The sequence below is a fragment of the Streptomyces sp. DT190 genome (assembly GCF_049846985.1).
In the GTDB taxonomy this organism is placed as follows: domain Bacteria; phylum Actinomycetota; class Actinomycetes; order Streptomycetales; family Streptomycetaceae; genus Streptomyces.
In genome coordinates this window covers 1-55,793 of sequence record NZ_JBNCNM010000035.1, presented here as the reverse complement: position 1 = coordinate 55,793, position 55,793 = coordinate 1, and the positions used below count along the sequence as shown (strand labels likewise).

Annotated in this window: 52 protein-coding genes and 9 pseudogenes (1 of these 61 running past the window's edge); 32 read left to right on the top strand and 29 right to left on the bottom strand. The window is 70.2% G+C overall.

Going from position 1 to position 55,793, the window contains the following annotated elements; translation table 11 throughout:
- The 4 genes from lnt to ACPXCS_RS37480 form a co-directional block, all read left to right on the top strand.
- Nucleotides 1–259: the 3' portion of an apolipoprotein N-acyltransferase gene (gene lnt / locus ACPXCS_RS37495; RefSeq protein WP_425951874.1), read on the top strand. 1,322 nt of this gene lie to the left of the window's left edge; the window shows 259 of its 1,581 coding nt (coding positions 1,323–1,581); its start codon lies beyond the left edge, outside the window; its stop codon occupies nucleotides 257–259.
- 18 nt (nucleotides 260–277) lie between these two features.
- Nucleotides 278–1,141: a prolipoprotein diacylglyceryl transferase gene (gene lgt, locus ACPXCS_RS37490; RefSeq protein WP_425951875.1), complete on the top strand. Its 864-nt coding sequence runs from the start codon at nucleotides 278–280 to the stop codon at nucleotides 1,139–1,141.
- Nucleotides 1,138–1,386 carry a hypothetical protein gene (locus tag ACPXCS_RS37485; RefSeq protein ID WP_425951876.1) on the top strand — a complete coding sequence of 83 codons (249 nt, stop codon included), beginning with the start codon at nucleotides 1,138–1,140 and terminating at the stop codon, nucleotides 1,384–1,386. Before lgt ends, ACPXCS_RS37485 begins: the two co-directional genes overlap by 4 nt.
- Nucleotides 1,387–2,195: 809 nt before the next feature.
- A complete protein-coding gene (locus tag ACPXCS_RS37480) occupies nucleotides 2,196–3,797 on the top strand; it encodes a peptide chain release factor 3 (RefSeq protein WP_425951877.1) in 1,602 nt (533 codons plus the stop codon).
- Between the two features lie 263 nt (nucleotides 3,798–4,060).
- Here the strand turns inward: ACPXCS_RS37480 and ACPXCS_RS37475 are convergent, their stop codons facing one another.
- A complete protein-coding gene (locus ACPXCS_RS37475; protein ID WP_425951878.1) occupies nucleotides 4,061–4,381 on the bottom strand; it encodes a metal-sensitive transcriptional regulator in 321 nt (106 codons plus the stop codon).
- 836 nt (nucleotides 4,382–5,217) lie between these two features.
- A complete protein-coding gene (locus ACPXCS_RS37470; RefSeq protein ID WP_425951879.1) occupies nucleotides 5,218–5,697 on the bottom strand; it encodes a general stress protein in 480 nt (159 codons plus the stop codon).
- A gap of 397 nt (nucleotides 5,698–6,094) precedes the next feature.
- Here ACPXCS_RS37470 and ACPXCS_RS37465 point away from each other — a divergent pair, with 397 nt between their 5' ends.
- The 4 genes from ACPXCS_RS37465 to pspAB all read left to right on the top strand — a co-directional run bounded on the left by ACPXCS_RS37465 (nucleotide 6,095) and on the right by pspAB (nucleotide 8,711).
- Nucleotides 6,095–6,871: a PspA/IM30 family protein gene (locus ACPXCS_RS37465; RefSeq protein WP_425951880.1), complete on the top strand. Its 777-nt coding sequence runs from the start codon at nucleotides 6,095–6,097 to the stop codon at nucleotides 6,869–6,871.
- Nucleotides 6,868–7,146, top strand: a complete 279-nt coding sequence (pspAA, locus tag ACPXCS_RS37460; protein ID WP_266552455.1) for a PspA-associated protein PspAA — start codon at nucleotides 6,868–6,870, stop codon at nucleotides 7,144–7,146. Before ACPXCS_RS37465 ends, pspAA (ACPXCS_RS37460) begins: the two co-directional genes overlap by 4 nt.
- Nucleotides 7,147–7,151: 5 nt before the next feature.
- Nucleotides 7,152–8,054, top strand: a complete 903-nt coding sequence (gene htpX / locus ACPXCS_RS37455) for a zinc metalloprotease HtpX (protein ID WP_425951925.1) — start codon at nucleotides 7,152–7,154, stop codon at nucleotides 8,052–8,054.
- Between the two features lie 78 nt (nucleotides 8,055–8,132).
- Nucleotides 8,133–8,711, top strand: coding sequence for a PspA-associated protein PspAB (gene pspAB / locus ACPXCS_RS37450; RefSeq protein WP_425951881.1), 579 nt, complete (start codon nucleotides 8,133–8,135; stop codon nucleotides 8,709–8,711).
- A 107-nt stretch (nucleotides 8,712–8,818) separates the two neighbouring features.
- Here the strand turns inward: pspAB and ACPXCS_RS37445 are convergent, their stop codons facing one another.
- From ACPXCS_RS37445 to ACPXCS_RS37425, 5 genes and pseudogenes are all read right to left on the bottom strand, one after another.
- Nucleotides 8,819–9,139 (bottom strand): hypothetical protein, encoded by a 321-nt coding sequence (locus ACPXCS_RS37445; protein WP_425951882.1) that lies wholly within the window; start codon nucleotides 9,137–9,139, stop codon nucleotides 8,819–8,821.
- A gap of 263 nt (nucleotides 9,140–9,402) precedes the next feature.
- Nucleotides 9,403–11,004 (bottom strand): annotated as a pseudogene (locus tag ACPXCS_RS37440) (multicopper oxidase family protein).
- Nucleotides 11,005–11,078: 74 nt separating this feature from the next.
- Complete coding sequence (locus ACPXCS_RS37435) at nucleotides 11,079–11,504, bottom strand: hypothetical protein (protein WP_425951883.1); 426 nt, start codon at nucleotides 11,502–11,504, stop codon at nucleotides 11,079–11,081.
- 103 nt (nucleotides 11,505–11,607) lie between these two features.
- Nucleotides 11,608–11,943, bottom strand: coding sequence for a metal-sensitive transcriptional regulator (locus tag ACPXCS_RS37430; protein ID WP_425951884.1), 336 nt, complete (start codon nucleotides 11,941–11,943; stop codon nucleotides 11,608–11,610).
- Nucleotides 11,940–14,762, bottom strand: coding sequence for a heavy metal translocating P-type ATPase (locus ACPXCS_RS37425; protein ID WP_425951885.1), 2,823 nt, complete (start codon nucleotides 14,760–14,762; stop codon nucleotides 11,940–11,942). The genes ACPXCS_RS37430 and ACPXCS_RS37425 overlap by 4 nt, the downstream gene beginning before the upstream one ends.
- 205 nt (nucleotides 14,763–14,967) lie before the next feature.
- Here ACPXCS_RS37425 and ACPXCS_RS37420 point away from each other — a divergent pair, with 205 nt between their 5' ends.
- The 12 genes and pseudogenes from ACPXCS_RS37420 (at nucleotide 14,968) to ACPXCS_RS37365 (ending at nucleotide 21,725) form a co-directional block, all read left to right on the top strand.
- Complete coding sequence (locus tag ACPXCS_RS37420; RefSeq protein ID WP_425951926.1) at nucleotides 14,968–15,234, top strand: SHOCT domain-containing protein; 267 nt, start codon at nucleotides 14,968–14,970, stop codon at nucleotides 15,232–15,234.
- Between the two features lie 28 nt (nucleotides 15,235–15,262).
- On the top strand, nucleotides 15,263–15,505 hold the full coding sequence (locus tag ACPXCS_RS37415) for a DUF2933 domain-containing protein (RefSeq protein WP_425951886.1): 243 nt from the start codon (nucleotides 15,263–15,265) through the stop codon (nucleotides 15,503–15,505).
- A 42-nt stretch (nucleotides 15,506–15,547) separates the two neighbouring features.
- Nucleotides 15,548–15,823, top strand: a complete 276-nt coding sequence (locus ACPXCS_RS37410; RefSeq protein WP_425951887.1) for a hypothetical protein — start codon at nucleotides 15,548–15,550, stop codon at nucleotides 15,821–15,823.
- Nucleotides 15,823–16,530, top strand: coding sequence for a methyltransferase family protein (locus ACPXCS_RS37405; protein WP_425951888.1), 708 nt, complete (start codon nucleotides 15,823–15,825; stop codon nucleotides 16,528–16,530). The genes ACPXCS_RS37410 and ACPXCS_RS37405 overlap by 1 nt, the downstream gene beginning before the upstream one ends.
- A gap of 6 nt (nucleotides 16,531–16,536) precedes the next feature.
- On the top strand, nucleotides 16,537–16,848 hold the full coding sequence (locus ACPXCS_RS37400; RefSeq protein ID WP_425951889.1) for a hypothetical protein: 312 nt from the start codon (nucleotides 16,537–16,539) through the stop codon (nucleotides 16,846–16,848).
- Nucleotides 16,845–17,576: an ABC transporter ATP-binding protein gene (locus tag ACPXCS_RS37395; protein WP_425951890.1), complete on the top strand. Its 732-nt coding sequence runs from the start codon at nucleotides 16,845–16,847 to the stop codon at nucleotides 17,574–17,576. Before ACPXCS_RS37400 ends, ACPXCS_RS37395 begins: the two co-directional genes overlap by 4 nt.
- On the top strand, nucleotides 17,573–19,066 hold the full coding sequence (locus tag ACPXCS_RS37390) for an ABC transporter permease (protein WP_425951891.1): 1,494 nt from the start codon (nucleotides 17,573–17,575) through the stop codon (nucleotides 19,064–19,066). Before ACPXCS_RS37395 ends, ACPXCS_RS37390 begins: the two co-directional genes overlap by 4 nt.
- A 175-nt stretch (nucleotides 19,067–19,241) precedes the next feature.
- Nucleotides 19,242–19,646, top strand: coding sequence for a cupredoxin domain-containing protein (locus ACPXCS_RS37385; RefSeq protein ID WP_425951892.1), 405 nt, complete (start codon nucleotides 19,242–19,244; stop codon nucleotides 19,644–19,646).
- 53 nt (nucleotides 19,647–19,699) lie between these two features.
- Nucleotides 19,700–20,113, top strand: a complete 414-nt coding sequence (locus ACPXCS_RS37380) for a DUF6153 family protein (RefSeq protein WP_425951893.1) — start codon at nucleotides 19,700–19,702, stop codon at nucleotides 20,111–20,113.
- Nucleotides 20,114–20,204: 91 nt separating this feature from the next.
- Complete coding sequence (locus ACPXCS_RS37375) at nucleotides 20,205–20,837, top strand: DUF305 domain-containing protein (RefSeq protein WP_425951894.1); 633 nt, start codon at nucleotides 20,205–20,207, stop codon at nucleotides 20,835–20,837.
- 355 nt (nucleotides 20,838–21,192) lie between these two features.
- Nucleotides 21,193–21,291 (top strand): annotated as a pseudogene (locus tag ACPXCS_RS37370) (transcriptional regulator); the annotation flags it as partial.
- A gap of 269 nt (nucleotides 21,292–21,560) precedes the next feature.
- A complete protein-coding gene (locus ACPXCS_RS37365; protein ID WP_425951895.1) occupies nucleotides 21,561–21,725 on the top strand; it encodes a hypothetical protein in 165 nt (54 codons plus the stop codon).
- A gap of 50 nt (nucleotides 21,726–21,775) precedes the next feature.
- Here the strand turns inward: ACPXCS_RS37365 and ACPXCS_RS37360 are convergent, their stop codons facing one another.
- From ACPXCS_RS37360 to ACPXCS_RS37305, 12 genes and pseudogenes are all read right to left on the bottom strand, one after another.
- A complete protein-coding gene (locus ACPXCS_RS37360; protein ID WP_425951896.1) occupies nucleotides 21,776–23,329 on the bottom strand; it encodes a multicopper oxidase family protein in 1,554 nt (517 codons plus the stop codon).
- Nucleotides 23,330–23,381: 52 nt separating this feature from the next.
- Nucleotides 23,382–23,762: a sensor histidine kinase gene (locus ACPXCS_RS37355; RefSeq protein WP_425951897.1), complete on the bottom strand. Its 381-nt coding sequence runs from the start codon at nucleotides 23,760–23,762 to the stop codon at nucleotides 23,382–23,384.
- A 223-nt stretch (nucleotides 23,763–23,985) separates the two neighbouring features.
- A pseudogene (locus tag ACPXCS_RS37350) lies at nucleotides 23,986–24,624 on the bottom strand (HAMP domain-containing protein); the annotation flags it as partial.
- The gene (locus tag ACPXCS_RS37345) at nucleotides 24,527–25,240 is read right to left on the bottom strand and encodes a response regulator (RefSeq protein ID WP_425951898.1); all 714 of its coding nucleotides are present in this window, start codon (nucleotides 25,238–25,240) and stop codon (nucleotides 24,527–24,529) included. The pseudogene ACPXCS_RS37350 and the gene ACPXCS_RS37345, both read right to left, overlap by 98 nt.
- A 29-nt stretch (nucleotides 25,241–25,269) precedes the next feature.
- Nucleotides 25,270–26,183 (bottom strand): annotated as a pseudogene (gene htpX, locus ACPXCS_RS37340) (zinc metalloprotease HtpX).
- 15 nt (nucleotides 26,184–26,198) lie between these two features.
- Entirely contained in the window at nucleotides 26,199–26,471 is a 273-nt protein-coding gene (pspAA, locus tag ACPXCS_RS37335) for a PspA-associated protein PspAA (protein WP_425951927.1), read from the bottom strand.
- Between the two features lie 45 nt (nucleotides 26,472–26,516).
- Nucleotides 26,517–27,260, bottom strand: a pseudogene (locus ACPXCS_RS37330) (PspA/IM30 family protein); the annotation flags it as partial.
- Nucleotides 27,261–27,534: 274 nt separating this feature from the next.
- A complete protein-coding gene (gene galT / locus ACPXCS_RS37325; RefSeq protein ID WP_425951899.1) occupies nucleotides 27,535–28,638 on the bottom strand; it encodes a galactose-1-phosphate uridylyltransferase in 1,104 nt (367 codons plus the stop codon).
- 20 nt (nucleotides 28,639–28,658) lie between these two features.
- The gene (locus ACPXCS_RS37320) at nucleotides 28,659–30,119 is read right to left on the bottom strand and encodes a glycosyltransferase (RefSeq protein WP_425951900.1); all 1,461 of its coding nucleotides are present in this window, start codon (nucleotides 30,117–30,119) and stop codon (nucleotides 28,659–28,661) included.
- Between the two features lie 6 nt (nucleotides 30,120–30,125).
- Complete coding sequence (locus ACPXCS_RS37315) at nucleotides 30,126–31,667, bottom strand: MFS transporter (RefSeq protein WP_425951901.1); 1,542 nt, start codon at nucleotides 31,665–31,667, stop codon at nucleotides 30,126–30,128.
- The gene (gene ftsH / locus ACPXCS_RS37310; protein WP_425951902.1) at nucleotides 31,664–33,697 is read right to left on the bottom strand and encodes an ATP-dependent zinc metalloprotease FtsH; all 2,034 of its coding nucleotides are present in this window, start codon (nucleotides 33,695–33,697) and stop codon (nucleotides 31,664–31,666) included. The genes ACPXCS_RS37315 and ftsH overlap by 4 nt, the downstream gene beginning before the upstream one ends.
- 27 nt (nucleotides 33,698–33,724) lie before the next feature.
- A complete protein-coding gene (locus ACPXCS_RS37305; protein ID WP_425951903.1) occupies nucleotides 33,725–36,553 on the bottom strand; it encodes a heavy metal translocating P-type ATPase in 2,829 nt (942 codons plus the stop codon).
- 200 nt (nucleotides 36,554–36,753) lie between these two features.
- On the opposite strand from ACPXCS_RS37305, the gene ACPXCS_RS37300 reads away from it, so the two are divergent.
- The 5 genes from ACPXCS_RS37300 (at nucleotide 36,754) to ACPXCS_RS37280 (ending at nucleotide 41,703) form a co-directional block, all read left to right on the top strand.
- The gene (locus tag ACPXCS_RS37300) at nucleotides 36,754–37,041 is read left to right on the top strand and encodes an SHOCT domain-containing protein (RefSeq protein WP_425951928.1); all 288 of its coding nucleotides are present in this window, start codon (nucleotides 36,754–36,756) and stop codon (nucleotides 37,039–37,041) included.
- A gap of 145 nt (nucleotides 37,042–37,186) precedes the next feature.
- Entirely contained in the window at nucleotides 37,187–37,726 is a 540-nt protein-coding gene (locus ACPXCS_RS37295; RefSeq protein ID WP_425951904.1) for a hypothetical protein, read from the top strand.
- Nucleotides 37,723–38,817: a cytochrome b N-terminal domain-containing protein gene (locus tag ACPXCS_RS37290; RefSeq protein WP_425951905.1), complete on the top strand. Its 1,095-nt coding sequence runs from the start codon at nucleotides 37,723–37,725 to the stop codon at nucleotides 38,815–38,817. Before ACPXCS_RS37295 ends, ACPXCS_RS37290 begins: the two co-directional genes overlap by 4 nt.
- Nucleotides 38,817–39,080, top strand: a complete 264-nt coding sequence (locus ACPXCS_RS37285; protein WP_425951906.1) for a hypothetical protein — start codon at nucleotides 38,817–38,819, stop codon at nucleotides 39,078–39,080. Before ACPXCS_RS37290 ends, ACPXCS_RS37285 begins: the two co-directional genes overlap by 1 nt.
- A gap of 106 nt (nucleotides 39,081–39,186) precedes the next feature.
- Nucleotides 39,187–41,703, top strand: a complete 2,517-nt coding sequence (locus tag ACPXCS_RS37280; RefSeq protein ID WP_425951907.1) for a heavy metal translocating P-type ATPase — start codon at nucleotides 39,187–39,189, stop codon at nucleotides 41,701–41,703.
- A 228-nt stretch (nucleotides 41,704–41,931) separates the two neighbouring features.
- Here the strand turns inward: ACPXCS_RS37280 and ACPXCS_RS37275 are convergent.
- From ACPXCS_RS37275 to ACPXCS_RS37260, 4 genes and pseudogenes are all read right to left on the bottom strand, one after another.
- Nucleotides 41,932–42,126 (bottom strand): annotated as a pseudogene (locus tag ACPXCS_RS37275) (DMT family transporter); the annotation flags it as partial.
- A 128-nt stretch (nucleotides 42,127–42,254) separates the two neighbouring features.
- Nucleotides 42,255–42,674, bottom strand: coding sequence for a hypothetical protein (locus ACPXCS_RS37270; protein WP_425951908.1), 420 nt, complete (start codon nucleotides 42,672–42,674; stop codon nucleotides 42,255–42,257).
- 17 nt (nucleotides 42,675–42,691) lie between these two features.
- The gene (locus ACPXCS_RS37265; protein ID WP_425971219.1) at nucleotides 42,692–43,009 is read right to left on the bottom strand and encodes an MFS transporter; all 318 of its coding nucleotides are present in this window, start codon (nucleotides 43,007–43,009) and stop codon (nucleotides 42,692–42,694) included.
- Nucleotides 43,010–43,017: 8 nt separating this feature from the next.
- Entirely contained in the window at nucleotides 43,018–43,149 is a 132-nt protein-coding gene (locus ACPXCS_RS37260; RefSeq protein WP_425951909.1) for a hypothetical protein, read from the bottom strand.
- A 408-nt stretch (nucleotides 43,150–43,557) separates the two neighbouring features.
- On the opposite strand from ACPXCS_RS37260, the gene ACPXCS_RS37255 reads away from it, so the two are divergent.
- The 3 genes from ACPXCS_RS37255 (at nucleotide 43,558) to ACPXCS_RS37245 (ending at nucleotide 46,764) form a co-directional block, all read left to right on the top strand.
- Nucleotides 43,558–44,643, top strand: coding sequence for an Ig-like domain-containing protein (locus ACPXCS_RS37255; protein ID WP_425951910.1), 1,086 nt, complete (start codon nucleotides 43,558–43,560; stop codon nucleotides 44,641–44,643).
- 605 nt (nucleotides 44,644–45,248) lie between these two features.
- Nucleotides 45,249–45,878, top strand: coding sequence for a methyltransferase domain-containing protein (locus tag ACPXCS_RS37250; protein ID WP_425951911.1), 630 nt, complete (start codon nucleotides 45,249–45,251; stop codon nucleotides 45,876–45,878).
- 292 nt (nucleotides 45,879–46,170) lie between these two features.
- On the top strand, nucleotides 46,171–46,764 hold the full coding sequence (locus ACPXCS_RS37245) for a hypothetical protein (protein WP_425951912.1): 594 nt from the start codon (nucleotides 46,171–46,173) through the stop codon (nucleotides 46,762–46,764).
- A 247-nt stretch (nucleotides 46,765–47,011) separates the two neighbouring features.
- Here the strand turns inward: ACPXCS_RS37245 and ACPXCS_RS37240 are convergent, their stop codons facing one another.
- From ACPXCS_RS37240 to ACPXCS_RS37225, 4 genes are all read right to left on the bottom strand, one after another.
- Entirely contained in the window at nucleotides 47,012–47,947 is a 936-nt protein-coding gene (locus ACPXCS_RS37240; protein ID WP_425951930.1) for an Rv1733c family protein, read from the bottom strand.
- A 501-nt stretch (nucleotides 47,948–48,448) separates the two neighbouring features.
- Nucleotides 48,449–48,688: a GNAT family N-acetyltransferase gene (locus ACPXCS_RS37235; protein WP_425951913.1), complete on the bottom strand. Its 240-nt coding sequence runs from the start codon at nucleotides 48,686–48,688 to the stop codon at nucleotides 48,449–48,451.
- Nucleotides 48,658–48,951: a hypothetical protein gene (locus ACPXCS_RS37230; protein ID WP_425951914.1), complete on the bottom strand. Its 294-nt coding sequence runs from the start codon at nucleotides 48,949–48,951 to the stop codon at nucleotides 48,658–48,660. Before ACPXCS_RS37230 ends, ACPXCS_RS37235 begins: the two co-directional genes overlap by 31 nt.
- Nucleotides 48,952–49,280: 329 nt before the next feature.
- Nucleotides 49,281–49,901 carry a M23 family metallopeptidase gene (locus ACPXCS_RS37225; RefSeq protein ID WP_425951915.1) on the bottom strand — a complete coding sequence of 207 codons (621 nt, stop codon included), beginning with the start codon at nucleotides 49,899–49,901 and terminating at the stop codon, nucleotides 49,281–49,283.
- Nucleotides 49,902–50,949: 1,048 nt separating this feature from the next.
- Between ACPXCS_RS37225 and ACPXCS_RS37220 the strand changes: the two genes are divergently transcribed.
- From ACPXCS_RS37220 to ACPXCS_RS37205, 4 genes and pseudogenes are all read left to right on the top strand, one after another.
- On the top strand, nucleotides 50,950–51,705 hold the full coding sequence (locus ACPXCS_RS37220) for a transglycosylase SLT domain-containing protein (RefSeq protein ID WP_425951916.1): 756 nt from the start codon (nucleotides 50,950–50,952) through the stop codon (nucleotides 51,703–51,705).
- 288 nt (nucleotides 51,706–51,993) lie between these two features.
- Nucleotides 51,994–53,119, top strand: a pseudogene (locus ACPXCS_RS37215) (HoxN/HupN/NixA family nickel/cobalt transporter).
- A 489-nt stretch (nucleotides 53,120–53,608) separates the two neighbouring features.
- Nucleotides 53,609–54,393, top strand: a pseudogene (locus ACPXCS_RS37210) (metal ABC transporter substrate-binding protein); the annotation flags it as partial.
- 44 nt (nucleotides 54,394–54,437) lie between these two features.
- A pseudogene (locus ACPXCS_RS37205) lies at nucleotides 54,438–54,578 on the top strand (integrase core domain-containing protein); the annotation flags it as partial.
- A 271-nt stretch (nucleotides 54,579–54,849) separates the two neighbouring features.
- Here the strand turns inward: ACPXCS_RS37205 and ACPXCS_RS37200 are convergent.
- Nucleotides 54,850–55,314, bottom strand: coding sequence for a methyltransferase (locus tag ACPXCS_RS37200; protein ID WP_425971217.1), 465 nt, complete (start codon nucleotides 55,312–55,314; stop codon nucleotides 54,850–54,852).
- 238 nt (nucleotides 55,315–55,552) lie between these two features.
- A partial coding sequence (locus tag ACPXCS_RS37195; RefSeq protein ID WP_425971216.1) for a hypothetical protein occupies nucleotides 55,553–55,793 on the bottom strand: 241 nt, incomplete at its 5' end.

The following is a 55,793-nucleotide window of genomic DNA, read 5'->3' as shown; positions in this document are numbered from 1 at the left end:
CGTCGGGCCGGACGGGCAGGTCATGGACCGGCTGGGGACCTGGCGTGGCGGCCGTGTGGTGGAGCGGGTGCCGCTCGCTTCGGGGCTCACCCTCTCCGAGTGGCTCGGCGTGTGGCCCGAGGTGCTGCTGGGGGCGCCGGTTCTCGTCGGTCTGGCGCTCTCGCTGCGTCGCTCGCGGCGCGCCGCAGCCGCAGCCGCAGCTCAGGCGCCTGCTTCCATGCCCGAGCATGACCAACCATTTACTAAGCTACTTAGCTGAATCTCTTATAGTGCAGGTATGGAACTCGCCGCACTGCCCAGCCCCTCGACCGGAGTCCTGTACCTGGGCCCCGTCCCACTGAGGGCTTACGCTTTCTGCATCATCCTGGGCGTCTTCGTCGCCGTCTGGCTCGGCTCGCGCCGCTGGGTGGCCCGCGGCGGCAAGAAGGAGTCTGTCGCGGACATCGCCATCTGGGCGGTGCCCTTCGGGCTCGTCGGCGGCCGCCTCTACCACGTGATCACCAGCCCGGACGCGTACTTCGGTGCGGGCGGCGAGCCCATCAAGGCCCTGTACATCTGGGAGGGCGGCCTCGGTATCTGGGGCGCCATCGCGCTGGGCGGCGTCGGCGCGTGGATCGGGTGCCGACGGCACGGGGTTCCGTTCCCCGCGTACGCGGACGCGGTCGCGCCCGGCATCGCGCTCGCACAGGCCATCGGCCGGTGGGGCAACTGGTTCAACCAGGAGCTCTTCGGGCGCCCGACCTCCCTCCCCTGGGGTCTGGAGATCTCTCCGGACAAGCGACCTGAGGGCTACGCGGACGTGGCGACGTTCCATCCCACCTTCCTCTACGAGTCGCTGTGGGACGTCGGCGTCGCGGTGCTGGTCGTCTGGGCGGGCGCGCGCTTCGCGCTCGGGCACGGGCGGACCTTCGCGCTCTACGTGGCCGCGTACACCGTCGGCCGGTTCTGGATCGAGTACCTGCGGATCGACGAGGCACAGCACTTCCTGGGGCTCCGGCTGAACAACTGGACCTCGATCGTGGCGTTCGCCGGCGCCGTGGCCTACCTGGTGATCTCGGCCCGGCGGCGCCCGGGTGTGGAGGACATCTCGGCGAGCGACGGCGGGGCGGACGCCCCCCAAGCGGAGAAGGCGAGCGCATGACTGGCAACAGTATCAAGCACAACAGGACCAAGATCGGGAAAGTGCACACGCGGTCCGTGCCGAACAGGATCTTCGGATGGTCCCTGTTCTGGCTGAGCCTGGTGGTCATCGTGGTGAACTGGGTCGAGGAGTTCAGCGAGCTGGAGGTGCTCCCTGGCGGTCACTCCTTCTTCTATCTGGGAGGCGGCGTCGTGGGGGCGGCCATCGGGCTGTGGAGGGCCGGCGTGATGGACGCCAAGTCGTAGGCGCCTCTCCCCACCGAGCCTGGTCCTGGCCATCCCGACGCGCCGGTGCACCGGCTGCCCGAGCAGGTGGCTGGCTGCGTGGACGGGTCGGCACGCCGCCAAGGTGCGGGCCATCCTGCGCGGAGGTGGGGCCCGTCCAGCGCGGTCGATATCGCGGCTGCGCCTTCACTGGTCCCCAGTACCCAAGCAGCCTCCCCGGCGAAGTGACTCGGGATCGGCACTGATCGGCTCGCATGTAGAGCGGCTCCGCCGCGGTACCTCCAGCCCGGCGAGCATTCTGCCCTCGCCCTGAAGGGCACCACCCCGGACGGCGAGCAGGGTGCGGCTCCAAGAACTGGCCGCACGCGCCGTGCGCACCACGTACGTCCTGGACGATCCTGGACGAGCAGGGGCTCGTGGCCGCCATGTCCATCGGCGCCCTCATCTACTGGGACCTACACGCTGTGATCAAGGACATCGCCGCCAAGAAGGTGTGACCGCCGGCACCGCACCGATCTGCGGATCAGATGCGGTCAGGCCGTGGACCAGCAGGCTGGGCACCATGGAACATGGAGCAAGGCACCCGGCGAGGAAACGCCTGCCCCAAGCCCTCGACTTCCGTTCGAGCAGGGGACACCCGATCCGGAGACCGACGAGCAGGCACGAGGAACTGATTGCATGAGGAACGTACCGGGTCGAGGCTGCTGCACGGCGCGAAGACCCGCACCGGGAGCCGACGCCGACGGACGGCGCCGGCCACTCTCCGTACGGCCGCATCGCCTGGCTCATGACGCCGTCGCGGCTGCCTGTGCCGGCGCGGAGCCGGTGCGGTGATCCCGGACAGCAACGGGGCGGCGGCCCATGAGGCGGCACGGCGGCGCACCTTCGCGGTGATCAGCCATCCCGACGCGGGCAAGTCGACCCTCACCGAGGCCCTCGCGCTGCACGCCCACGCCATCACCAGGGCGGGCGCGGTGCACGGGAAGGCCGGGCGGCGTCGGGTGGCCTCGGACTGGATGGAGATGGAGAAGGCCCGCGGCATCTCGGTCACCGCCGCCGTGCTGCAGTTCGCGCACAGCGGGTGCGTGCTCAACCTGCTGGACACGCCCGGCCACGCCGACTTCTCCGAAGACACCTATCGCGTCCTGGCCGCGGTGGACTGCGCAGTGATGCTCATTGACGCGGCCAAGGGCCTGGAGGAGCAGACCCGCAAGCTCTTCGACGTCTGCCGCCACCGCGGCATCCCCGTGATCACGTTCGTCAACAAGTGGGACCGGCCCGGGCAAGAGGCGCTGCGGCTGCTGGACGAGATCGAGCGCGAGTTCCGCCTCAGGCCCACCCCGGTCACCTGGCCGGTCGGCGACGCCGGGAATCTGCGCGGCCTGATCGAGGTACGAACACCCGGGCGGATGCTGCGCTACACCCGCGCCCTGGGCGGCGCCCAGGAGGCCGTCGAGGAGGCGATCACTGCCGAGCGGGCGGCGGCCGAGGAGGGCACGGACTGGCAGCAGGCAGTGGAGGAGCTGGAGTTGTTGCGGGCCGCCGGCGCCACGCACGACCAGGAGGCGTTCCTGGCGGGCCGGACCACGCCCGTGTTCTTCGGCGCGGCCATATCCAACATCGGCGTACGGCTGCTGCTGGACGCAGTCGTCGGCCTTGCCCCGCCCCCGGGGCCCCGGGAACTGGCGGGCGGCGGCACCCGCCCCGTCGAGGCGCCGTTCGCGGGCCTGGTGTTCAAGGTGCAGGCGAACATGGACCGCGCCCACCGCGACCGTATCGCTTTCGTAAGGGTGTGTTCCGGCGTCTTCGAGCGCGGTATGACCCTCACGCGCGCCGCCACCGGAAGACCGTTCGCCACCAAGTACGCGCACAGCCTCTTCGGCCATGACCGCTCCACCGTCGACGTCGCCTACCCCGGCGACGTGGTCGGCCTGGTCAACGCCCACGCTCTGCGGGTGGGCGACACCCTCTACGCGGACCAGGCCGCCGTCTTCCCGCCCATCCCCTCCTTCGCGCCCGAGCACTTCGCCGTCGCCCGGCCCGTCGACATCAGCCGCTCCAAGCAGTTCCGGCGGAGCATCGCCCAACTGGACGAGGAGGGCGTGGTGCAGGTGCTCGTCTCCGATCTGCGCGGCGGCCAAGCCCCGGTCCTGGCCGCGGTCGGCCCGCTGCAGTTCGAGGTCGTCACCGCCAGGATGGCGGGCGAGTTCTCCGCCCCGGTCAGGCTGGAACCGCTGCCGTACCGCCTCGCACTGGCCACCGACGTGGCCGGCGCCGAAGCGCTGGGCCGCTCCCGGATCAGGGGCGAGGCACTCACTCGCGTCCGCGACAACGCCCGGCTCGCCCTCTTCCGCAGCCGCTGGCAGGCCGACTTCCTCCAGCGTGAATTCCCCGGTGTCCGTTTGGACCACCTCATCGCGGCTTACGACTGACGCGCCGCCGTCCTGGTCCGGGCGCTCACCGGCACCGCCGCCCTGCCGGCCGCCTCGCCGCCACCAGGACGTCGATACGGCCGAGCTGGATGATGAGTTCGAGGGCGAGCGTGGTGTAGGCAGCTCGGCCTTGGTCTCGCGCTGGCCGGGATCACGTACGGCCATCCGGTCACCCTGGTCACCGACCCGGGCATGGATCCCCTGGGCGCGGGTCCACACCTCTGACACATCGGCCCGACTGCGGGGGAGCCCGCCCGCCCACGTCAGATCCGTGTCATCCGGCGCATACCGAGGGCGAGTTCATCGAGCTTTGCCTCGGCCTCGTCGGGGTCCGAGCGGGCGGCGGTCAGTACGCAGTTCCTGGTGTGGTCGTCGAGCAGGCCCAGGGCGACCTCTTGCAGGGCCCGGCTGACGGCGCCGATCTGGGTGAGGACGTCGATGCAGTACCGGCCTTCCTCGACCATGCGTGTCACCCCGCGCACCTGCCCCTCGATCTTGTGCAGCCGGGACAGGTGATCGGCCTTCTGGCCGTGGTAGCCGGGTGGTTCGGACACCCGCGGAACGCGGCCGGGGGCTGTGGTCATCGCCGTGCGCCTCCTCTCCGTCTGCGCGTGTACGAGGACTGGGGATTCAATCGTCACCCGGCATACCCCCACCGCGTAGGGGCCTGCTGTCCCGTCTGCGGGGCCGACAGGCCCCTGTGCGCGGCACAGTCCGCGACCGGAAAGTGGCGGTGACCACGCACCTGACGCGCGGCTCGTGGGTCTGGGACCGCGCGGCCGGTCCCCTGAGGAGATGAGGACGACTACATCTGCCTGGAGCACAGGGCGCACCACGCGATCGGGGCCGCTCGCCGTGCCCCCGCTCATGACGATCCGCTACGACACCCGGAGGTGGTCACCGACGGTGTCGGCATGGCCGCCTCGTACTGGCCTCGTCCCTGTCCTCCCTCGTCCGCAGCCATCACGCTCGGCTGGATCGAGCCGTCTCGGCGGGAGACAGGTGACCGGCCCACGACCGCACAGAAAACCATGCCCCGGTGACCGGCTCTCCTTCCCGTTCAGGTGGCACAGGGCCGTTCGACCCACTACTAAGGGACCTTAGAATGGCCGCCGTCTTCTACGACATCGCCCGGCTGGTGACGCCAAGCGAAAGCCGCTTCCCGCCGTTGGCCCGGATCAGGGGCCGGCGCGCCGCATTGGAGAGCGCCGATGGTGGCTCGTCGGGCTGCGGCTCCACGGCCGGGTCGACGCGGCCACCTACCGGGCAAGGATGCACAGCCTCGCTCTAGGAGAGCGCACCCCGAGGAGGACGTGAGCGAGTGAGTCCGGGACGGCTGAGGGGCAGAGCCGTCGAGCACGTGGAGTCTGGCCGACCGGTGGCGAGGCCCTTGCGAGAGACAAGCAAGGCCGTGGGCAGGTCACTCTTCGCGCCAGGCGAGTTTGATCAGCAGGTTCTTGGCCTCCTCGGCGACCTCGGCGTCGGCAACCACGTCGTAGCGGGCGGCCACGATCTGGCTGCGGGAAGAGAAGTCGCGGTGGCCTCCGCTAAGGGCGTGACCGGCGAACCCGAAGACCGCGCCGAAGACGGCGCCGTAGGCCAGTCCGCTCAGCATCAGTACCAGGGCGTGGTGGTTGCCGGCTGCGAACACCGACAGCAGCAGCCCGACCAGCAGCCCGAACCAGGCGCCGGTGCCGGCCCCCGCCAGGGCGGCCCGGCCGCGGGTGAGGCGGCCGAGGACGGTCTCGACCATGCGGAGGTCCGAACCGATGATCGCGGTGCGTTCCACCGGGAATCTGGTGTCGGACAGGAAATCGACCGCGCGCTGAGCGCCGGTGTAGGTCGGGTACGAGCCGACGACCGGACGATCGACCTCTGCAGTAGGTGGGTGCTGGGTCATCGAAGGACTCCCCTCGTCACAAGCAGCCTGCGCCCGTGCCACCTCTCGTGCAACGCACGCTGCCGTGGGTGAGCGCATGGGGGCGCAAGTACAGGTCGGCGACGTCGAGGTTCTGCAGCATGCGGGCCCGAACAGGCTGCTGGCCGCCGAGCAGGAAACTCTGCACAGCGGTACTGGTCGGCTTCGTCGAGCCTGCTCCCGGGATGCGGACCCGGTGCAGGGCCCAACCGGCCCCGAGTGGGGACCGCTGCTCCCTACCCTGCTGGGTATCGCGGGGCGAGGATGGCTGGGAACACCAGGGATCGCGGTTGCGGCCCGGCCCGCCGGGCCGGAGCCTGAAGGTGTCCGTCGAGTGGCCTGGCTGATTCCTCACCCCCGTCGAGAGGAGGCGGCCGTTATGAGCAGCATCGCTCACCGCATAGCCGCCCTGTTCCGGATCAAGGCGAACAAGGCCCTGGACAAGGCCGAGGACCCCCGCGAGGTCCTGGACTACTCCTACGAGCAGCAGCTCCAGATGTTGCAGAAGGTGCGGCGCGGCGTGGCCGATGTGGCCACCAGCCGCAAACGGCTCGACTTGCAGATCAGCCAGTTGCAGCAGTCCGGCGGCAAGCTGGAGGGACAGGCCCAGCAGGCACTGGCCGCCGGGCGCGAGGATCTCGCCCGTGAAGCCCTGACCCGGCGCACCGCCGTGGCCTCCCAGATCACCGACCTGCAGACCCAGCAGGCGTCGCTGCAGGACCAGGAGGAGAAGCTCACCGTCGCTTCGCAGCGGCTGCAGGCGAAGGTCGACAGCTTCCGCACCCGCAAGGAGACGATCAAGGCCACCTATACCGCGGCCGAGGCGCAGACCCGTATCACCGAGGCCGTCACCGGCATCGGTGAGGAGATGGGCGATGTGGGTCTGGCCATGCAGCGGGCCCAGGACAAGACCGAGCAGTTGCAGGCCCGCGCCGGAGCGCTGGATGAGTTGCTGGCCTCCGGCGCGCTGGAGGACGCCACTCTGCCGGCCGGCCGTGACGACATCCAGGCCGAACTCGAACGCGTCACCGCAGGCAGCGACGTGGACAAGGAACTGGCCATGATGAAGGCGCGGCTCCCGGCGGCTTCCACTCCGCCGGCCGTGGAGGGCGGCGGGGCCAGGCAGGCACCGCCGGATCAGGAGGCAACGTCATGATCATGCGGATTCTCGGCGAGGGCCAGTACGAGATCACCGAAGAGCACCTGGACCGGCTCAACGAGCTGGACGCGGCGCTGCAGTCGGCCGCCGACGCGGGCGACGAGGCCGCGTTCACCGCCGCCCTGTCAGCCCTGCTGGACGCAGTACGCAGCCTCGGCACACCACTGCCGGACGAAAGGATCACACCGTCCGACCTGGTGCTGCCCGATGCGGACACCAGCCTCACGCAGGTACGCGAACTGCTCTCCGACGAGGGCCTGATCCCGGGGTGATGACGATGCGCAGCCGCTTCGAGCCCGACCGGCAGCTGACCGCCCGCATGGCGGTCACGATGTTCCTGCTCGGGCTGGTGTACGTGGCGTTCATCGCCGCGCTGATCGTGCTGCTCAAGTCCGTCGTCCTGGTGGTCGTCATCGCCGCCGCCCTGCTCGTCGCGCAGTTCTGGTTCTCCGACCGGATCGCCCTGTACGCCATGCACGGCCGCCTCGTCAGCCGCGAGGAACAGCCCGAGCTGCACGGCGTCATCGACCGGCTCTGCGCCACCGCGGACGTGCCCAAACCCCGGGTGGCCATCTCCGAGATGGACCTGCCCAACGCGTTCGCCACCGGCCGCAACGCCGACCACGCCGTCGTGTGCGTGACCACCGGACTACTGCGCCGCCTGGAGACCGAGGAACTCGAAGGCGTCCTCGCCCACGAGCTCTCCCATGTCGCACACCGCGACGTCGCGGTGATCACCATCGCCTCGTTCCTGGGCGTGATCGCCGGACTCATCGTCCGCTTCGCCTTCTACTCCCAGCTGTTCGGCGGACGCAACCGCGACCAGAACACCGCCGCCCTGCTCGCCATCGTCATGGCGGTCTCCGCCCTCGTGTACGCCCTCAGCTTCCTGCTCATTCGTGCCCTGTCCCGCTACCGCGAGCTGGCCGCCGACCGCGCCGCGGCCATGCTCACCGGGAAACCCTCGGTACTGGCCTCGGCGCTGACCAAGGTCAGCGGCGACATCGCCCGCATTCCCACCCAGGATCTGCGCACCGCCCAGGCGTTCAACGCGTTCTTCTTCACCCCCGCGCTCGGACCCGGCACGGCGGTCGCCAACCTGTTCTCCACCCACCCCAGCCTGGAACGCCGCCTGGAGGCGCTCGCAGCCATCTCAGTGGAACTGGGCGAGGCGGCATGACCACCCACCACCGCCCCGGCCGCCCGCCCCGGCGCATCCCGCCCGAACCGGGCCCGGGCAGAAGGAGCTGACGGCCCCATGGGTTTCCTGGACGCCCTGCTCGGCCGGACCAAGCCGGTCAAACCCGACCTGGACCAGCTCTTCGGCCTGCCCTCGGCCGCCATCACCCTCCAGGCCGCGTCCGGCTTCACCCCGACCGGAGCGGGCTCGGTGTGCTTCGCCGCCATCGAGGGCGGGGCATTCGCCCAAGTCCAGCAAGACGTACGGGCCCTGCTGGACGCGGACTCCGAACGGTCCGGCGTGCCGGTGGAGTTCAGCCGTGACACCTACGGCTACTCATGGCTGCTCTCCCGTCGCGACCCCGGCGACCTGCCCGCCCTCGTGAGCGACCTGCACGCGGTGAACACCGCCCTGCAGGACAGCGGCTTCGGCCCGCAACTCCTGTGCTCCCTGGTCACGTTCCACGACGCCGAGCTGCGCCCCCTCGCGCTGGTCTACCTCTACAAGCGCGGCACCTTCTACCCGTTCGCTCCGCTGCCCGGCCAGAAGCGCGACAACCCGCTGGAACTCCAGGTCAAGGCCACGGTCACGGACGACCTGCGCGTCGAGGAGGACCTGACCCGCTGGTTCCCGCTCTGGGGCGCCCCCGGCCTGTGACCCAGCGGCCACCTTCTGACGAGTGCGCCTGGGCGGCGCTGCGGCCCTCTCCAGCCAACGCGAACTCCGAAGGGAGCGCCCAAGGGAAGTGTGGAGGGACGTGTCGCTCAGTGCGGGGAGGCGTCGACGGCCGTGAGGGCCCGTCGCAACTGACCGGCGTCGGGCGCGCCGGCAAGGCCCTGGGCGGTGCGGTAGACCCGGCAGGCCAGCCCTGGCGGGCGGCCGGGCTCGGTGAACAGGTCGCGCCCGTCGACGAGGATGGTCGGGGAGCCGGTGAAGCCGTCGCGCTCGGCCTCGGTCTGGTCGGCGATCACGCGCGTGGTGAACCCGGTCTCGCGTAGCCCGATGTCGTCGAGCGCCTGCCGCAGTCGGTCGGCGACGGTCTGCTCGTTGGGGCAGCCGGGCACGACCAGGACTTCGATCTCCATGCCTTCAGGATCGCGCGCCTGCGGGCCGCGGGGAAGCCGAAGGTCCTGCGTTCACCGAGGCGCTGTGGCGCACTGCGTTTCATCCGGAACGGGAAGGATCCACCGGCCGACGGCAGCGACGTCCACTTTCACACCGGTTCAATGAGCTGCCTCTCGCGGTTCCAGGGCGTGGCGCCACCGCTCGGGCACATCCCTCGGCCGCATCCCCCCGGAACGGCGGTGGGGTGGCACGCAGGCACTCCGCATGCCACCCCACCCCGAGGTCACGCCTGGTAAGCCACGATTGCCATCATCCCGGCCTCGCCGTGGTAGGCGTTGTGGCAATGCAGCATCCCACCGGCCCGGATTGTCGCCATCGAAGAAGACGGACAGCTTCTTCTTCGGCGGGACGATCGCGGTGTCCTTGCGCGGGCCCGAGTCGCCGAGCTGGTAGGTGTGGCCGTGCAGGTGCATCGGGTGCCACATGGTGGTGTCGTTGATGAAGTCCAGCCGCACCCGCTGGCCCTCCTCCATCAGGATCGGGTTCGCATCCGGGTGGGCCATGTCGAAGGGCTTGCCGTTGATGGCCCAGTTGTAGTGCATCATGCCGCCAGTGAGCTTGATCTGGTGCGTGACGTCGGTCCTGGCGGACTGCAAGCGCACGTCGTCGGCCGCCCGGAGCCGGGACGCGGTCATGATCAGGCCGTCGAGTTCCTTCGGCCGTACGGACGCTGACGGTGCCCGGCCGGAACCTGTACGGACCAGCGCCAGGCCCCCGGTGTTCTTACCCTCGGCCGCGGCGACCAGGGGGAAGACACCGTCGCCGAGGGTGACCAGGACGTCGTAGCGTTCGCCCATACCGATGAGCAGGGCGTCCACCTGCTGGTGCTGGACCGGGAAGCCGTCAGTGTGGGTAATGGTCAACTGGTGGCCGCCGAGCCCGACCCGGTAGGCGGTGTCGGAGCCGGCGTTGATGATCCGCAGGCGTACCTTGCGGCCGGGCTTGCCGGTGTAGACGTCCGGGTCGGCCGGGATGCGTCCGTTGACCAGGTGGTACGGGTACTTCACATCACCGGCGTCGCCGCCGAGCAGGTCGCTCTCGGCGCCCATGAGCATGACCCTCGACGACATACCGCCCGACGAGGAGGACGGGGACGGGGACGCCGCGTCCTCATCCGTGTCCCCCATGCTGTGCATGTCGTGGCCCTCCATGCCCGAGCCGGAGGCGCCGCCCATGTCCACGCCGCCCATGCCCTGCCTGAGCTCGGCGAAGACCTCGTCGGGGGTACCGCTGACGCCGTCGACCCAGTCATCGAGGACGACGACCCATTCATCGTCGTACGCCATCGGCTCGCGCGGGTCCTCCACGATCAGCGGCGCGTACAGCCCGCGGTCGAGCTGGACGCCGACGTGCGGGTGGAAGAAGTACGTGCCGGGGGCGTCGGCGATGAAGCGGTACGTGAAAGTGCTCCCGGCCCGCACTGCGGTCTGGGTGGCGGACGGTACGCCGTCCATGTCGTTGCTCAGCGCGATACCGTGCCAGTGGATCGAGGTGGTGGTCTTGGCCGGCAACTGGTTGGACAGCTCGGCCACCAGGGTGTCCCCGGTGGAGAGAGCCGGACCTCCCTGCCCGGCGTCCGGCCCTCGAAGGCCCAGGTCTTGGTCCTGACGCCGCCGCCCAGGTCGAGCATGGCGGGCGCCGCGGTCAGGGGGATCTTGTGCTCCCTGCCGGTGCCGCCCCGCTTTTTCTCGGCGGCGGCGACGGCGGAGCCGGAAGGGCTGACCAGGGCGGGGGCGGTGCTGGTGGTGCTGCAGGCGGCGAGCGCGCCCGCGCCGGCTGCGCCGAGTCCGGCGAGCAGGACGGAGCGGCGGTTGATGCTGTTCACGATGTGAGTCCTCTTGTTCGAGCTGCAGGTGGGTCGCGGACGCAAGACGGCACACGAGGTGCCGTGGGCGCGGCCTAGATGCGCAGCTGGGAGAGGACCGACAGGTCAGGTGGCGCGCGGCCGATGGTCCCGGCGGACACCGGGCCGGATCGGGCCTGGAACGGGTTTGCCGACTGCCCGGCAAGCCCCTGCGGCGGCACAGCGAGCTTGATCACCTCGACGCTCGCAGTGGTGCAGTGCTGCATGCCCGCGGTGGCGCAGGCGCTGTGCGGAGAACTGTGCGCGGACGCACTCGCGCCGGGCACGTCCGTGTGACCGGCAGCGGAATTCATCGGCATCGCGCTGGCGGGCGAGGACGCCATGCCCGGCATGCGGGGCGGCGGGCGCGGAGGTGACGCGGCGGTCTCGTGGTGGACCAGCACGGCCAGCGCGGCGCACAGGGCGATGACGGCGCCGCGCGCCCAGCGCACGGCGCCCGCGCGGGCTGACTGTGTCGCCATCGCCTCCACCCGGACTTCTACTTTCCGAGTCCCGTGGGTGGGAGCTCGCCGCCCACTCAATATACCCCCGTGGGGTTTGTCCGGCTTGGGACCGCGGAGGCGGTCACAGGCGCAGTGTGCGGCGCAGGGCGAGGGCGAGTTCGCCGAGCTTGGCCTCGCCCGCGGCCGGGTCCGAGCGGGCGGCGTCGGTCACGCAGTGCCGGACATGGTCGTCGAGCAGGCCGAGTGCGACTTCCTGCAGGGCTCGGGTGACGGCGCTGATCTGGGTGAGGACGTCGATGCAGTACCGGTCGTCGTCGACCATGCGGGTCACCCCGCGCACTTGGCCTTCGATCTTGTGCAGCCGGGTGAGATGGTCGGACTTGTGGTCGGCGTAGCCGTGCGGGGCCGCGCCCGGTGCCGGGTCCGGAGTACCTGCGGGGCCGGAGATGGTGGTCACCTGGTCTCATCTCCTCGCGGCGTGCCGTGCGCAGCCGATGCCCGGTAGCGGTCCGGGTCGGCGCAGAAGGCGGCAGCGCACCCGGCGGAGCAGAAGTAGTACCACTCTGCGTCCATCACGTGACGCTCCGCTGCGGTCTCCGGGTTGATCTGCATGCCGCACACCGGGTCGGTGACAGCGGTGGCGGACTCGTGCTGATGGTCGTGGCTGGGGCGCTTGTCGCTCGCTTCGCCCTCCGGTGTGGTGGCGGACTGGGGCGCGTGATCGGCCGGTGTCTCCGTCCGCGGCTCGGCCCCTGGTTCGACTGCTGCCGCTGCGGCGGGCGGCAGCGGGCTGGTGTGCCAGCGCCGCAGGCGGGAAGCGTTGGTGACCACCGACAGCGAGCTGAGCGCCATGGCGGCGGCGGCGATGATCGGGCTGAGGCGGATGCCCCACACCGGGAACAGGGCTCCTGCGGCGAGGGGCACGCCGACGGCGTTGTAGACGAGTGCGAAGAACAGGTTCTGCCGGATGTTGCGCATGGTGGCCCGCGAGAGCCGGATGGCGGTGACGACTCCGGTCAGGGAGCCGGAGATCAGGGTGATGTCGGCGGCCTCGATCGCCACGTCGGTGCCGGTGCCGATCGCCAGCCCGACGTCGGCGGCGGCGAGGGCCGGGGCGTCGTTGATGCCGTCGCCGACCATGCCCACCGTGCGGCCCTCGCCCTGCAGGCGGCGGATCTCATCCGCCTTGTGCTCGGGGAGCACCTCGGCCAGGACACGGTCCACGCCGACCTGGGCGGCGATCGCGGCGGCGGTACGGGCGTTGTCGCCGGTGAGGATGACCACGTCGAGGCCGAGCCGTTGCAGGGCTGCGATGGCCTGGGTGGAGTCGTCCTTGACGGTGTCGGCGACGGCGAGCACTCCGGCCGCGCGGCCGTCGACGGCCGCGAGTACGGCAGTCTTGCCCTGGGCGGACAGTTCGGCCGCGACCGGGGCCAGCGCGGTGGTGTCGATGCCGGCGTCGGAGAGGAGCCTGGCGGTGCCGACCAGGACGGCACGGCCGTCGACGGTGGCCTGTACGCCCTTGCCGGTGACCGAGTCGAAGCCGCCCGCCGCACCCAGGGCGAGGCCGCGCTCCCGGGCCCCGGCGACGATCGCCGCCGCGAGCGGGTGCTCGCTGTCCGCCTCGGCGCTTGCGACCAGGGCCAGCAGTTCGTTCTCCTGGAAGGCTTCGGCCGTGTGCACGTCGGTGAGCACGGGCTTCCCGGCGGTGACGGTGCCGGTCTTGTCCAGCACCACGGTGTCCAGCTTGTGGGCGGTCTCCAGGGCTTCGGCGGAGCGGATCAGGATGCCGGCCTGGGCGCCCTTGCCGGTGCCGACCATGACCGACAGCGGGGTGGCCAGGCCCAGGGCGCACGGGCAGGCGATGATCAGAACGGCGACTGCGGAGACCAGCGCGAGGGTGAGTGCCGGTGCTGGTCCCACCGTGTACCAGAGCGCGAAGGTGGCGATGGCGATGGCGATGACGGCGGGCACGAAGTAGGCGGAGACCGCGTCGGCGAGCCGCTGGATGGGGGCCTTGGACGCCTGGGCCTGCTGCACCAGGCGGACGATCTGCGCGAGCATGGTGTCGGCGCCGACCTTGCTCGCGCGTACCCGCAAGGATCCGGTGCCGTTGACCGTGGCGCCGATGACGGTGTCCCCGGCGCGTTTGGTGACCGGCATTGGCTCGCCGGTGACCATCGACTCGTCCACCGCCGAGGAACCCGACAGCACCTCCGCGTCGACCGGCACCTTCTCCCCGGGCCGGATCAGCACCTCATCGCCGACCGTCACGTCCTCCACCGGAATCTCGGTCTCCGTGCCGTCGCGGATCACGCGGGCGGTGCGGGCCTGCAGCCCGAGCAGCGCGCGGATGGCCTCACCGGTGCCGGCCTTGGCGCGCGCCTCCAGCAGCCTGCCGAGTAGGATCAGAGTGAGGATCACCCCGACCGCCTCGAAGTACACCTCGCGCACGTTCTCGGGCAGCAGGGTGGGGGCGAGCGTGACGATCAGGCTGTACCCGTACGCGGCCGTGGTACCCAGCGTGATGAGGGAGTTCATGTCCGCGCCGCGGTGGCGCAAGGTGAGCCAGCCGGTCGAGTGGATCGGCCAGCCGGTATAGAGCATCACCGGGGTGATCAGCACGAGTTGCAGCCAGTGGTTCAGCAGCCAGCCAGGCACCCAGTCGGCGCCGAAGAGTTCGTGCGCCATGACGGCGAAGAGCACCGGGGCGGTCAGCACAGCGCCGAGGGCGACCCGCCGGGTGAGGTCGGCGATCTCCGCGCGGCGCTCGGCGGACTCCGCGGCCTCCGCCTCGGCTGCCGCGGCCTCGCCGCCCGGCAAACTGCCGGCCGGCCCATCCGCGCTCGTGGTGGCAGCCGTTGTCCGGCTTCCACCGTCCGAGGCGGCATCCGTGGCACTGGCCGGTTCGACCAGCAGCGTGCCGTGGATCATGTTCATCCCGCACGCGAAGCCGAACGAACCGGCCCGATCCGGGCTGAGGTGCACGGTGGTACGCGCGTACGCCGGCAGCCCGGCGCTGACCCGCAGGTCGGGGAAGACGACCCGGGAGGTGCACTCCCCGCTCTCCTGCCGGTCGAAGACCAGCTCCACCGGCACCCCCTGGCGGACCTTGATGACGTCGGGGCTGTAGCCGCCCCGCACGGTCACCTCGACCCGCTGCATCCCGCCCTCGATCAGCGCGGTGCGGGCCCTGCGCGGGCCGAAGAAGAACCAGCCCAGACCAGCGATCAGCACGGCCGCGAAGACCACCACGACGACATCGGCAACATTCATGGCAGATCGGCCTCCCTGCGTGTTCACTCCCTCCAGCCTCGCTCGCGCTACCCCAACCAGGTAGGGGCTGACCGGCCCCACCGCCCGGGACCAGTGGACCCTGGGCCCCCAGGCCAGACGGGAGGACGCTGGAAGCAGCACAAGAACGAGGCCGGACAGCGCGGGCCCTACGCCCGCAGCCGGGTGACCTGGGGACGTGATGGTGATGATGTTCTGGTACGACCACGACGTCAGCGGATGGGGCTGGTTCGCGATGTCGGCCAGCATGATCCTGTTCTGGGCGTTGATCATCACCGCCGCCGTCCTGCTCTTCAGGGCCCTGGGCCGCCCCCACGAGCACACCCACAGCCCGGCCGGTCCCTCGCCCGAGCAGCTGCTCGCCGAGCGGTTCGCCCGCGGCGAGATCAACGAGGAGGAGTACCAGAGCCGCCTGACCGCCCTGCGCTCCTCGGACCCTCTCACCAAACACTGACCCGCCCTCCCAAGGAGGAGGCCCCGCCATGAGGAACAACCGCAATTACGGCCTGTACGCGATCGCCGTCGCCATCGCCTTCGTCGGCGCCCTGGTGCTCGGCATGCCCCTGGGCAGCCTCGCCCTCCTCGCCATCGTCGTCGCCTGCCCGCTGATGATGTTCTTCATGATGCGCGGCATGCACGGCGGCGGCCACGGCGGTGGTGACCAGCACACCGACGACAGCGACCCGCTGCGCAAGCACGACCACCACCCCGGAGGCCGGCCGTAACCGGCCGGATCCCCACCTCGACGGCATGGCGAGGAGAACGCCATGAGCGCCGTGATAGCCATTTCGATCGGCACGCTGATCCTGGCGGGCGTGGTCTACGACATCGCGCGCCTGATCACGCCGAACGAGCCCCGCCGCCCTCCCCTGGCACGCCTCCGGGGGCGGCGCGCCGCCCTGGAAGACGCTGAGCGGTGGTGCGTCGGTCTGCGCCTGCGCGGCCGGATCGATGCGTCCACCTACCAGCACCGGATGAGCGGCCTCGCCCGCGGCCGACGCAGGCCAGTCACCAATCGCACAACGTCAACGAGGAGGATGTGATGGCGGATGCCGCATACGGCCTGTGGCCGCTGGTGGTGCTCAACACCCTGCTGTTCATCGTCTTCGCCGCCAGCTTCTTCCACCCGAAAACCAAGCGGGACTGGCGGGCGATGGGCGCCTACAGCGCCTTCCTGGTGGCGCTGTTCACCGAGATGTACGGCACCCCGCTGACCATCTACCTGCTGGGCAGCTGGCTCGGCAACCAGTTCCCGCTGCTCAAGGACACCCACGCCGGCGGTCACCTGTGGAACGACCTGACCGGCTGGGGTGGCGATCCGCACCTGAGCCCCTTCCACCTCGCCAGCTACGTCGCCATCGGCGTCGGCTTCTGGCTGATCGCCGCCGCCTGGAAGGTTTTGCACGAGGCCGCCCAGCACGACCACCTCGCTATCACCGGCCCCTACTCCTGGGTGCGCCACCCGCAGTACGACGGCTTCCTCCTCATCATGATCGGGTTCCTGCTGCAGTGGCCCACCATCCCCACCCTGATCATGTTCCCGGTCCTGGTGTACGTGTACGCCCGCCTCGCCCGCAGCGAGGAACGCGAGGTCGCAGACCGGTTCGGTGAGCAGTGGACCGTCTACGCCGCCGGCACCCCTGCCTTCTGGCCCAGGCGGCCCCACAGGGCGCCGCCCGCCAGGAAGCACGGCACCCCCAGCGCCCCCGGGTCCGCGCGCGGATCCGACTCACGAGCCACGCGGAGGTGACCTGGCATGGAAGCCCTCGTCTGGACTCTGATCGTCCTCGGAGACCTGGCCACCGCCGCGTGCGCGGTGCATCTCACCCGGCGCCACAGGCGCGACGCCGCGCACCTGGTCCGCTCCATCCACCGCACCGCCCCCGTCCTCCTCGCGGCCGGTCTGCTTCCGCTTTCCGCGCTCCTTGCCGCTGACGCGTCTGCGGCAGCGTGGGGTCTGTGGGGCGCCACTACCATCACCGCCGCCTTGGTCTACGCCTTGGCCGACACCCTCCGCGACCTGCTGCCGCACGCAGGGACGGCATCCCGGGCCGGGAGCGGGCCGTGAGCGGCCGGGACCGGCGGGAAGCACCGAACAGCGGTCCCAAGCCGACCGATGCACCGCACACCAGCGTGATCGAACCCGCCCCGGCGAGCGCCGACCGCGCGGTCCTGGAGGCAGCCGGGGTCGAGAAGACGTACCGGCGCGGCCTGTGGCCGGCCTCGCACCGGATACCGGTGCTGAAAGGGGTGGATCTCACCCTGGCTCCCGGCGAAGTGGTCGGCCTGGTCGGGGAGAACGGCTCGGGCAAGAGCACCCTGATGAAGATTCTGGTCGGCGCGCTGGCCGCGGACGCCGGTACCGTTACCCGCAGCGGGCGGCTGGGCTACTGCCCGCAGGAGCCGATCGTCTACGAGCGTCTCACCTGCGACGAGCATTTCGAGCTCTTCGGCCGCGCTTACCGCCTGTCCCAGGAGGCGGAGCGGCGCTCGCGCAAGGACATCTACGCATCGCTCGGTTTCGAACGCTACGCCGACACCCGCGCGGACCAACTGTCCGGCGGGACCCTGTCCAAGCTGAACCTGGGCCTGGCGCTGCTGGCCGACCCCGAGGTGCTGCTGCTGGACGAGCCGTACGCAGGCTTCGACTTCGACACCTACCTCAAGTTCTGGGACCTGGTCGGCCAGCGCCGCGAGGCGGGCCGCTCCGTGCTGATCATCAGTCACTTCGTGACCGACCAGGAGCGTTTTGACCGGATCGTTCAGCTGCGGGACGGGCGGGCGGTGCCACGGTGACCGCCGCGCCGTTCACCCGCCGGTTCCTCATCGAGGCCGCCCGGACCCCGGTCAACCTGCTCGTGCTGGTCCTGGTCCCGGTGGCGTTCGTGGTGGTGGCCGCCGGACCGATGGCGGATGCCGCCGAGCTGCTCGGCGGCCCCGGCGGCCCCGCGGTGCAGACCGCCACCGCCGGGTGGGCCGCCGCCTTCATCGCCGCGATCGCCATGTACTTCCAGATGCGCGGCGCCCGCGCGGCCGACCGCCGCCTGGTCCTGGCCGGGCTGGCCCCCTCCCGTCTGGTCGCCTCCCGTATGACCACCGGCCTGGCACTGGCACTGCTGGCCGCCGCCGCTGCCCTGCTGGCCCTTCAATTGCGGACCGGACTCGGTGACGATCCGGGGCGCGTACTGGCCGGGACGCTGATGTTCGCAGTGATCTACCTGGCGATCGGTGCGCTCATCGGCGTCCTGGTCGCGAACCCGGTCAACGGCACCGTGCTGGTGCTGTTCGTGTGGATCCTGGACGCGTTCTTCGGTCCCGCGATCGGCGCGGCGGACCGTCCGGTGACCCGCATCCTGCCGACCCACTTCGTGACCCTGTGGATGATCGACCTGCCCTCCGGCCATGGCGGGCAGATCGGCGATCTCGGCTGGGCCCTGGCCTGGGCCGCCGCGGCGGCTGCAGCCGGCTGGACGGTGATCATCGCCACCAGCCGCGTCGCCCGGCCCCGCCGCCATGCCGGACCCGGCTCGGCCGTCGACCAGGTGGCGGCAGGCGTGCGGATGGGCCTGCGGGAGACAGGACGCAACCGCGTGCTGTGGGCGCTGCTCGTCGCCGTACCCGTGGTCTTCGTCCTCCTCGCGGTGGCCACCACCCCCGACGAGTTCACCTCCATGACGGTGCGCGAGCACGGCCGCGCCCTCTCCCAACAGGTCTGGCTCCCCGACGTCCACGGCGGCACCATGGCCCCGATCGCCATCGCTTCCCTGGCTACCCTCGCCGGACTGTTCACCGTCCTGAACGCCCGCTCCGCCGACCAGCGCCTGGCCCTGGCAGGCTTCCGCCCCGGCAGCCTGCTCACCTCCCGGCTGGCCGTCGTCACCCTGCTGGCGCTGCTCGCGACCGCCGCCTCCCTCGCCGTCACCGCCACCGTGTTCGATGCCCGCCAGTGGGGCCTCTACATCGCCGCCAACACCCTCATCGCCCTCACCTACGCCCTGATCGGCGTCCTGATCGGCCCGATCTTCGGCCGCGTCGGCGGCGTCCTCATCGCCTTCCTGGTGCCCTTCCTCGATATCGGCATCGAACAGAGCCCTATGCTGCACCCGCAGCCCCCAACGTGGGCCCACGCCCTGCCTGGTTATGGCCCCGGCCGCGTCCTCATCGACGCTGCGCTCACCCCCACCTTCGACGAAACCGGCGCCCTGCTCCTGGGCATCGCCTGGCTGGCCGCCCTCACCGCCGCCGCAGCCCTCCTGTTCCGCCGCGCTGCCATCGCACCCCGCTGACACCCACACCCGCGTCCGTGTTGCGCCGGACTCCGCGCCAGCCTTCAGGTGGGCAGGCGACGCAGACGGCCGTACCGCCATGGCGGGCGCCTCCTTGGACGGTGAACCTGACTGCGATGGCCGACCGACGGCCGCGCTCTGACCCACAGCCCTCACCTGAAAGGGTCCGCCCCGCATGTCACTCACCCATCCGCAGCGAGGCCGCGCCGCTCTTGCCGTGGGAGGAGTGTTCGCCCTGCTCTCCCTGGTCGGCTGCTCAGATGGCGGCAACGGCACCGCGCCCGCCACCAGCCCCTCATCCGCCGCGACCACCGCCGGCCCTGCCTCGGCGCGCATCGTGATCGAGAACTTCACCTTCAGCCCGGCCGATCTTCAGGTACGCCCCGGAGCAAAGATCACCGTCGTGAACCGCGACTCGGTCCCGCACACCGTGACCGCCACCGGGGACAAGACGACGTTCGACACCGGCAACATCACAGGCGGCGCAACAGTCACCTTCACCGTTCCGTCCAAGGCCGGCAGCTACTCCTACATCTGCACCATCCACCCGAACATGAAAAGCACCCTCACCATGCGCTGAGACCAGGGCTGCAAGCCCGCGCGCCTGGCCCCGGCCGCGCCTACGATGACGCTGTGAGTCCGAGCGCGCCGACGTCGTCCTCGTGGCCGCAGCCGGCGCTGCGGCTGCGGGCGCTGCTGGTGCTCACGGTGCTCGTCGCGCTTGTGGGCATGCACGGCCTGACGTTCGCGAGCCCGGCCCCCTCCGGACACACCGGGTCGCATGCCTCGCGCCAGATGGTGGCTGATGCAGATCAGTCGTACGCGTGCCATACCGATGACTGCGGCAGCGCAGATCGGCACGCAAGCCACGCGGACCAGATGTGCGCCGCGGGGGCGATCCCCGGCCCCGCCGTGATCCCGGCCCTGGCCGCCTCGGTACCCAGCGGTATCGCCACGGCAGCACAGCCCCTCACCCCGGTGCCGTACCAGCCCGCAGGCGAACGCGCGCCGCCCTCGCTCGCCGAACTCCAAGTCCTGCGGATATAGGAAACGCCCCGCGGCACGCCGCCTCATGAACGGGCCTGTCGCCGCGTCCAGGTATGCCCTGATCCCCTTCCGATCCCAGGAGCTCCCCCCCATGAACGCGAACGCTTCCCTCACTCGCCGTACCACCCTGGCCGCCACGGCGGCGGCCGCCGCGCTCGTCCTGGCCGCCTGCGGCGGCAACGGCGACACCGGCACGGCCGTCACCTCGCCCAGCCCCACCACATCCGCTTCCGTCCCCGCAGGCGAGCACAACCAGGCCGACGTCACCTTCGCCCAAGGGATGATCCCGCACCACCGTCAGGCCATCGTCATGGCCGACATGGCCGAGACCCGGGCCTCCTCCAGCGACGTCAAGGCCCTCGCCTCGCAGATCAAGAAGGCGCAGGACCCGGAGATCAAGACCATGTCCGCCTGGCTGACGGCCTGGGGCGAGAACGTCCCGCAAGGCATGGACGGAATGGACGGCATGGATCACGGTGACGCCTCGTCCATGCCCGGCATGATGAGCAACCAGCAGATGGACGACATGCGAGACGCCTCCGGCAAGGCATTCGACACCATGTTCCTGGCCATGATGATCGAACACCACGAAGGCGCTATCGAGATGGCCGAGACCGAGAAGAAGCAAGGCGCCTACGCCCCAGCCAAGGACCTCGCCGACGACATCATCACCGCCCAGACCGCGGAGATCACCCAAATGCGGAAGATGCTCGGCACGAACTGACCCCGCTCCCAGGCGGGCGGCACCGCCGGGGCCCTCCACCCAAGCTCTTCTTACCTGATCAGTTACCACGTCCGCCAGGACGCCCGTGATCAGATTTTCCGCTCTGCCCCGGAGGCAGAAATGCCGCTTGGTGAAAGCGCGAAGCACTTCGCATGTTCAAACCCGGGTAGCCAGCTGCACTTCCTGGAAGATGTACGCGCCAGCACCGCGCATGCTGGACGCCACGTTGGCCACTGCTCCTCAGAATGCTGCCACTGAACCGCTCCGGGTCTGATGGAGACCGGTCGGGTCGTCGGCTCCGGCGCCGGGGAGCGTCGAACCGCTCGGACCGTTCAGCACCCGCGCGCCTCGGTGTCAAAAGGCACGCGAAGCGCTCGGGACACGACTCCGGGGACTTCGACCGATAGCCCCTGACGGCCGACTCACTGGTACGCAGTTCGCCGAGAAGTGCGGAGGCTGACGGCGCTGGCCGCGTCGGTGTGATGCTCGCGGGCTGAACTCCTTCTGGGGACAGCGCCGTCCGGCTCCGGGCTTCACAGCCCTCGGCAACAACACCGAAGCCAACGGATGAGGCGCACGGCCCTGTTGGGAAAGGACCATCGGACCGTGCCATGGCCGAGCGGCCCATGGCCACCAGTCCCCCACGGGCGCAGGCTGAGGAGTGTGGCACCCGTACCGGGTGGCCGTATCCCTACCCGTCACCAGGGCACCGGGGAGGATTCCATGAAACGTTGGCGTGCGCCACTGGTGATCACCGTGGCTACCGTGTTCGTGGTGCTGGCGGCACTTAACACACCGTTCCACCACCCTCTTCTGTTCGTCGCCGTCGGCTCGCTGACCTTGTTCGCCGTGATGGTCGCCATCCATGATCATCGGTCGCGCTCCTGAAACTTCCTGATTCCAGGCCAGGGAGGGATCCCTGGGCGGGGGACCCGAGGCTATTTCTCGTAGGAGAGCATGGTCAGCATGCCCGCCTCGGCGTGGTAGATGTTGTGGCAGTGCAGCGCCCACTGGCCCGGGTTGTTCGCGTCCACCTCGACGGTGACCCGGCTCATGGGCGAAACGATGACCGTGTCCTTGCGCGGGCCCGGGGCGGAGCCGGTGTCCACCTGGAAGGTGTGGCCGTGCAGGTGCATCGGGTGCCACATCATCGACTTGTTGGTCAGGACCAGCTTGATCCGCTCACCCTGCCGGACCGGCAGGGTGCCGTCCTTCTTGCCGCCCGCGGCCGCTCCCCACTTGTACGCGGTCATGTTGCCGGTCAGGTCGACCGTGTAGGTCCGGTCGGGCTGACGTGCCGGGAGCGCGACGGCCTGGGTGGCGCGCAGGTCGGCGTACGTCAGGAGGCGGCCGTTCAGCTCCTGCACCTTGGCGTCCGGCATGGGGTCGGATCCGGTCCCCGTGCGGAGCACCGCCATCGCCTGCGTCGTCGACTCGCCCTCGACCTTCGCGACCAGCGGGACGGCCCCACTGCGGGGCGCGGTGACGACCGCGTCGTACCGCTCGCCCATACCCACCAAGACCGTGTCCGCGGTGACCGGCCGGACCGGGAAGCCATCCGTGGCAGTGACGGTCAGCTTGCTGCCGCCGAGCGCGACGCGGAACGGGGTCGTCGAGGCGGCGTTGATGATCCGCAGCCGGACGCGCTCCCCCGGGGCGACCTTGAAAGTGGCGGGGTCGGACGCCGGGCGGCCGTTGACGAGGTAGTACGGGTAGGTCAGGTCCACCACGTCCTCGCCCAGCGGGTTGTCCTTGGTGGGCATGCTCTCGCTCATCTCCGAACCGCCCGTGGACGAGCCGTCCATGCCCGGCATGGATCCCATATCGGAGGAGTCGTCTCTCTGTGTGGCACCGGAGCGGAGCTTGGCCAGGACGGTCTGGCCGGTGCCGTCGATCCAGTCGTCGAGCAGGACCGTGACCTCGCGCCGGGGAGCGGTCGTGTCGCTGGGGTCGTCCACGATCAGCGGGCCGTAGAGCCCACGGTCCAGCTGGGTGCCTACGTGCGAGTGGTAGAAGAAGGTGCCGGGGTCGGCCACCGTGAACCGGTAGACGAACTGCCCACCGGGCTTGATCGCCTTCTGGGTCACGTCGGGGACGCCGTCCATGTCGTTGCGCAGGGCGATCCCGTGCCAGTGGACGGTCAGCGGGTCGGACAGTCGGTTGACCACCCGGGCGCGTATCACATCACCGGCCTTGGCGCGGATCTCCGGGCCGGGGACGGTGTTGTTGAAGGCCCAGGTGGTGACCTTGCGCCCGTCGAGCCGGAGTGTGGTGGGGGCGGCGGTCAGCGTCACGCCCCGCACGCGGGCGTCTTCCTTCTGGCGGGCGGCCTCGGCCGTGGCGACGGCACGGTCGCCCGGTCCCACCAGGGCAGAGGGCCGGGGTTGGGACGACCCGCTCGCCCATAGGCCGATGCCGACTCCCGCGCCGGCGACCAGGGCTACGGCGATCAGGGCGACCAGCCAGCGGGGCGTGAACCATCGTTTACTCATTCAGTGTTCCTCCTATGAGATCCGATGGTTCAGGCGGATCATGACGATTCCGTCAAGCTCCGACGTTGCTTCCCTGAAGGTCGGGGCCTTCACCGGCGGGCGGCAGGCTGATCCGGAAGACGGCGCCTTTGCCCGGTCCTTCGCTGTGAGCGGTGATGGTGCCGCCGTGGGCCTGGACGAGGGCACGGGCGATGGCAAGTCCGATGCCGGAGCCGCCGTGTTCGCGGTCGCGCGCCGGGGCGGCCCGGTAGAACCGTTCGAAGAGGTGCGGAAGGTGCTCGGCGGCGATGCCCTCGCCGGTGTCGGTGACGCTGAGCGCCGCTCCCCCGTCGGCGGGCTCGGCGGCCAGGGTGACGGTCCCGTCGGCGGGGGTGTGGCGCAGTGCGTTGGTGAGCAGGTTGGTCAGGACCTGCACGAGGCGGTCCCGGTCCACGTCGAGCGCCGGGGTGCGCGGGGCGATGGTGACGCGCAGGTCGACGCCCTTGGCCTGGTAGGCAGGGCGGGCGGCGGCCGCGGCCGCCTCGACCAGGCGGGCGGCGGGGACGGTTGTCCGTGCCAGAGTGAGCCGGTGTTCTTCCGCGCGGGAGAACCAGAGAGATGTCCTCGGTCAGCCGGTGCAGTCGACTGGTCTGGGCGCCCAGCACGGCCAGGGTGTGCGCGTCGAGCGTGCGTACCCCGTCGTCGAGGCCTTCGAGGTAGGCCTCGATGGTGGCGAGTGGGGTGCGCAGTTCGTGGGCGACGTCACCAAGCAGGCGGCGCCGAGTGCGTTCCGTGTTTTCCAGGGCGGCCGCCATGGTGTTGAAGGCACCGGTGAGGGCCTCGAACTCCCGGGCGGGGAGCGTCGGTTCCAGACGGGCGGTGTAGTCACCGGCGGCCACGCGGTCGGCCGCGTCAGCAAGATCCCGGACGGGACGGGAAAGCCGCCGGGTGAGCAGGAAGGCCGCGGCGACGGCAGCGGCCCAGGAACGCGGCGACGCCGAGGCCGAGAGCGATGCCGCCTGCGGTGAGGAACACGTCCTCCAGGGTGCCGGGACAGCTGCGGGGAGACCTCGCCGACCGCGCTGCGCAGATGGCGCCGCAGCAGCGGCGGGCCGATGGCGAAGGCGACGGCGACGGCGACGAGGGTCAGCAACCCGGACAGCGCCACGAGCAGTTGGGCAAGGAGCAGTCGCGCGGCCAGGCCGGGGCGGCACCTCATCAGCCGGTCCCCATCCGGTAGCCCACCCCGCGCACGGTGAGCACGAAGCGGGACGCGACCGGATCGTCGCCGAGTTTGCGCCGGAGGCGCGCCACATGCACGTCGACGATGTGCTCGTCGCCACCCCACCCCGGTCCCCAGACCAGTTCGATCAACTGCCGCCGGCTGAAGGCCATCCGCGGACGTGACGAGAGCGCCTCCAACAGGTCGAACTCGATCCGGGTCAGCTCGACGGGGCGGCCAGCGAGGGTGACCTCCCGTGCCTCGGGGTCGACGGTCAGCTCGCCGAAGCGGCGGACCGCTGCCTGGTCCGGCTCTGGCTGCCCGGTCCGTGGCCTCCGCAGCATCGCCTTGACGCGGGCGACCAGCTCCCTGGGGCTGAAGGGCTTGGTCAGGTAGTCGTCGGCGCCCACCGACAGGCCGATGAGCTTGTCGACTTCGTCCGCCCGGGCGGTGAGCATGATGACGTACGCGTCCGTGAAGGTGCGCAGGCGTCGGCAGACCTCCACTCCGTCGATGCCGGGCATCATCACATCGAGCACCACGACGTCCGGCGCCGTCGTACGGGCCAGCTCCAGCGCGTCGGCGCCGTTGAGTACGACGTCCACGGCGAAGCCCTCGCGGGACAGGTAGCCCCCGACCAGGCGGCCGAGTTCCACCTCGTCGTCGACCACCAGGGCCCGCTGGGCCGTCGGTGCCGGGGCGTCGCTCATGTCTGGTGCTCCTGGTGTGCGCTTCGGCGTCATGGGGCCGGGCGGCCCAGCTCGGCGGAGATCTTGCCGAGCTGCTCCAGTCGGCGCTCCAGGGTGGGGTGGGTGGAGAACAGGTTCGCCACGGCCGAGCCCGGTCCGAGGGCGGGGGTGAAGAAGAAGGCGTTGAAGGCCTGCGCGGTGCGCAGGTCCTGGGTGGGGATGCGGGCGATGTCTCCCGTGACCTTGGTCAGCGCCGACGCCAGCGCCGAGGGGCGGCCGGTGAGCAAGGCTGCGGCCCTGTCGGCGGCCAGTTCCCGGTAGCGGGACAGTGCGCGAATCAGCAGGAAGCTGAGGGCGTAGACGAGGGCCGAGACCGCCATGACCGCAACAGCAGCGCCGCGGTGTTCTGGTCGTCACGCCGGTCGCGTCCGCCGCCGAAGAGCTGGGAGTAGAAGGCGAAGCGGACCATGAGCCCGGCGATCACACCGAGGAACGAGGCGATGGTGATCACCGCGACGTCGCGGTGGGCGACGTGGGACAACTCTTGGGCCAGGACGCCCTCTAGCTCCTCGGGCTCGAGGCGGCGCAGTAGCCCGGTGGTCACACAGACGACGGCGTGGTCGGCGTTGCGGCCGGTGGCGAACGCGTTGGGCAGGTCCATCGAGGAGAGGGCGACCTGCGGTTTGGGCATGTCGGCGATAGCGCACAGCCGGTCGATGACCCCGTGCAGTTCGGGCTGTTCCTCGGGGGTGACGATGCGGCCATGCATCGCGAACAGGGCGATGCGGTCGGAGAACCAGTACTGGGCGGCCAGCAGCCCGGCAGCGATGACCACCACCAGCACCCACGACTTCAGCAGCGCGATCAGCACGGCGACGAACGCCACGTACAGCAGCCCGAGCAGGAACAGCGTCAGGCCCATGCGGGCGGTCAGCTTCCGGTCGGGAGCAAAGCGGCTGCGCATGTCATCACCCCTTCATCACCCCGGGATCAGGCCCTCGTCGGCCAGCAGCGCCTCGACCTCGTGCAGGCCGGTGTCCTCGTCGGGCAGGATCAGGTCCGACGGCGCGAGGGTGTCGGGCGGGAGCGGCGTGCCCAGGGCGCGTACGGCATCCAGCAGCTCCCGCAGCCAGACTGCGAACGCCTGCTCGTCGCCATCGGCGGCAACCGACTGCAACACGGCGTCCAGCTCATTGAGCTTGTCCAGGTGGGCGTCGGCGATCTCGTACTGGCCCTCGCCGAGAATCCGCATGATCACGACGGCGCCTCCCTGTCGGGCTCCCGGTCCGCTTCCGTGGCCTTGCGGCTCTCCAGTGCGCGGCGACGGTTCGGGGGCAGCGGTGAGCTCGGCCTTCATCCGGGCCAGCTCCAGCTCCACGTCTCCGCCGGCGGACGCCTTGTCCAGTTCGGCCTGGATGTCGTCGCGGCCGGCCGGGAGGGTGGCGTCCTCCAGTGCGCCGGTGGCGATCAGCTCGTCCAGTGCACCGGCGCGGGCCTGCAGCTGTTCAGTCTTGTCCTGGGCCCGTTGGATGGCCATGCCGACATCGCCCATCTCCTCGCCGATGCCAGTGACCGCCTCGGTGATCCGGGTCTGCGCCTCGGCAGCGGTGTAGGTGGCCTTGAGGGTCTCCTTGCGGGTCCGGAAGGCGTCCACTTTCGCCTCGAGGCGTTGCGCGCCGAGTGTCAGCTTCTCCTCCTGGGTCTGTAGCGCGGCATGCTGACCCTGCAGGTCGGTGAGCTGCGTGGCCACTGCGGCCCGGCGCCCCAGGGCTTCCCGGGCGATGTCCTCTCGTCCGACGGACAGCGCCTGCTGGGCCTGCCCCTCAAGCTTGCCGCTCGACTGTTCCAGGGTGCTCATCTGCAGTTCGAGGCGCTTGCGACTCGTGGCGACGTCCACCACGCCGCGCCGCACCCGCAGCAGCAGCTCCTGCTGTTTCTCGTAGGAGTAGTCCAGCACCTCGCGCGGATCCTCGGCCCGATCGAGTGCCTTGTTCGCCTTGATCCGGAACAGGTCCGCGATACGGCGAGCGATGCTGCTCATGCCAATCGGTCCCTTCATCGCGGTCCCGCACGCCTGTGCCGCGAACCTGCGGGAAATTCAGTGGTGGTGCGGCCCCTTCTTCGTCAGGCCGGTCCCACCGTGGTCGTCGTGCTGATGGCGGGGGCTCGTTCCCAGGAGCGCGGCGGCGGGAGGCGGTCAGCGCGGCGGCATCGCACACCCTCTTCCGGCCCGGCGGTCGGCTCTGACTGCCGGGCCGGAACAGGACGGCCGTTGTCCGGTCGTACGGGGAGGTCGCTCACGACACTGCTCGACTTCATGGTTGCCTGCCGGCCGGGCGATGCCGCGTCCGGGAGCGGTCAGAGACCGAAGCGGCGGCCGTGTGGGGGACGGGCGGGGCAGGGCGGGCGGCCAGGGCCTGTCGCAGGTGGGCGGCGGCCTGTTCGGGCTGGACGGGGTTGACCGCGATGCCGGTGCCGAGTTCGAACCCGGCGGGCTCAGTCAGGTGGGGGGCGATCTGGAGGTGCCAGGCGAAGTAGGCGGTCGTCTCCTCGCCGTTGGGGGCGCTGATCACAGCGTAGTTGTAGGGGACGTCGCCGAGCAGGTCGCGCAGCGCCCCGAGGATCCGGCGCAGGAGCACGGCGGTCTGCTCCAGGTCCTCGTCGCAGGCGTCGGCGAAGGATGCCTGGTGGCGGCGGGGCACGATCCAGGTCTCGTACGGGGTGCGGGCGGCGTACGGGGCCAGGGCGGCGGCGTGGCCGGTGGTGGCGATGACGCGCTCGCCGTCGGCGAGTTCGGCGGCGGTGTGGTCGACGTACAGGCAGCTGCCGTGGTCGTCGTAGTAGGCGCGGGCGACGTCGAACAGCCTGCGGAAGCGTGCGGGCACGACCGGGGTGGCGACGATCTGCGAGTGCGGGTGGGGCAGCGAGGTGCCGGCCGCCGCGCCGTGGTTGCGGAAGGGCAGGACGAGGCCGGGGCGGCCCTCGCGCAGTGCGCGGGCCCGGGTGCGGTAGGCGCGCAGGACGTCGGCGACGGCCGCGTCGTCGCCGTCGGGCAGATCCCAGTCGTGGGCGGGGGATTCGATGACGACCTCGTGGCTGCCGATGCCCTCCGCCGTCGTGTGCAGTCCGGTGGTGCGGTGGCGGGCGGGCCGGTCGGCGGGGGCCATCACGGGGTAGCGGTTGGGCACGACCCGCAGCCGCCAGGCGGCGGGCGCGGTATCGGCGGCGGCGGGCAGGCGCCACAGCTCGGGCGGGGTGGCCTCCTCACGGCCCGGGCAGAACGGGCAGGCCGGATCGGCGGCCGGAGCCCGGCGTAGGGGCGATCCGGTCGGGGCGGGCATCTGCTGAGGGCGCTCGCGGCGTCCCGGCGCGATGGCCACCCAGTCGCGGGTGAAGGGGTCCCGACGCAGCTCGGACATGACGGCCGCTCCTTCCCGGCTCACGCGGTGGCCGATGCGCCGCGGGCGGCTCGTGCCACCGCCCGCCAGAACAGCTCCGGGTCGGCGGCGAACTGGCGGGCGCAGGAGGCGGAGCAGAACTGGAACTCCCGGCCCCGGTACTGCGTTGGGTGGACGCCGGCACCGTCCACGCGCATCCCGCACACCGGATCCCGGTCCTCGCCCCCGGTGCCCGCGGCGGCCAACGCCCTGGGGGCCGCGGGGGCGTGGCCGAGCAGGCTGGTGATCAGACGGAGGTCGTCGCCGATGAGCCGGGGCAGCAGGAACCGCCCGCGCACCAGCTCCCGCCCGGCGCCGGCGAGGCGGCGGGCCTTCGACGGATCGCCGAGCAGGCCGAGGACGGCATCAGCGCACGCGTCGGTCGAGTCCACCAGGTGGCCGCCGACCCCGTCACGCAGCTGCAGCGGAATCCCCCCGGCCCGGCCCGCGACCACCGGCGTGCCCTTCCAGGTGGCCTCCGAGACAACCAGGCCGAAGCCCTCCCGCAGCGACTTCTGAATGACCACGTCGGCACGGCGCTGGAAGGCGTTTACCTCGATGTTGCCGACGCCGGTGAGGTTGGTGAACAGCGAGATGTCCGGGTCGTCGGCCGCGGCGGAGGTGATCTGCCGGTAGACGCGCCAGCCCTCCGGGTCGTCCAGGGCCATCGACCCGACCAGGGCCAGCTGCACACCCGGCACCCGGCGCTTGACCGCCCGGTAGGCGTCGATGACGCCCAGCGGGTCCTTCCACGGGTCGAAGCGGGAGACCTGCACCAGCAGCGGGCGTGCGGTGTCCACACCGATCCAGTCCAGGACACCGGCGGCGAAGGCGTCGTCGATGGGCATGTTCTTCGGGCTGAGCGGGTCGATCGCCGGGGGAATGATCTCCACCCGGCCCACCGGTATGTCGGGTGGGATGAAGGCGCCCAGCGTGAAGACGGCGGCGTCGTAGGCGGACAGCTGGGGCCGCAGCCGCGCCCAGACGTGCGGGTTGGGCTGGGAGCTGTCGATGTGGCAGCGCCACACCCACTTCGCGGCGCCCCGGCCGTGCCGTTGGGGCAGGGCGAGCGGCTGCGGGTCGTGCACGATGACGACGTCGTACGACTCCTCCAGCTGGGCGGCGACCTGCGCCGAGGCGGCGTCATACACCCGCCACTCGTCGTCGCTCACCCCGCGCGGATCACCCTGCAGGCCGTTGTGGACGGCCTTGGTCACCTCGAAGAACCCCTGCTCGGCGGTTATGGTCTTCCACTCGGCCACCACGCCCAGGTCGCGCAGCAAGGGCACTTCGGAGCGCAGGATCTCCGCCACCCCGCCGCCGTACGCGGTGGCGTTGACGTGCAGCACCCGCACACCGTCCAGCGGCGCGGCGAGACGGCGCAGTTCGTCCACGACCGCTTCGCCCGCGCACGCGCGGTAGGCGTCCAGGCGCCGTCGGCCGACGTCCACGTTCTGCAACATCTTCCGTCACCCCTCTCCGCGCCGGTCGGCAGGCGCCTTGCTGGACTGCTGCTGGAGTGGCCCTGGGTTCGCCCGGACCCGCCCCTCCGGTGGGCGCGCGGGGGCATCCTCGGGCACAGCGGGCTCCTGCCGTGCCCGGGCACGAACGGCGGCGGCTGCGAGAACCGCGGCGGCCAGCGCGAGCCCGGCGTTGATCCACAGGCCGTCGGCGATGCCGGTGGTGAGGTCGGTGCCGGCCGGTGTGGTCCTGGTGAGGTCGTCGGGCCACTGAGCGGCGACGATCGTGCCCATGACGGCGATGCCGAGGGACAGCCCGATCATGCGGGAGGCGTTCAGGGCGGCGCTCGCGATGCCGGTGAGGTGGTCGGGGACGTGGCCGAGCGTGGCGGTGGTGATCGGGGTGGTCGACAGTCCGATGCCCAGGCCGGTGACCAGCAGGCCGGGCAGGAGCTGGAGGTTTCCCCAGCCCGGGGCGATGCCGGCCAGCAGGGCCAGCCCCGTCGCGGTCAGCAGCAGCCCGGCGCCGATCAGCGTACGGGGGCCGATGCGGGGGATGAGCCATCCGGCGGCCGGTGCGACCACGGCACTGAGCAGGGTGAGCGGCAGCAATGCGAGGCCCGCCTGGATCGGTGAGGCGCCGGTGGCCAACTGGAGGTACAGAGACAGGAAGAAGAACACGCTGCACATCACGGCGAGGCTGACCAGCCCCAGTACGTTGCCGACCAGGAAGCCCGGCCTGCGCAGCAGTGAGAGGTCCAACAACGGTGCGGCCGCCCGGCGTTCGACAACGACAAAGAGGGCGAGGGCCGCCACGGCTCCGGTCAGCAGCGCCCACAGCCGCGGCGAGGCCCAGCCGTAGACGGTCGCCCGGGTCAGGGCGAAGATCAGGGCGGAGAGGCCGACCGCGGAGGTGAGGGCACCGGCGAGGTCGAACGGCCCGGTGCGGGCGGCGGGTTGCGGGGCGGGCAGCGTACGGCGCGCGATCGCCCACAGTACGGGTCCGAGGGCGACGTTGAGCAGGAAGATCGACCGCCAGCCGAAACCCGCGGTGAGCACGGCGCCCAGCAGCGGGCCGCCGGCCAGCGCCGTGGCACCGGCCCCGGACCACACGCCCAGGGCCAGAGCGCGCGACGGACCGGTGAACAGGGCGAGCAGCAGGGACAGGGCGGCCGGGCCCATCAGCGCCGCGCCGGCGCCCTGGCCGGCGCGCAGCCCGATCAGTGACGGGCCGTCGGGGGCCAGTCCGGCGGCCAGCGAGAAGACGGTGAACACCGTCAGCCCCGCGAGGAAGACCGGCCGGGCGCCGTACCGGTCGGCGAGCATCCCACCGGACAGGGTCAGGACCGCGAAGGCGAGGGTGTAGAGGTTGACCACCCACTCCAGGCCGCTCAGGCCGAGGCCGAGGTCCCGGCCGATCGGGGGCATGGCGATGGCGACGGCGGTGTCGTCGACGAGGACCAGGAACCAGGCCATGCAGACGGATACCAGCACCCACCAGCGGTGCGCCCCCGTCCGGGCTGCCTCCCGGTGGGTGTCGGCGCGGGTCATGACGCGGCCTGTGACGGGTTGTCCCGCCGGTCCTCGTCGGCGGAGGCGGGCGCCGCGCGGACGTGGCCGCTGCGATGTGCGGCGGGCTCCTTGGTGAGGGTGGCGCGGCACGGCGCGATGGTCTCACCGCCGGGGTGCGCGCTCGGGGGCTCGGTGCCCAGAAGCTCGTACACCATGACGCCGTCCACGGTCTCCTCCTTGAGGAGCAGCCGGGCCGACCGCTCCAGCTGTATGCGGTGTTCGGTGAGGAGGCCGGTGGCGTGCTGTTCGGCCTCGCGCAGCAGGCGGGCGACCTCGGCATCGATGGCGGCCTGGGTGGCCTCGGCGAAGGGGCGGCTGCTCATGGCACTCCCGCCGCTGCCAAGGAAGACCGAGCCGTCCTGTGGGTAGCCCACCGGCCCGAGCGCGGAGGAGAGGCCGAACTCGCGGACCATCTTGGTGGCCGGCTCGGTGGCGCCGGCCAGGTCGTTGGCAGCTCCGGTGGAGCCCTGCCCGAGCACGACGAGTTCGGCGGCGCGACCGCCGAGCCGTACCGCGAGGGTCTGCGTGAGGTAGTCCTCGCCGTACAGGTGACGCTCGACCAGGGGCAGTTGCTCGGTGACGCCGAGGGTCTGCCCGGCGGGCAGGATGGTGACCTTGGCGACCGGGTCGGCGCTCGGGGACAGCGTGGCAGTCAGGGCGTGCCCGGCCTCGTGCACGGCGACGGCCTCCTTCTCGGCGGGCAGCAGCACGTTGGAGCCCTCGCGGCGGCCGAGCAGGATGCGGTCCCGGGCGGTGTCGAAGTCGTCCGCGGTGAGTACCTCGCGGCCGTCCCGTACGGCGACGATGGCGGCCTCGTTGGCCAGGTTGGCCAGATCCGCGCCGGAGAATCCCGGCGTGCCGCGTGCCACCACGTCCAGATCGACGTCCTTGCCGAGGCGCTTGTCCTGGCAGTGCACGGCCAGGATCGCGGCCCGTTCGGCGAGGGTGGGCAGGGGGATGGTGACCTGCCGGTCGAAGCGTCCGGGGCGCAGCAGCGCCGGGTCGAGGACCTCGGGCCGGTTGGTGGCGGCCAGCACGACAAGGCCCTCGGCAGCCTCGAAACCATCCATCTCCGACAGGAGTTGGTTGAGGGTCTGCTCCCGTTCATCGTTGGAGACGATCTGTCCGGCCGCGGCACGGCGGCCGCCGAGGGCGTCGATCTCGTCGACGAAGACGATGGCGGGCGCCCGCTTGCGGGCCTCGGCGAACAGGTCCCGTACGCGGGCGGCGCCGACACCGACGTACATCTCGACGAAGCTCGATCCGGCCACCGACAGGAACGGCACGTCGGCCTCGCCGCCGACGGCGCGGGCCAGGAGGGTCTTGCCGGTGCCGGGCGGGCCGACCATCAGGACGCCGCGCGGCGCCATGGCCCCGGCGCGCCGGTAGCGTTCGGGCCTGCGCAGGAAGTCGACGACCTCGGCGATCTCGGCCTTGGCTCCCTCGTATCCGGCGACGTCCGCGAACGTGGTCTCCGGCCGCTCCGCGTCGAACACCTTGGCCTTGGAATTGCCGACCCCGCCCAGCGCGCCGTGTATGTGGCCGGCCGCGCCCTTGGACAGCCTGCGCCAGAACCAGATGATGAGCAGGAACGGGCCGAGCAGGAGGATCCAGGACAGTATCTGGGAACCGGTGGACGGGGAGGTGGACGGCGGCTTGGCCGTCACCGCCACCTTCTTGTCCTCCAGCCGGTCCAGTTGGTCACCGGCCAACTGGACCGGGACGGCGGTGGTGAAGCGGTGCCCGTTGGCGAGCGTGCCGCTCGCCTCCCCGCTTGCTTTGATGGTGACGGACTTGACCTTGCCGCCGTCGACCTGGTCGAGGAACTTCGAGTACGTCAGGTCCATCTTCACCGGCTCGCTGGAGCGGGTCCCGGGCAGCACCGCCCACAGGCCGACGGCCAGGAGGGCGGCCAGCGGCCACAGCCAGTGCCGCCAGGCGGGCGGGCTCGGCGGCGCGGTCGGCGTCGGCTTGTCACCCGGAGGTGGTGGTTCGGCCTGCTTGGTCATGACGGACTCCGTACGGAATCGGGCGCTCTACGCCTCGGCGCTGCTGATGTAGCGGGCGGGGTCGGCGTCGAAGTCGGCGGCGCACCGCGGGGAGCAGAAGTAGTAGGTGTGGCCTTCCACTTCGCGCTGTTCGGCGGCGGCATCCCGGCTGATGCTCATGCCACAGACCGGGTCGGTGACTGTGGTGGTCTCGGGCGGGGCGTCGTGGTCGTGGTGAGCGTGGCGCTTGAAGAGGCTCATGTCGGTCTCCTTGGCTGTGTCGGCTTCTGCAGTGCGGTCGGGTGTCGTGTCCGGCTGGATGTCGACGTCCTCCGGTACCTCCACCCGCGGCTCGACCCTGGTGGGGGCGGAGCCGGTCAGCGCGGCGGCGCGCCAGCGGCGCAGCCGGTTGGCGTTGGTGACCACGGACAGGGAGGACAGGGCCATCGCGGCGGCGGCGATGATCGGGCTGAGGCGGATGCCGAGCCACGGATACAGGGCACCGGCGGCGACGGGGACGCCGACGGCGTTGTAGACCAGGGCGAAGAAAAGGTTCTGCCGGATGTTGCGCATGGTGGCTCGCGACAGCCGGATCGCGGTGACGACGCCGGCCAGTGAACCGGAGATGAGGGTGATGTCGGCTGCCTCGATGGCCACGTCGGTGCCGGTGCCGATGGCCAGGCCCACGTCGGCCTGGGCGAGGGCGGGGGCGTCGTTGATGCCGTCGCCGACCATGCCCACCCGGCGTCCCTCGGCCTGCAAGCCCCGTATGGCGTCGGCCTTGTGCTCGGGAAGCACCTCGGCGAGCACGCGCTCGATGCCGACCTCGGCGGCGATCGCGGCGGCCGTGCGCCGGTTGTCGCCGGTGAGCATGACTACCTGTACGCCCATCTGCCGGAGGGCGGCGATGGCGGCGGCGGAGTCCTCCTTGACGGTGTCGGCGACCGCGAGCACTCCGGCGGGGCGGCCGTCGAGGGCCACCATCACCGGGGTCTTGCCCTGCGCGGACAGCTCGGCTGCGACCGGGGTGAGTTCGGCGGTGTCGATTCCGACATCGGCGAGCAGCCGTGCCGCGCCGACCAGCACGGCGTGCCCGTCCAACGTGGCCTGCACTCCCTTGCCGGTCACCGAGTCGAAACCGGTGGCGGCCGGCACTCCGAGCCCCTGCTCACGCGCCCCGGCGACGATCGCGGCGGCCAGCGGGTGCTCGCTGTCGCGTTCGGCCCCGGCGACCAGGACGAGCAGGCGGTCGGGCTCCACATTGCCGACGGGGCGTATGTCGGTGAGGACGGGCGTTCCCGCGGTGATCGTGCCGGTCTTGTCCAGGACCACGGTGTCCAGCTTGTGCGCGGTCTCCAGGGCCTCGGCCGAGCGGATCAGAATGCCCGCGCGGGCGCCCTTGCCGGTGCCGACCATGATGGACATCGGGGTGGCCAGGCCCAGTGCGCACGGGCAGGCGATGATCAGTACGGCGACGGCCGACACGAGCGCAAGGGTCAGCGCCGGAGCCGGGCCCACGACGTACCACAGCGCGAAGGTACCGATCGCGATGGCGATCACAACGGGCACGAAGTACGCCGAGGTGGCGTCGGCCAGCCGCTGGATCGGCGCCTTGGACGCCTGCGCCTGCCGTACCAGCCCGATGATCTGGGCGAGCATCGTGTCCGCGCCCACCTTCGCGGCCCGCACGCGCAGGGAACCGGTGCCGTTGACGGTCGCGCCGATGACCGTGTCCCCGGCGCGCTTGGTCACCGGTATGGGCTCACCGGTCACCATCGACTCGTCCACCGCGGAGGTCCCGGACAGCACCTCGGCGTCCACCGGCACCTTCTCGCCGGGCCGGACGACGACCTCGTCGCCGACGGCCACGTCCTCCACCGGGATCTCGGTCTCGACGCCGTCGCGGACGACGCGGGCGGTACGGGCCTGCAGCCCCAGCAGGGCGCGGATCGCCTCGCCGGTGCCGGCCTTGGCACGTGCCTCCAGCAGCCGCCCCAGCAGGATGAGCGTCAGGATCACCCCGACGGCCTCGAAGTACACCTCGCGCACATCCTCCGGCAGCGAACCGGGGGCGAGGGTGACCAGCAGGCTGTATCCGTAGGCCGCCACCGTTCCCAGGGTGATCAGCGAGTTCATGTCCGCCGCGCGGTGGGCGAGGGTCAGCCAGCCGGTGCGGTGGATGGGCCACCCGGTGTAGAACATCACGGGAGTGATCAGCGCCAGCTGCAGCCAGTTGTTCAGCATCCAGCCGGGCACCCAGCCCGCGTGGAAGAGGGAATCGGCCATCACCGCGAACAGCACCGGCGCGGTCAGTACGGCGCCGAAGGCCACGCGGCGGCTCAGATCCCGGATCTCCGCCCGCCGCTCGGCGGCCTCGGCCGCTTCCGCCGCGGCCGCCTGCCCCTCGCTCGGCCCGACGAGGGGAGCGTGCGTGTCGGCGTGTGTGTCCACCAGCCGGTCTTCGTCACCGGGTGGAGTCGCGTCGCCCGCGCCCGGCCCGTCGCCGGGTTCGACCAGCACCGTGCCGTGGATCATGTTCATCCCGCACGCGAATCCGTACGATCCCGCCTGCGCCGGGTTCAGCCGCACCGTCGTGCGTGCGTGGGCCGGCAGTGCGGCGCTCACGCGCAGCTCCGGGAAGACGACCCGGTTCGTGCACTCCCCGGATTCCTGCCGGTCGAAGACCAGCTCGGCCGGAACCCCCTGCCGCAGCCGGATCACGTCGGGGCTGTAGCCACCGCGCACGGTTACCTCGACGCGCTGCACGCCATGGGAGAACTCCGCCGTCCGCGCCCGGCGCGGACCGAAGAAGAACCAGCCCACCGCGGTGACGGCTGTGGCAGAGAGGGCGGTCACGGTCAGCTCGGCCACGTTCATGGCGGACTCCTTCACCCTGTGGGTGTACGAGTTCCACTCTCGCCGCCGCCTACCCCCACCCAGTAGGGGCCCACCGTCCCCGACCCCAGGGCCATCCGGCCCATGCACTAAGTGCCTTAGTGAGAGGACCGTGGCTGTGTACCGCCCTTCCGGCGCGGTCGCCGTCCGATTTCGCCCCTCAGATCCGGGAAGTGATCACCATGATGTTCTGGTACGACGGCAACATGAGCGGCTGGGGATGGTTCGGGATGTCCCTCGGCATGATCGTCTTCTGGGGCCTGATCATCACGGCCTTCGTCCTATTCTTCCGCGCACTCAGCCGACCCGCACCCGGCGGCTCCGGCGACGTCACCCCCTCGCCGCCGACGCCGCCCTCCGCCGAGCAACTGCTCGCCGAGCGGTTCGCCCGCGGGGAGATCGACGAGGAGGAGTACCAGCGCCGTCTGCAGGTGCTTCATTCTACCGGCGCCGATCTCACCAAGCACTGAAGCGAGCGGATACGTCCCGCTCCTGCCTGCGGGCACTTGCGGGGCCGCGGACCCGTCATTCCTCGACGGGCGCAGGAAAGCGCCATGAGTGAGGCTAAATGCCATGCGCAGAAAACCAGCCCTCCGGCACGGGCCACGTGTCTTCGTGGCAGGAGCGGTCGCCGCGGCCGCCCTGCTGATCCCCGTCGGTGTTCCCGGCGTCGCCTGGGCGGACGAGGATGAGAGCAACGAGTCGGCCGTGCTCACCGAGCAGGCCATCGCCCTGATCGCCAACGGCGCCGACGAGGACCAGGTGGCCGAGCGCATCGAGGACGCCCTGATGGCCCCGGACAAGGAAGGCGTCCAGCTGTCCACAGTGCGCGAGGCGCAGGAACTGGTCGAGCAGCCGGGATACAGCGCGTCCGTCGACCGCCAGGTACGGGGACTCCTGCTGGACTCGCTCGGGGGCAAGCTGCCCTCCGCGCCCGAGAACGGCCGCCCCGCGACCGGTGACGAGACCGGCACCAGCGTCGTCCTCGACGAGTTCCGGCCCGAGCGCGGCATCTCCGACGGCGGCGACGCCGTCCTGCTGGGTCTGGGCGCCGCGGCGATCGGAGGCGGCCTGTGGCTGTCGCACCGCCTGCGCCCGCCACATACCCTCCGCGAGCTGGAACACCGCGGCCGCGGGCACCGGGAGGCGTCATGACCAGCCACCGCCCCGAACGCGCTGCCGCCGTCGGCCCGGAGACCTCCCCACCACGGTCCGCTCGTCCTGGCCGGCTGCGGCGGGCCGTCGACGCGATCGACGAACGCATGGGCATCAAGGCGCTGGCCTATCCGGTGCCCGAGCACGCCAACAACCTGACCTGGAGCCTGGGCGGCCTGACGGTGGTGTCCTTCGTGACGCTGCTGGTGACCGGGATCTACATCGCGCAGTTCTACTCACCGACCCCGGAGGACGCCAACCAGTCCGTGCGCGACCTGGTCACCGACGTCTGGCTGGGCGGCTTCGCCCGCGGCCTGCACTACTGGGCGGCACAGGCGATGTTCGTCCTCGCCCTGCTGCACCTGCTGCGGGTGTTCTTCCATGCCTCCTTCAAGAAGCCCCGCGAGGGCAACTGGATCATCGGCAGCGCCATGTTCCTGCTCACCTTCCTCGCCATCTTCACCGGCACGGTCATCAAGTGGGACCAGGAAGGCTACGAGGCGCTGGTCCACAACCTGGACGTCGCCAAGCTGCTCGGCGGCGCCGGCGTCTGGTTCACCCCCGAGCTCACCGACCGGGTGCCGATCGTGCTGCGCCTGTACACCGCCCACGCGGTCATCATCCCCGGGCTGATCGTGCTGTTCTTCGTGTGGCACGCGCTACTCGTCAAGCGGCACCGGATCTCGCCGCATCCTGCAATCCCGAAGCCGGAGGAGGAAGTCCCCGAGCCCTTCACCGCACACCTGAGGCGGGTGGCCGCGTTCGGCCTCGTGCTGATGGGCGGGCTGGCGATCCTGGCCGTCGTACTGCCGCCGGTGCTCGGTCCGACCCCGGTCGCGGGCATCGAGATCACCCGCCCGCTGTGGATGTTCTGGTGGTTCTTCCCCCTGGAGGAATGGTTCGGCGTCGCGTCCATCGCCTACGTCATCGCCGCCGTCTTCGGACTGATCTTCCTGGTCCCCTTCCTCGACCGCAGCCCGAAACGCCTCTGGCGGGAGCGGAAGACGGCCACGGCCACCGCTGTCGTCGTACTTCTCGTACTGGCCGCCATCACCGTCAACGTGTGGGTCAACAACCCGAAGGGGCACTGATGTACGCCGCCGACCCGCGGCGCGTCCGGCGCTGGTTCTGGGCCCTGATCGCCCTCGCCGTGCTCGCGATGGGCGCCCTCTACCAGGGTCTGCGCGCCACGCCCGGCCCCGGCACCGGCCTCCTCGTGGCGGGCAGCGCCCTCGTCCTCGTCGCGTCCGCCGTCCAGGCTGCCCGGATCCTGACCGCGCTCACGGGCCCGCCCCGGCTGCCCCGGCTCCGCGCACACCGGAGTCATCGGCCCACAGACGTGCGGCGAAGGTAGCGGGCGAGCCGTGCGCTCGCACAGGAATACTAAAACCATTAGTTTGTTAGCGGGGGCCGCGGTCGATGCTCCCCACGCGTCCCCGTCACCCGAAGGAGGAGTGCCCGTGCAGCATCACGTGGATCATCCGATGGGTCACCGCAAGGAGCGCAGCACCGCGGTGCTCGAACTGGGCGGGCTTCGCTGGGCATCCCAGCAGAACGTCGCCGCCTCCGTGCTGGGGCGCCAACCAGGGGTGCTGGAGGTCGAGGTCAATCCGGTGTCGGAGACGGCGAACGTGGTCTTCGACCCGAACCTCACCTCGCTGGCCGAGCTGCGCCGCTGGGTGGAGGAGTGCGGCTATCACTGCGCGGGCCAGTCCGTTCCTACCCACCTGTGCGATCCGATGGCCGAACCGGACCCGCCGCATGTCGCGGCAGCGAGTGGACGCGTGGGCCATGAGGGGCATACAGCGGTCGCCGAGCCGCCAACTCCCGCTGCTCACTCGGAACATGTCGCCCACGCCGAGCACGAGGCGCACGCCGCGCCGGAGGCGATGCCCTCTCCGCACGAGGTGATGGGTCATGGCGGGCACGAGGGCATGTCGATGGCGGCGATGGTGGCGGACATGCGCAACCGCTTCCTCGTCGCCGTACTCTTCTCCATCCCCATCGTCATCTGGTCACCGATCGGCGAGGACGTCTTCGGCCTGGACGTGCCGGTCCCGTTCGGCCTGCGTGAGGACGTGTGGGCGCTGCTGCTCAGCCTGCCGGTCATCTTCTACTCGTGCACGATCTTCTTCGACGGCGCCGTACGCGCGCTCCGCGCCCGCACCCTGGACATGATGGTGCTGGTCGCGGTCGCCGTCGGTTCGGGGTGGGCGTACTCGCTGATCGTCACGCTCACCGGCGGCGGCGACGTCTTCTACGAGGCGGCCACCGTGCTGGCCTCCTTCGTGCTGCTCGGCCACTGGTTCGAGATGCGCGCCCGCGGCGGCGCCAACGACGCCATCCGCACCCTGCTCGACCTCGCCCCGCCCAAGGCGCTCGTGCTGCGCGACGGCGAGCCGGTCGAGATACCCACCGCCGAAGTGGTGGTCGGTGACCTGCTGCTGGTCCGCCCCGGCGCGAAGATCGCCGTCGACGGCGTCGTGGAGGAGGGCGAAAGCGACGTCGACGAGTCGATGGTCACCGGCGAGAGCCTGCCCGTACACAAGGCTCCCGGCTCCCAGGTCGTCGGCGCGACCATCAACGCCAACGGCACCCTGCGGGTGCGGGCCACCAAGGTCGGCGCCGACACCGCGCTGGCGCAGATCGTCCAGCTGGTACAGCAGGCACAGAACTCCAAGGCCCCCGGGCAGCGGCTCGCCGACCGGGCCGCCTTCTGGCTGGTCTTCGTCGCCCTGATCGGCGGAGCCGCGACCCTGGCCGTCTGGCTGCTGGCCACCGACCGCTCCCTGGGTACCGCCATGCTGTTCGCCATCACGGTCGTGGTCGTCACCTGCCCCGACGCCCTGGGCCTGGCCACCCCCACCGCGATCATGGTCGGCACCGGACTGGGCGCACGACGGGGCGTGCTGTTCAAGAACGCCGTCGGCCTGGAAATCTCGGCCCGTATCCAGACCGTCGTCATGGACAAGACCGGCACCCTGACCAAGGGCGAACCAGAGGTGACCGACGTGGTCACCGCCGACGGGACGGACGAGAGCGAACTGCTGCGTCTGATCGCCGCGGTGGAACGGGAGTCCGAGCACCCGCTGGCCGAGGCCGTCGTCCGGTACGCCGAGGCCCACGGCGTGGATGCGCTGCGCGCCGAGCGGTTCGAGAACGTCCCCGGGCACGGCGCCATCGCCGGTGCTGACGGTCACCGTGTGGTGGTCGGCAACCGCCGCCTGGCCGAGCGGGAAGAGATCGACCTGGGCGAACTCGACCAGCGCCGCAAGGAGTTGGCCACCACCGGCCGCACCGTCGTCATCGCCGCCGTCGACGGACGCGCCGCCGGTCTCATCGGCATCGCCGACGCGCCCCGGGAGACCTCCCCGCAGGCCGTGGCCGAACTGCACGCCCTCGGCGTCGAGGTGGTCATGCTCACCGGCGACAACCAGGCCACCGCCGACCGCATCGCCGAACAGCTCGGCATCGACACCGTGATCGCCGAGGTCCTCCCCGGCGACAAGGCCGCCAAGGTCGCCGAGCTACAGGCAGGCGGCCGCAAGGTCGCCATGGTCGGCGACGGCGTCAACGACGCCCCCGCCCTCGCCCAGGCCGACCTCGGCATCGCCATCGGCGCCGGCACCGACGTCGCCATCGAGACCGCCGACCTCGTGCTGATGCGCTCCGACCCTCTCGACGTGCCCACCGCCCTGCGCATCGGCCGCGGCACTCTGCGCAAGATGCGCCAGAACCTCGCCTGGGCCATCGGCTACAACTCCATCGCCCTCCCGATCGCCGCCGGCGTCTTCGAACCCGCCCTCGGCCTGGTCCTGCGCCCCGAGATCGCCGCCTTGTCCATGTCCGGCTCCAGCATCATCGTCGCCGTCAACGCCCTCGCCCTCAAACGGCTGCGGCTGCCCGAAGCACCCACCCCGCCCGACGAACCCGCGCCACGTACGCCCGTTGCTCCGACAACGGCCCACAGCTCCTGATGGGAACTGCCGGGTCGCAGAGACTCGGTGCCATAGCAGTCGGAGGGGAGTCGTTCAAGACGCGGTGCGTGCTCCGCGACGGCGTCACCTGCTGGAGAGTCTGCCGGGCAACCGGTCGTCTGGTGCGGCTTCGAGTTCGCGCGGTACGTCGGCAGTGTGGTGCACTGTTCGTGGGCGACGCCTGTGCACCGGCCGACACTTCGCCCGGCTGCGACCTTCACCAGCTGGTCAGAGCTGCGGTGGACGGTCGCCTGGCTCACTGGCGGAACCGGACAGCTGCAGACCGATGACCCCGACGATCACCAACGTGATCGAGACGATCTTGAGTGTGGACACCACGTCGCCGAGGAAGGCCATGCCGTAGATCGCGGTGCCCGACGCGCCGATTCCGGTCCACACCGCGTATGCGGGCCCGACGTCGAGCAGCCACGCCCTGGCCATGTGCGAGCACCTCCACGCCTCGGGTTGGCAGGTCCAGCGGCCGCGCCGACCGGGTTCATCGTCTCGCGCGAGTATGCACTGGCCGGCAGCGGTTGTCGGCGACCCCGGGCTCAGTCACGCTCCCGTCGTTCCCAGCCGACGAGCAGCAGCCACGAATACGAAATTGACGCCGGAGGCGGCAACGGCGCGCTCCGGACGGGTTCTCCCGGCCGGGCCGCCCGGTGCACGACCACGAACAGCGTGCCGATAAGGGCGAACGCCCCCAGCAGGATGAGTACATCGCCGGACGCGAGGGCCCGGTGCCGGAAGATCCGCAGCGGCAGCATCGGTGACGCGCCGCGCCGCTGCCAGGCGGTGAAGGCGCCGGCCAGCACCGCTCCCGCCGCGAAGGCGGTCAACACGGTGGAACTGGTCCAGCCCCGGTCCGGGCCCTCGATCACGGCCCACAGTACGGCGGCGACGGCCGCCACCGACAGCAGGACACCGGCCGGATTCAGCCTCCGGGCGTCCGCCGCCTTCGAGTTCTGCACCAGGAGGGCGGCGGCGATCAGACGGCGATGCCGATGGGCAGGTTGATCAGGAACACCGAGCCCCACCAGAAGGTGCCCAGCGGCCAGCCGCCCACCATCGGCCCGATCACCGTGCCCACGCCGACCGCCGCCGACCAGGTGCCCATCGCCTTGGTCCGCTCGGCACCGCGCGGGAAGACGTTCCCGATGATTGCGAGCGTGGCGGCATGATCACTGCCTCGCCGACGCCCATCATGCCGCGCGCCACGACCAGCGTCGTCACCGCCCCGGCGTACGCGGCGGCCACGGACGCCGTGGTGAACAGCGCCAGGCCGGTCAGGAACATCCTCCCCCAGCGGCTCAGTCAGTCCGCGAGGCTGCCGCAGAACAGCACGAGGCTGCCGGCCATCAGCAGATAGCTGTCGACGATCCACTTCAGCTGGCTGGTGGAGGCGCCCAGTTCGCTCACCAGGGTGGGCAGGGCGACGTTCAGCACGTGGTGTCGATGCCGACCGCCAGCGCTCGTCCGGCCGACGATGAAACACGATCTTAGGCTACGAACATACTTCGTAGCAGTGCGCCACCTTCTCGATCTCCACGGCCGCAACCATTCGGTCGAGTCGGGCCCCACGGGGACGCCACCTGAATCAAGAGCCCCGACCGCGGGAACCGAGCACCCCCGACACTCGTCTACTAAAGCACTTAGCTACATCTTGGATGGAGGACCACTGTGCAAGACAGCCGACGGGGGCACATGGAGTCCGCAGCGCGACGGCCTCGGCGCAGGCGGCTGGGATTCGCGGCGCTCGCCCTGGCCGGGGTCGTGACTCTGGCCGCCTGCAGTCAGGCCGCCAATGGCGCCTCGGAGGAATCGCCGGCCTCGGATTCGAAGCCCGGGTCAGAGGTGGACACGGGTTCCGGCAAGAACGGGTCGGCCGCCGTCACGGTCTCTCCTGCCACCGACGGCAAGGACGTGATACCCGGTGAGACGCTCACGGTGAAGCCGAGCGACGGGAAGCTGGCGTCGGTCACGGTCACGGCCGGCGACGGAAAGACACTCGACGGATCACTGTCCTCCGACGGCACCTCCTGGACCTCGTCCCACGCCACCGGATACGGCACCACCTACACGCTCAAGGCCCAACTCGCCGCGTCTAGTGGCAAAAGGACGACCAGCACCAGCAGCTTCACGACGCTCAGCAAGGACGAGATCTTCGTCGGCACCTACAACGTCAACAAGGGCTCCACCGTCGGCGTCGCCCTTCCGGTGTCGATCGTCTTCAACAAGGCGATCCACGACAAGGCGGCAGTGGAGCGCAAGCTCAGTGTCACCTCTTCCCCGGCCGTCGAGGGCGCGTGGAGCTGGATGAAGGACCGGGACGGCAAGGACCGCGTCGACTACCGACCCAAGGAGTACTGGAAACCCGGCACGAAGGTGAAGCTGCGGATGGACCTGGCCGGAGTGAAGAACGGCGACCTGGTCGGCACACAGCAGCGCGAGATCGACTTCACCATCGGCAAGTCCGTCGTCAGCACGGTGGACGTGCTCAAGAAGACGATGACCGTGGCCGAGAACGGCAAGGTCGTCAAAACCCTTCCGGTCTCCACGGGCAAGAAGACCTTCGAGACATGGAACGGCACCATGGTCGTGCTGAGCAAGGTCCCGACGATCCGGATGAACTCCGCCACGGTCGGCATCTTCGGCCCCGAGGCGTATGACCTCGGCGCCGTCAAGTGGGACGTCCAGCTCACCCCCTCGGGCACCTACGCCCACGCCGCCCCGTGGAACGAGGGCAAGTTCGGCAAGATCAACGCCAGCCACGGCTGCATCGGCCTGAGCACCGCCAACGCCAAGTGGTTCTACGACCGGGTGAACTACGGCGATCCCGTGACCGTCGTCAAGTCCACGGACACCGTGGCCGTGAACAACGGCTACGGCGCCTGGAACGTCGACTGGGAGACCTGGAAGAGGGGCAGCGCGCTGGCCTGAGAAGGCTTCTGCTTTCCGAACGTGATCGTTTGATTGGCTCCGGGGGGCAGGAACTGCCGCTGGCTGCGGGAGGGGTCGGATTCTTCGTCGGCTCGTACCTGCAGGTGGTGGCTGACGCCGCCGGCGCTCGGACTGCTGGAGGCGCGGGAGAGGAAGGTCCGTGAGGAGGCCGAGCGGGTGCGGGCGGTGCCGGTCGCACAGGAGCGCGCGTCGGCGCGTTGGCCGAGGTGCTGCCCGAGACTGCCGCGCCGGTCGGCCAGCATCGACAAGCAACCTTGCCGGGAAGGCGCATATCAGGCCTATGACCCCGGCGCCGTGGACCAGCCCTCGACAGCCGCGTAGCGAACTCACCGTCCCCCTGCGTCGGCGGTTCCAAGCGTTTCGGGCACCGAGGGTGGAGAGGACCGGGAGACATGCCTGATGAGGGCAGCAGGAGAGGGATGTCAGTGTTGAAGTCGGAGGTCAAGCGGCTCTTGGGGCGTGCTGGATTCGACATCGCGCGCAGCACCAACAACCGGGGTGGAGTGGACGATTTCACCGTTCGAGGCGACGATGCGGGCTGCGCGGGCGGCCGGCCTGTCGGTCGGTGACTACATGACGAGGTCATGAACGGGACGCCTGGCGCCACCCAGTCCACCATCGACGAACTACGCGCTCTCGGCGTCTTCGCCGCCGAACCGGACACGGTGCTGGAGATCGGCCCCGGCTCCGGACGGTACCTGGAGAAGACGCTGAAGGAGTGTTCACCAGGCCGCTACGAGATCTACGAGACGGCAGCGCCCTGGGCCGACTACCTGGTGGACACGTTCGGCGTGGTCGCCCAACCGACCGCGGGATGCAGTCTCGCCCCGACACCCGACGGCAGCATCGACCTCGTTCAGGCCCACAAGGTCTTCAACACCCTGACTTTCCTCGGCGCCGCCCGCTACTTCTTCGAGATGGCACGGGTCACGCGGCCCGGTGGTCGGATCGTCTTCGACGTAATGACAGAGACCTGCCTGGACCCAGCCACAATGCGCGCCTGGGCGGCGCGGGGCACGACTCCTACCCGGCCGCCATGCCTCGCCGGACATGCGTGGACCTCTTCGCGACCCTCGGCTGCAGCCTGGAGGCCAGCTTCCTCGCTCCCATGGGCGTCGCCATCACTGAGATGCTTGTCTTCGGGAAGGAGGCTTGACCCTCAGAACGCATCAGCTTCCCGGGCATGGGCCGGTGTGATCCAACAGCGTTCATGATCGGGTGATCGCGGCGGTGTCGGTGTATGAACAGAGGGGCTCAAGACGAAGACGAACCTCCCGAACTCTCCCGCCCCCGAGCGGAGTTCATGCCTGCCCAGCCACAATCAATCGATCAAGTACAAAAGCGGATGCCTTCGGACCACCACGCACCCGACGAGAGCCTTGCCCGACGGCCGTGTGTGCCGGCGGGCAAGGCTTTGTGATGTGAGGCCTCCGTGACTGAACGGTCCACCGAGATCCGACGTACTAAGTGAGTACGTAGAGACAGAGCTCAGTGAAGGGAACCGCCGTGATCCGGCAACGTGTTGTCCTGGCCGCAGCAGCAGGCGTCGCCTCCGCACTCCTCCTGACCGCGTGCGGCAGCTCCGGGGACAGTTCCTCCAGTACGGACTCCGGCGCCTCGGCCTCCTCGGCCCCCGCGTCCTCCGCCCCGGCCGGCAACGGTCACGCGGACGGCATGGGCATGGCCACCACCTCCATGCTGATGACCGAGGAGATGGAGGGCATGGGCACCTTCGTCACCGACGACAAAGGGATGACCCTCTATCGCTACGAGATGGACCAGGCGTCCCCGTCCAAGTCGATGTGTACCGGTGACTGTGCGAAGACCTGGATGCCGGTCATGGCGCAGGACTCCGTCAAGGCGATGGGCGTGGAGCAGAGCCTCGTCGGCTCGGTGGACCGGTCGGACGGAATGAAGCAGCTCACCCTCGCCGGTCGGCCGCTGTACCGCTACATGGGCGATGCCAAGGCCGGTGAGATGAAGGGCCAGGCCAAGGACAGCAAGTGGTACGCGGTCACGCCCGCCGGTGAGAAGGCCGCGATGTCCTCGGACGGCTCCGGTTCGTCCGAGGACATGGAGCGCATGCCAGACATGTCCTGATGCTCAGCAGTGCCGCGTCGGATCCGTCGGCCGGGTCGTAGCACCGTCGCCCAGCAGCGCGTTGTCCAGACACTGATCAGTACGGCTGTCCGGATGCGCCGGTTGAACGCGGCTGTGGTGGCGTCCGCGAGGACGGCGACCCGGCGGAGCCGACCGGCGAGGACGGCGGCCCCCGCCAAGGAGACGGCAGGCACTGGCTATGAAATCGAGGGTGGATTCGACCCGACTCGGCCAGTGATGCGGCAGGTCAGCCGGTCTTCCAGCCCTTCCTCGTGTCGAAACGGTCCCACTCCGCGGCCCACTGCGCCATGCGTCGTCGCCCCGGCCCGAGCCGAACCGCCCAGGCAGCGCCCAGCACCACACCGCCCGCACCCGCCGCCGCCATTACGCCTCCGGAGATCGCGTGAAGCCGGGGCTCCCCGTCGGTCAAGGGCTCGGCTGTAATCTCGCCGCTCTTGTCCACCCAGACGGTGACCGTGCTCCCGGCCGGGGCCTTGGGCGGCACCCGCGCTTCGTCCGTGTGCGTCGTGCCGTCCGGTGCACCATGCCGCACCCGGTAGTCGATCGATGCCCGCTGGGGCAACCGGCCCTGCGCATCCTCGACGAGCACGGTGGAAACCTGTCGCCTCCTCCCACTGGTCCTCGGCGTCCCGCTCGACCGCATCCGTGCACCCGCGCGCACAGCCGGCCGACTTTCGCCATCCAACCCATACCTGCACCCACCGCGCCCGACGACGCGGCGGAGATGAGGAACACACAGGCAGGATGTCCTGCCAGACCCAGCCCTCCTCCGTGAACGCCCGCCAGACCAGGCCCACTTGAGGATCTTGCCCTTCCCCTCGGTGCGCTTGGCGTACTTGGCGCTGGGCGACCACTTCCTGGTCCGCAGGTTGATCCACGGGTTCTCGAGCGGGTTGATGTCGATCGCGCGGCCGTTGGCGTGCGGGGATTCCCGGAAGGGCGCGTTGATCTGGTCGGGGCGACGGCAGTTGAACGCGGAGGTGTTGTCGTCGGCCAGGCTGGCGTCGAGGTCTCCGTTGTAGACCTCCATCGGCTGCATACGGCGGATGGGGAAGCGTTCCTCGAACAGCTTGGAGAAGATGCGGACGACGCTGGCCGTCACGTCGGCGTTGACCACGAGGACGCCGCGGTGCACCTCGCCGTCGAAGCCCACGTAGTTCATCTCCACCCGGCGCAGCTGATCCCTGACGCCGGGACAGCCCTTGCGCCATAGTCCCGCCCCCACCATGCGGGACCACTGTGCGTCCGTGATCACTTTGACCGCGGCGTCCAGGGACGGTTTGGGCGAAGGGCTGGATGTCGGACTGGGAGTCGCGGACGACCGCGCCGAAGTTCCGTCGGAGCTGTCGGCACCCGGCGTTGACGGCGCGGCACCCGTGGTCGACGAGGACGAGCAGCCGCCGGCCAGAAGCGCCGTCACGGAAAGCAGCGCAAGGCTGCCGAGGGCCAGCTTCCGGCGCCGACCACCCTCGGGGACCGATGGTGCCGTGTCCCTGCTCGGGTGGTGGAGGCGGGCCGCGACGCGCATGCGCTCCGTCTCCGGTGCGTGGCTGGTCGAGCAAAATCTCCTGGAGTGCATCCGGGGCACCCGTGCCGGGCACGGCCGCGATCCCGGTACGGGGGTGATCTGATTGGCCGGGGCGGGTCGGCCAGGGCCGGCGCCTCAGTGTCGCTCTGGCGTCGCGCCGTCGTTCAGCGGGAGGTCGTACGCGAGGAGGCGGCGGCCCTCGGGCGTGCGGATCTCTCCCTGACGCCGCCAGCCGAGCCGGTCGTAGTAGGGTCCTGCCCCGCCCTCGGCAGCGGTGATGAGAGTGACACGCGCGCAGCCCACGTCGGTGGCGTCTTTTACGAACCGGGCGATCAACCGAGCGCCTATGCCACGGCAACGGGCGTGCTCAGCCACGAGGACTCGCGCTCCCGCTCGGTTGGTGGGCGCACCCTGGGGCCGTCGTCGGCCGTCCGGCCGTTGGCAGGCCCCAGCAGTTTGTGGGCATGGCTGCCCAGGAGGCGAAGGGTCAGCAGCGGGGCGATGACCGCGTCGGCGCAGGCGACGGCGCCGATCCCGGCGAGCAGCCCGTCCGGGAGGGCGCCCTTGAGGAGGCAGCCGCTGGCTCCGGTGCGCAGTGCGGCGTGGGCGTACTCGTCCAAGTCGGAGGTGATGAACACCAGTCGTACCGCGGTACCACACCGGGGAACCCGATCCAGACGAGTTCGCCGCTATGCGGACAAGGACCAGGCCTCCACGTATTGGGCCGACCACGGACGCCGCTTCACCCATTGGCCGACTGCCTGTGCGTTCGCGCTCTTCGCCGGCGTGGCCGAGTCCACGCGTGCATCCGGGAGAACTCTCGAAGGCCCGGCATACGCCGGCGAGCGCGGCCCCACCGCCAGCGACCCCGGGTCATCGACGACGACAGGCCGCGTACGCCCGCACACCCCAGGCGCACGGGGGCACCTGGCAGCAGCGTCTTAATGCGCGCGAGCCTCCGACCGGGTCAGACGGTGACGCCCTGCGAGCGCAGGAAGGCCATGGGGTTGATGGCGGAGCCGAAGTTCGGGCTCGTGCGGATCTCGAGATGCAGGTGCGGGCCGCTGGAGTTGCCGGTGTTGCCCGAGCGGGCGATGGTCTGCCCGGTCTTCACGGTCTGCCCGACCTTCACATCGATCCGGGACAGGTGCGCGTACTGCGAGTACGTCCCGTTGCCGTGGTTGATGACGACGGCGTTGCCGTACGCCGGCCCGTCCCCACCACCGTTCGGGCCTGCCTTGACGACGGTGCCGCCGCGCACAGCGCCGACCGGCGTACCGAGAGGCACAGCGAAGTCCTGCCCGGAGTGGGTCGACGACCACCTGCTGCCCGACTGGGCGTAGCCCGCGGTGAGCTTGTACTTCTTGACCGGGACAACCCATGAGGGCGCCTTCTTCGCGGCCTTCTTGACGGCTGCGGCCTGGACGGTGGCCGTGCCGGACAGCGCGGAGGTGGCCTTGCCGGCCTCCGCAGCCACGGCGGTGCCCACGCCGAGCAGCGTCGACGCTCCGAGACCGACGGCTATGACGGCAGCCCGGGTACGAAGCAGGGGCGAGCCGGGATTGCGGGAGTGAGTGCGCTGGGACATTCGGGATTACCTCCGGGCATGAGTGGACCCGGCACACAAGCCACATGCCGGGCGGGCCACCCCTTGGTACCCGCGCTCCCTCCATTACTCAAAGGGCCGTTCTACTAACCGGGACAGTAGCCGGGCACTCGAATCCCCACCCCTTCGGCACCTATGACCCAGCGACTGATCCACTCCCCAAAAACGCCCCTCCGCCCCCTGGGCGGCGAGGCCTACCGCACTGCACAAGCGGAACATAACGCCTATTTGGTCACCTTTCTGCTGCTCTAGGCACTGGCACCCAAACCGCGGCCACCCCATGAGCCGAAAACACCTCAATCCATGCAAATCCTCGCCACTATTCCGCCTAGTAAGGGACAAACCGCCTGTGTGGCACATCACAGGACGGCGAGATCCAATAACCCCGCAATGTGACGCGCGCTACGCAGATGCGTATAGCCACGCGGGGAAGTGCGCGAAGAGCCACGACGGCGCTGCGGACGATGGACAGCCTGTCCCAGCACTTCCAGCGGAGCGCCTAGACGCGTCGGCTTCGGCCCGCAGACGCCGGTCTTGCGGAGCGTCTGAGCTACAAGCCGAGGCAGTCCCTGGTCAGCGCACGCGACACCGCTGCCCAGGCGCGCGGGAGCGACGGCGACACCGTCGTTGTCTGCCGCATCATCGAAACCAGTGGCGAACGCGGCCCGCTCGCGGAGTCGATGACCGCAAGAAGGGCCCGGATCGGACCGATGTCCACCCAGGGGGGTCAGCACAAAAGGGATGTGACCTTTCCCATGCAACTCAGGATTGCCTCGCGGCGTCCCGATCCGGCAGAGTCTGGGTTTCGTCAGGCCCCGCATGCGACACAGCAGTACCCGTGACGACACCAGACCCCAGAACTTCTCCGGAACATCATCGCAAGTCGCCGCATGCCGCCCGAGATCTCCACGCGGCACTCCCCGCAAGGGAGTTGCGCACCGGGCCCGTGCCTCCCGTGACCTGTCAGCATCGGAGGCCAGCACCAAGGGGCTCAATCGCGCCCGCTAGGTCACCCAACCCGGAGCGGGCGATGCTGGAAGGAAACCGTGTGAGCCGGATCCGGGGATTCGCAGTGGCCTCCGCCACTGCGGTCACAACTGTTGGCGCCGTAGTGGGTGTTGCCCCGGGCAACACCGCACAGTCATCGAACGACTTCGATGCAACCGCAGCCGACGAGACCCTCCTCGCGGACATACCCGCGGGCCAGCAGGCCCAGGTCCAGGGCAGCTCGCTGGCTCAGCAGGCCCACTCCCAGGCCATCGCGGCGGACGCAGCCACGAAGACGTCCGCCGAAGAGGCGGCGCGTAAGCAGGCGGCCAAGGATGCGGCGGCCAAGAAGGAGGCTGCGGAGGAGAAGGTCGCGGCCGAGGAGAAAGCCGCGGCGGAGAAGAAGGCCGCGGCGGAGAAGCTCGACAAGGAGCGGGCGGGAGCCCAGCAGGAGGCCGTCAGCCGATCGGCCCGTGACTCCTCCTCCTTCCCGGTCCAGAGCGCGTACACCGTCGCGGAGGTGCAGGCGATGGCGCGCCAGATGGTGCCCGCCAACCAGTTCCAGTGCTTCAGCGACATCGTGGAGCGCGAGTCCAGCTGGAACTACCGGGCGGACAACCCCACGTCCGACGCCTACGGCCTCATGCAGGCGCTGCCCGGCTCCAAGATGTCCTCCGCCGGCGACGACTGGATGACCAACCCGGCCACCCAGATCAAGTGGGGCCTGAACTACATGAACAGCCGCTACGACAGCCCCTGCGGCGCCTGGCGGTTCTGGCAGGCCAACAACTGGTACTAGTCCAGCCCGGACCCGTATGGACTCTCCGAGCCCCTGGCCTCGACCGGCCAGGGGCTCCATGCGTCGGCACCGGGTGGTTCAGCTCCGTCCCGGATCACGTGTGGATGGAAAACGATGTCCAATGGGCCGCCCAGTGCGATCAGCGCAGGGACAGCACCTCTTCCCGCGACTCCGCATCAGCCGGGCCAGCAGCCTCGATTAAGTTATTGCCATCATTTGGCACCTAACTACTAAGTGTTATAGAGAATGGAGTGCGATGTAAGCACGACCCGGATCAAGGACACCACGATGACCGTTGCGCCCCACCCTCAGCCCGGCCTCGTCCAGCGGGTACGCGGGGCACTCACCCCGCGCGAATGGGCCCGGGCTGGCGGACTGGCCGCCGCGATCCTCGCCCTGCACGTCATCGGCTGGGGCACGCTGCTGTTCGTCGTCGTCCCGCAGCACTTCGATCTGGGCAGCTAGGGGGCGTTCGGCGTCGGCCTCGGGGTCACCGCGTACATCCTCGGCATGCGGCACGCCTTCGACGCGGACCACATCGCCGCGATCGACAACACCACCCGCAAGCTGATTCCGACGGCCAGCGCCCACTGTCCGTGGGCTTCTGGTTCTCCCTCGGGCACTCGACCGTCGTCTTCCTGCTCGCCCTGCTCTTCGCGCTCGGCGTGCACTCCCTCGCCGGTCCGGTGCAGGACGACGACCCCGCGCTGCAACAGACGCTCGGCCTCATCGGAACGTCCGTCTCGGGGGTCTTCCTCTACGTCATCGCGGCCTTCAACCTCGTTACTCTGATCGGCATCCTGCGCGTCTTCCGCCGGATGCGGGCCGGTCGCCACACCGAGGCCGACCTGGAGGCGCAGCTCACCGCCGGCGGTGGGTTGATGAGCCGCATCCTGGGTCGTGCGACGCGAGCCGCCGGCAAGCCCTGGCACATGTACCCGCTCGGCTTCCTCTTCGGCCTCGGCTTCGACACCGCCACCGAGGTCTCACTCCTCTTCCTGGCGGCCGGCGCGGCAGGCGCCGGCATCCCCTGGTACGCGATCCTCTGCCTGCCCGTGCTCTTCGCGGCCGGGATGAGCCTGCTCGACACGATCGACGGCTCGTTCATGAACTTCGCGTACTCCTGGGCCTTCTCCAACCCGTCCGCAAGGTCTTCTACAACATCACCATCACCGGCCTGTCGGTCGCCGCCGCGCTCCTCATCGGCACGGTCGAGCTGCTCTCGATCGCCGCGGAGAAGCTTTCTCTGCACGGCGCGTTCTGGGAGTGGGTCGGCCGCATCGACCTCAACAGCGTCGGGTACGCCGTCGTCCTCCTCTTCGTCGTCACCTGGGCCACCGCTTTGCTGATCTGGCGTTACGGCCGTATCGAGGAGAAGTGGGCGCTCAGGCCCCGCATCGCAGAAGAGGAGTGATCGACTCCGCACGGGACGGGGAATGCGCACTGACGCCGACGACGGCTGGGGCGCGACCCTCGGCTCCTATGACTCTGGATCCTTCCGTCGACGCGGTCGTCCAGACCTACGCGTACGCCGTTGACACGGCGATCCCGGGGCTGGTCCAAGGCCTCTACCTCGTGGTCTCCGTGGCTCTGCGCGACTTCTGTCCCGGGCCGGCGACATCGACTTCGTGGCCGTCACGGCGGCTCCCCCGGACGACCGCCGACTCACCACTGCGGAGGGGGCCATGTGACGGACGCGTGCCCCCGCCCCGATGAGCGCCACCGGCCTTCGGAAACTACCGCCGCGCGACACCGAGAACTCCGCTTCCTGTCGCAGGCTCGCGGACTCCCGCGGGAAGGAGGAGCCCGACTACGAAAAAGTTTAGTAGGTTCCTACAGGCTGCGGCGTCACAGCGGCGAACTCATTGACAATGGTTTCCATTTCCCTTGAGTGTTGGGTGCCATGACCGTACGACTCCTCCCCATACCCACCGCTGCCGTCACCGGAGTCACAGCGCTCGCCCTCGTCGGCCTGTCCGCCTGCAGCACCTCCGACACTGCCGCCGCCGGCCGCGAGGATGGCGGCAAGGTCAACGTGGTGGCGTCGTTCTACCCCATGCAGTACCTGGCCGAGGAGATCGGAGGCGACCAGGTCTCCGTCACCACTCTCACCAGGCCCGGCGTCGAGCCCCACGACCTGGAACTCACCCCCAGCAGACCACCCAACTCGGCGAGGCCGACCTCGCCCTTTACCTCAAGGACCTCCAGCCCGCCGTCGACGAGGCCGTCGCCCAGTCCGGTGTGAAGCGCGCCGTTGATGCCACGACCCTCACCACCCTGGAAGCCCTCGGCACGGCGAACACCGGGGAAGAGGAGGAGGGCGGCACGGGAGCGTCACTCGACCCGCACGTCTGGCTGGACCCGGTGAAGTACGCCGAGGTCGCCAAGGGCGTCGGCACGGCCCTGGAGACGGCCGACCCAGACAACGCCGCCGACTACAGGAAGAACGCCGACGCGCTGGTCAACAAGCTCGACGATCTCAACACCAAGTTCACCGACGGCCTGAAGAACTCCGCGAGCGAGGTCTTCATCACCTCGCACACCGCGTTCGGCTACCTCGCCCAACGGTACGGCCTGGAACAGCAGGGCATCGCCGGGCTGGACCCGGAGTCCGAGCCCAGCCCCGCTCGGATCAAGGAGCTCCAGGAGATCGCCGAGCGGGACAAGGTCACCACGGTCTTCTTCGAGACCCTTGCCAGTGACGAGACCGCGAAGACGCTCGCCGAGGACACCGGCCCTACACCTCAGACGCCGAACGACAGGCAGCGTTTCCCGACTGGCTGGACTGGTACAACCACCACCGACCCCACACCGGAATCGGCGGCCACACCCCAGCCAGCCGCGTCACCAACCTGCCCGGACAGCACATCTAGAGGGAATCACCGAGCAGTCCCGTGGCGATGACTACGTCGAGGTCATGGAAGCCAACCTCACCGCGTTGCAGAAGGCCCTCGGCACGAAGTGACATATGCGCCGGAGCGCGAGCCATAGAACCGCGTCGATTCTGCCGGAGACCGGACCACGCTGGGCTCGCGCACCGGCCGCCGGAACGTCGTCCTCGCCGAGAGGGCCGGCACAGCCCTCTCGGCTGTGCAGCCCTGCCAAATGTATCCGCTGGGCTTCTATCCCCGGTCGCCACCGCAGTCAGCGGTCTGCGCTGCTCCGTCGCGGTGTCGCTTCGACGAGGGAAAAGCGGTTGAGGGCAGACAGCGGGGTGATGGACGGTTCCATGAAACCAGCCCGCTCGCACAACGCGGTGAAATCCTCGCGGGTACGTTCCCGCCCACCCAGTTTCACCAGCACATTGAGGTCGCTGAGGTACCAGCCTCCCCCGATTCCACCTCCACCTTTGACGGCAGCACGGGTTCGAGCATCAGCACCCGACCGTTCTCCGGGAAGGTCCTCCCGGCAGCCCCCGAGGATGACGGCGCCCTGGTCATCGTTCCAGTCGTGAATCACGCTCTTGAGCAGGTACAGGTCGCCGCCTTCCGGCACCGAGGCGAAGAAGTCCCCGGTCACCGCTGAGAACCGGTCGCTCACGCCGGCGCGTTCCATCGTCCCGGCGGCCTGCGCGAGCCCGCGCGGTGCGTCGTAGACGATCCCCCGCACACGGACTGATACACGCGCATCACCCCAGTGAGCCGGCGACCGAGGCGGGTCGTAGACCCGGTTGGCACGGGCAGGTCGTGCGGGCGTACCGGAATGGGCGCGAAGCGGACGAGGGGTCTCTACTGCCGCACGGTCACGCGAGCGCGTGACATGGCGGTGCCCCACGGCTCCCAGCGCCGGGTCGATCAGTCCCCACCCTCCGGTGAGCGCCGGAGGGATCTTGGGCGCCTAGTGCCGGTTACCCACTGGCCGCGAGGAAGACAGCCTTCGGCACTTTGCCACCGACCGATTGATCGGAGTTTGCATGAACCGCCGGACAATATCCGTGAGCCGTGTGGGTGCGGCCGCGCTGATGGCCGCCGGCCTCGCCCTTGCGGCAGCGCCAGCCGCTGTCGCAGGCGACGACAGCGAGTTCAGCGACAAAGAGTTCCTGACCATGACCGTCGACCATCACTTCGGCGGTGTCCGCATGGCCGAGC

What these genes read in the sequence shown, in the direction of transcription:
- ACPXCS_RS37475 (WP_425951878.1), bottom strand. Translation starts at nt 4,381, where the DNA reads ATGACCACAGCCCCCGGCCGCGTTCCGCGGGTGTCCGAACCACCCGGC.
- ACPXCS_RS37425 (WP_425951885.1), bottom strand. Translation starts at nt 14,762, where the DNA reads ATGAATGTTGCCGATGTCGTCGTGGTGGTCTTCGCGGCCGTGCTGATC.
- pspAA (WP_266552455.1), top strand. Translation starts at nt 6,868, where the DNA reads ATGATCATGCGGATTCTCGGCGAGGGCCAGTACGAGATCACCGAAGAG.
- ACPXCS_RS37290 (WP_425951905.1), top strand. Translation starts at nt 37,723, where the DNA reads ATGACCAGCCACCGCCCCGAACGCGCTGCCGCCGTCGGCCCGGAGACC.
- ACPXCS_RS37485 (WP_425951876.1), top strand. Translation starts at nt 1,138, where the DNA reads ATGACTGGCAACAGTATCAAGCACAACAGGACCAAGATCGGGAAAGTG.
- ACPXCS_RS37385 (WP_425951892.1), top strand. Translation starts at nt 19,242, where the DNA reads ATGTCACTCACCCATCCGCAGCGAGGCCGCGCCGCTCTTGCCGTGGGA.
- ACPXCS_RS37220 (WP_425951916.1), top strand. Translation starts at nt 50,950, where the DNA reads ATGCTGGAAGGAAACCGTGTGAGCCGGATCCGGGGATTCGCAGTGGCC.
- ACPXCS_RS37470 (WP_425951879.1), bottom strand. Translation starts at nt 5,697, where the DNA reads ATGACCCAGCACCCACCTACTGCAGAGGTCGATCGTCCGGTCGTCGGC.
- ACPXCS_RS37365 (WP_425951895.1), top strand. Translation starts at nt 21,561, where the DNA reads ATGAAACGTTGGCGTGCGCCACTGGTGATCACCGTGGCTACCGTGTTC.
- ACPXCS_RS37305 (WP_425951903.1), bottom strand. Translation starts at nt 36,553, where the DNA reads ATGAACGTGGCCGAGCTGACCGTGACCGCCCTCTCTGCCACAGCCGTC.
- ACPXCS_RS37410 (WP_425951887.1), top strand. Translation starts at nt 15,548, where the DNA reads ATGAGCGCCGTGATAGCCATTTCGATCGGCACGCTGATCCTGGCGGGC.
- pspAB (WP_425951881.1), top strand. Translation starts at nt 8,133, where the DNA reads ATGGGTTTCCTGGACGCCCTGCTCGGCCGGACCAAGCCGGTCAAACCC.
- ACPXCS_RS37345 (WP_425951898.1), bottom strand. Translation starts at nt 25,240, where the DNA reads ATGAGCGACGCCCCGGCACCGACGGCCCAGCGGGCCCTGGTGGTCGAC.
- htpX (WP_425951925.1), top strand. Translation starts at nt 7,152, where the DNA reads ATGCGCAGCCGCTTCGAGCCCGACCGGCAGCTGACCGCCCGCATGGCG.
- lgt (WP_425951875.1), top strand. Translation starts at nt 278, where the DNA reads ATGGAACTCGCCGCACTGCCCAGCCCCTCGACCGGAGTCCTGTACCTG.
- ACPXCS_RS37360 (WP_425951896.1), bottom strand. Translation starts at nt 23,329, where the DNA reads ATGAGTAAACGATGGTTCACGCCCCGCTGGCTGGTCGCCCTGATCGCC.
- ACPXCS_RS37300 (WP_425951928.1), top strand. Translation starts at nt 36,754, where the DNA reads ATGATGTTCTGGTACGACGGCAACATGAGCGGCTGGGGATGGTTCGGG.
- ACPXCS_RS37400 (WP_425951889.1), top strand. Translation starts at nt 16,537, where the DNA reads ATGGAAGCCCTCGTCTGGACTCTGATCGTCCTCGGAGACCTGGCCACC.
- ACPXCS_RS37445 (WP_425951882.1), bottom strand. Translation starts at nt 9,139, where the DNA reads ATGGAGATCGAAGTCCTGGTCGTGCCCGGCTGCCCCAACGAGCAGACC.
- ACPXCS_RS37320 (WP_425951900.1), bottom strand. Translation starts at nt 30,119, where the DNA reads ATGTTGCAGAACGTGGACGTCGGCCGACGGCGCCTGGACGCCTACCGC.
- ACPXCS_RS37420 (WP_425951926.1), top strand. Translation starts at nt 14,968, where the DNA reads ATGATGTTCTGGTACGACCACGACGTCAGCGGATGGGGCTGGTTCGCG.
- ACPXCS_RS37240 (WP_425951930.1), bottom strand. Translation starts at nt 47,947, where the DNA reads ATGAACTACGTGGGCTTCGACGGCGAGGTGCACCGCGGCGTCCTCGTG.
- ACPXCS_RS37465 (WP_425951880.1), top strand. Translation starts at nt 6,095, where the DNA reads ATGAGCAGCATCGCTCACCGCATAGCCGCCCTGTTCCGGATCAAGGCG.
- ACPXCS_RS37375 (WP_425951894.1), top strand. Translation starts at nt 20,205, where the DNA reads ATGAACGCGAACGCTTCCCTCACTCGCCGTACCACCCTGGCCGCCACG.
- ftsH (WP_425951902.1), bottom strand. Translation starts at nt 33,697, where the DNA reads ATGACCAAGCAGGCCGAACCACCACCTCCGGGTGACAAGCCGACGCCG.
- ACPXCS_RS37435 (WP_425951883.1), bottom strand. Translation starts at nt 11,504, where the DNA reads ATGGCGACACAGTCAGCCCGCGCGGGCGCCGTGCGCTGGGCGCGCGGC.
- ACPXCS_RS37405 (WP_425951888.1), top strand. Translation starts at nt 15,823, where the DNA reads ATGGCGGATGCCGCATACGGCCTGTGGCCGCTGGTGGTGCTCAACACC.
- pspAA (WP_425951927.1), bottom strand. Translation starts at nt 26,471, where the DNA reads ATGCGGATTCTCGGCGAGGGCCAGTACGAGATCGCCGACGCCCACCTG.
- ACPXCS_RS37315 (WP_425951901.1), bottom strand. Translation starts at nt 31,667, where the DNA reads ATGACCCGCGCCGACACCCACCGGGAGGCAGCCCGGACGGGGGCGCAC.
- ACPXCS_RS37250 (WP_425951911.1), top strand. Translation starts at nt 45,249, where the DNA reads ATGAACGGGACGCCTGGCGCCACCCAGTCCACCATCGACGAACTACGC.
- ACPXCS_RS37225 (WP_425951915.1), bottom strand. Translation starts at nt 49,901, where the DNA reads ATGTCCCAGCGCACTCACTCCCGCAATCCCGGCTCGCCCCTGCTTCGT.
- ACPXCS_RS37285 (WP_425951906.1), top strand. Translation starts at nt 38,817, where the DNA reads ATGTACGCCGCCGACCCGCGGCGCGTCCGGCGCTGGTTCTGGGCCCTG.
- ACPXCS_RS37415 (WP_425951886.1), top strand. Translation starts at nt 15,263, where the DNA reads ATGAGGAACAACCGCAATTACGGCCTGTACGCGATCGCCGTCGCCATC.
- galT (WP_425951899.1), bottom strand. Translation starts at nt 28,638, where the DNA reads ATGTCCGAGCTGCGTCGGGACCCCTTCACCCGCGACTGGGTGGCCATC.